General features: G+C 68.4%; 40 protein-coding genes and 1 riboswitch (2 of these 41 cut by a window edge). Of the genes, 13 read left to right on the forward strand and 27 right to left on the reverse strand.

What is annotated here, in order from left to right; translation table 11 throughout:
* The 10 genes from cas4 to L0966_RS13875 form a co-directional block, all read right to left on the reverse strand.
* Window positions 1–314: the 5' portion of a CRISPR-associated protein Cas4 gene (gene cas4, locus L0966_RS13830; protein ID WP_234052527.1), read on the reverse strand. It extends 337 nt beyond the left edge of the window; the window shows 314 of its 651 coding nt (coding positions 1–314); its start codon is at window positions 312–314; its stop codon lies off the left edge, out of view.
* Window positions 315–325: 11 nt separating this feature from the next.
* A complete protein-coding gene (gene cas7c / locus L0966_RS13835; protein ID WP_234052528.1) occupies window positions 326–1,267 on the reverse strand; it encodes a type I-C CRISPR-associated protein Cas7/Csd2 in 942 nt (313 codons plus the stop codon).
* The gene (cas8c, locus tag L0966_RS13840; RefSeq protein WP_234052529.1) at window positions 1,257–3,089 is read right to left on the reverse strand and encodes a type I-C CRISPR-associated protein Cas8c/Csd1; all 1,833 of its coding nucleotides are present in this window, start codon (window positions 3,087–3,089) and stop codon (window positions 1,257–1,259) included. The genes cas7c and cas8c overlap by 11 nt, the downstream gene beginning before the upstream one ends.
* Entirely contained in the window at window positions 3,086–3,763 is a 678-nt protein-coding gene (gene cas5c, locus L0966_RS13845) for a type I-C CRISPR-associated protein Cas5c (protein ID WP_234052530.1), read from the reverse strand. The genes cas8c and cas5c overlap by 4 nt, the downstream gene beginning before the upstream one ends.
* A 131-nt stretch (window positions 3,764–3,894) precedes the next feature.
* Window positions 3,895–6,210 (reverse strand): CRISPR-associated endonuclease Cas3'', encoded by a 2,316-nt coding sequence (locus L0966_RS13850; RefSeq protein WP_234052531.1) that lies wholly within the window; start codon window positions 6,208–6,210, stop codon window positions 3,895–3,897.
* A gap of 478 nt (window positions 6,211–6,688) precedes the next feature.
* Complete coding sequence (locus L0966_RS13855) at window positions 6,689–10,423, reverse strand: vitamin B12-dependent ribonucleotide reductase (protein ID WP_234052532.1); 3,735 nt, start codon at window positions 10,421–10,423, stop codon at window positions 6,689–6,691.
* Between the two features lie 663 nt (window positions 10,424–11,086).
* Complete coding sequence (locus L0966_RS13860; RefSeq protein ID WP_234052533.1) at window positions 11,087–11,821, reverse strand: GntR family transcriptional regulator; 735 nt, start codon at window positions 11,819–11,821, stop codon at window positions 11,087–11,089.
* A 93-nt stretch (window positions 11,822–11,914) separates the two neighbouring features.
* On the reverse strand, window positions 11,915–12,772 hold the full coding sequence (gene pssA / locus L0966_RS13865) for a CDP-diacylglycerol--serine O-phosphatidyltransferase (RefSeq protein WP_234052534.1): 858 nt from the start codon (window positions 12,770–12,772) through the stop codon (window positions 11,915–11,917).
* Entirely contained in the window at window positions 12,772–13,488 is a 717-nt protein-coding gene (locus L0966_RS13870; protein WP_234052535.1) for a phosphatidylserine decarboxylase, read from the reverse strand. Before L0966_RS13870 ends, pssA begins: the two co-directional genes overlap by 1 nt.
* Before the next feature lie 237 nt (window positions 13,489–13,725).
* Window positions 13,726–14,835 carry an anhydro-N-acetylmuramic acid kinase gene (locus L0966_RS13875; RefSeq protein WP_234052536.1) on the reverse strand — a complete coding sequence of 370 codons (1,110 nt, stop codon included), beginning with the start codon at window positions 14,833–14,835 and terminating at the stop codon, window positions 13,726–13,728.
* 144 nt (window positions 14,836–14,979) lie between these two features.
* Between L0966_RS13875 and tyrS the strand changes: the two genes are divergently transcribed.
* The 5 genes from tyrS to L0966_RS13900 all read left to right on the forward strand — a co-directional run bounded on the left by tyrS (window position 14,980) and on the right by L0966_RS13900 (window position 21,510).
* Complete coding sequence (gene tyrS / locus L0966_RS13880; RefSeq protein ID WP_234052537.1) at window positions 14,980–16,224, forward strand: tyrosine--tRNA ligase; 1,245 nt, start codon at window positions 14,980–14,982, stop codon at window positions 16,222–16,224.
* 120 nt (window positions 16,225–16,344) lie between these two features.
* A riboswitch (cobalamin riboswitch) is annotated at window positions 16,345–16,549 on the forward strand.
* 118 nt (window positions 16,550–16,667) lie between these two features.
* On the forward strand, window positions 16,668–18,752 hold the full coding sequence (locus L0966_RS13885) for a TonB-dependent siderophore receptor (protein WP_234052538.1): 2,085 nt from the start codon (window positions 16,668–16,670) through the stop codon (window positions 18,750–18,752).
* Window positions 18,753–18,765: 13 nt separating this feature from the next.
* Window positions 18,766–19,713, forward strand: a complete 948-nt coding sequence (locus tag L0966_RS13890) for an ABC transporter substrate-binding protein (protein WP_234052539.1) — start codon at window positions 18,766–18,768, stop codon at window positions 19,711–19,713.
* Window positions 19,710–20,732 (forward strand): iron ABC transporter permease, encoded by a 1,023-nt coding sequence (locus L0966_RS13895; RefSeq protein ID WP_234052540.1) that lies wholly within the window; start codon window positions 19,710–19,712, stop codon window positions 20,730–20,732. The genes L0966_RS13890 and L0966_RS13895 overlap by 4 nt, the downstream gene beginning before the upstream one ends.
* A gap of 10 nt (window positions 20,733–20,742) precedes the next feature.
* Window positions 20,743–21,510, forward strand: a complete 768-nt coding sequence (locus tag L0966_RS13900; protein WP_234052541.1) for an ABC transporter ATP-binding protein — start codon at window positions 20,743–20,745, stop codon at window positions 21,508–21,510.
* A gap of 1,234 nt (window positions 21,511–22,744) precedes the next feature.
* Here L0966_RS13900 and L0966_RS13905 read toward each other — a convergent pair.
* Window positions 22,745–23,578: a universal stress protein gene (locus L0966_RS13905; RefSeq protein ID WP_234052542.1), complete on the reverse strand. Its 834-nt coding sequence runs from the start codon at window positions 23,576–23,578 to the stop codon at window positions 22,745–22,747.
* Window positions 23,579–23,952: 374 nt separating this feature from the next.
* On the opposite strand from L0966_RS13905, the gene L0966_RS13910 reads away from it, so the two are divergent.
* Together L0966_RS13910 and L0966_RS13915 are read left to right on the forward strand one after the other, a co-directional pair.
* On the forward strand, window positions 23,953–24,963 hold the full coding sequence (locus tag L0966_RS13910) for a glycosyltransferase family 2 protein (protein WP_234052543.1): 1,011 nt from the start codon (window positions 23,953–23,955) through the stop codon (window positions 24,961–24,963).
* The gene (locus L0966_RS13915) at window positions 24,960–25,769 is read left to right on the forward strand and encodes a ChbG/HpnK family deacetylase (protein WP_234052544.1); all 810 of its coding nucleotides are present in this window, start codon (window positions 24,960–24,962) and stop codon (window positions 25,767–25,769) included. Before L0966_RS13910 ends, L0966_RS13915 begins: the two co-directional genes overlap by 4 nt.
* A gap of 242 nt (window positions 25,770–26,011) precedes the next feature.
* Here L0966_RS13915 and clcA read toward each other — a convergent pair whose 3' ends face one another.
* The 4 genes from clcA to L0966_RS13935 all read right to left on the reverse strand — a co-directional run bounded on the left by clcA (window position 26,012) and on the right by L0966_RS13935 (window position 31,310).
* Window positions 26,012–27,409, reverse strand: a complete 1,398-nt coding sequence (clcA, locus tag L0966_RS13920) for a H(+)/Cl(-) exchange transporter ClcA (protein WP_234052545.1) — start codon at window positions 27,407–27,409, stop codon at window positions 26,012–26,014.
* Between the two features lie 115 nt (window positions 27,410–27,524).
* Window positions 27,525–27,893 (reverse strand): DUF1850 domain-containing protein, encoded by a 369-nt coding sequence (locus L0966_RS13925; RefSeq protein ID WP_234052546.1) that lies wholly within the window; start codon window positions 27,891–27,893, stop codon window positions 27,525–27,527.
* A gap of 5 nt (window positions 27,894–27,898) precedes the next feature.
* Entirely contained in the window at window positions 27,899–30,028 is a 2,130-nt protein-coding gene (locus L0966_RS13930; protein ID WP_234052547.1) for a TRAP transporter permease, read from the reverse strand.
* A 340-nt stretch (window positions 30,029–30,368) separates the two neighbouring features.
* A complete protein-coding gene (locus L0966_RS13935; protein WP_234052548.1) occupies window positions 30,369–31,310 on the reverse strand; it encodes a TAXI family TRAP transporter solute-binding subunit in 942 nt (313 codons plus the stop codon).
* A 170-nt stretch (window positions 31,311–31,480) separates the two neighbouring features.
* Between L0966_RS13935 and L0966_RS13940 the strand changes: the two genes are divergently transcribed.
* Both L0966_RS13940 and L0966_RS13945 read left to right on the forward strand, forming a co-directional pair.
* Complete coding sequence (locus L0966_RS13940) at window positions 31,481–32,752, forward strand: glycerate kinase (RefSeq protein ID WP_234052549.1); 1,272 nt, start codon at window positions 31,481–31,483, stop codon at window positions 32,750–32,752.
* 235 nt (window positions 32,753–32,987) lie between these two features.
* Window positions 32,988–33,614 (forward strand): GNAT family N-acetyltransferase, encoded by a 627-nt coding sequence (locus L0966_RS13945; protein ID WP_234052550.1) that lies wholly within the window; start codon window positions 32,988–32,990, stop codon window positions 33,612–33,614.
* Between the two features lie 109 nt (window positions 33,615–33,723).
* Here the strand turns inward: L0966_RS13945 and L0966_RS13950 are convergent, their stop codons facing one another.
* From L0966_RS13950 to L0966_RS13970, 5 genes are all read right to left on the reverse strand, one after another.
* Entirely contained in the window at window positions 33,724–34,053 is a 330-nt protein-coding gene (locus L0966_RS13950; RefSeq protein ID WP_234052551.1) for a multidrug efflux SMR transporter, read from the reverse strand.
* A gap of 239 nt (window positions 34,054–34,292) precedes the next feature.
* Window positions 34,293–37,850, reverse strand: a complete 3,558-nt coding sequence (locus L0966_RS13955) for an error-prone DNA polymerase (protein WP_234052552.1) — start codon at window positions 37,848–37,850, stop codon at window positions 34,293–34,295.
* 17 nt (window positions 37,851–37,867) lie between these two features.
* Window positions 37,868–41,095 carry a hypothetical protein gene (locus L0966_RS13960; RefSeq protein WP_234052553.1) on the reverse strand — a complete coding sequence of 1,076 codons (3,228 nt, stop codon included), beginning with the start codon at window positions 41,093–41,095 and terminating at the stop codon, window positions 37,868–37,870.
* Window positions 41,007–41,801 (reverse strand): ImuA family protein, encoded by a 795-nt coding sequence (locus tag L0966_RS13965; protein ID WP_234052554.1) that lies wholly within the window; start codon window positions 41,799–41,801, stop codon window positions 41,007–41,009. Before L0966_RS13965 ends, L0966_RS13960 begins: the two co-directional genes overlap by 89 nt.
* Window positions 41,802–42,651: 850 nt before the next feature.
* Entirely contained in the window at window positions 42,652–44,523 is a 1,872-nt protein-coding gene (locus L0966_RS13970) for a mechanosensitive ion channel family protein (RefSeq protein ID WP_234052555.1), read from the reverse strand.
* A gap of 387 nt (window positions 44,524–44,910) precedes the next feature.
* On the opposite strand from L0966_RS13970, the gene L0966_RS13975 reads away from it, so the two are divergent.
* Window positions 44,911–45,909 (forward strand): nitronate monooxygenase family protein, encoded by a 999-nt coding sequence (locus tag L0966_RS13975; RefSeq protein ID WP_234052556.1) that lies wholly within the window; start codon window positions 44,911–44,913, stop codon window positions 45,907–45,909.
* A 267-nt stretch (window positions 45,910–46,176) separates the two neighbouring features.
* On the opposite strand, the gene L0966_RS13980 is transcribed toward L0966_RS13975, so the two are convergent.
* Window positions 46,177–48,918 (reverse strand): heavy metal translocating P-type ATPase, encoded by a 2,742-nt coding sequence (locus L0966_RS13980; protein ID WP_234052557.1) that lies wholly within the window; start codon window positions 48,916–48,918, stop codon window positions 46,177–46,179.
* Window positions 48,919–49,144: 226 nt separating this feature from the next.
* Between L0966_RS13980 and L0966_RS13985 the strand changes: the two genes are divergently transcribed.
* Window positions 49,145–49,420, forward strand: coding sequence for a metal-sensitive transcriptional regulator (locus tag L0966_RS13985; protein WP_234052558.1), 276 nt, complete (start codon window positions 49,145–49,147; stop codon window positions 49,418–49,420).
* A gap of 18 nt (window positions 49,421–49,438) precedes the next feature.
* Here L0966_RS13985 and L0966_RS13990 read toward each other — a convergent pair whose 3' ends face one another.
* From L0966_RS13990 to L0966_RS14000, 3 genes are all read right to left on the reverse strand, one after another.
* Window positions 49,439–50,056 (reverse strand): LysE/ArgO family amino acid transporter, encoded by a 618-nt coding sequence (locus tag L0966_RS13990; RefSeq protein WP_234052559.1) that lies wholly within the window; start codon window positions 50,054–50,056, stop codon window positions 49,439–49,441.
* Between the two features lie 396 nt (window positions 50,057–50,452).
* Complete coding sequence (rsmD, locus tag L0966_RS13995) at window positions 50,453–51,010, reverse strand: 16S rRNA (guanine(966)-N(2))-methyltransferase RsmD (RefSeq protein WP_234052560.1); 558 nt, start codon at window positions 51,008–51,010, stop codon at window positions 50,453–50,455.
* A 15-nt stretch (window positions 51,011–51,025) separates the two neighbouring features.
* Complete coding sequence (locus L0966_RS14000; RefSeq protein ID WP_234052561.1) at window positions 51,026–52,966, reverse strand: pseudouridine synthase; 1,941 nt, start codon at window positions 52,964–52,966, stop codon at window positions 51,026–51,028.
* 315 nt (window positions 52,967–53,281) lie between these two features.
* Between L0966_RS14000 and L0966_RS14005 the strand changes: the two genes are divergently transcribed.
* A complete protein-coding gene (locus L0966_RS14005) occupies window positions 53,282–53,725 on the forward strand; it encodes a nucleoside deaminase (RefSeq protein WP_234052562.1) in 444 nt (147 codons plus the stop codon).
* 143 nt (window positions 53,726–53,868) lie between these two features.
* Here the strand turns inward: L0966_RS14005 and hemW are convergent, their stop codons facing one another.
* The 3 genes from hemW to rph form a co-directional block, all read right to left on the reverse strand.
* Window positions 53,869–55,026, reverse strand: a complete 1,158-nt coding sequence (hemW, locus tag L0966_RS14010) for a radical SAM family heme chaperone HemW (protein ID WP_234052648.1) — start codon at window positions 55,024–55,026, stop codon at window positions 53,869–53,871.
* Window positions 55,027–55,235: 209 nt separating this feature from the next.
* Window positions 55,236–55,871: an RdgB/HAM1 family non-canonical purine NTP pyrophosphatase gene (gene rdgB / locus L0966_RS14015; RefSeq protein ID WP_234052563.1), complete on the reverse strand. Its 636-nt coding sequence runs from the start codon at window positions 55,869–55,871 to the stop codon at window positions 55,236–55,238.
* The gene (rph, locus tag L0966_RS14020; RefSeq protein WP_234052564.1) at window positions 55,871–56,584 is read right to left on the reverse strand and encodes a ribonuclease PH; all 714 of its coding nucleotides are present in this window, start codon (window positions 56,582–56,584) and stop codon (window positions 55,871–55,873) included. The genes rdgB and rph overlap by 1 nt, the downstream gene beginning before the upstream one ends.
* 186 nt (window positions 56,585–56,770) lie before the next feature.
* Between rph and hrcA the strand changes: the two genes are divergently transcribed.
* A protein-coding gene (hrcA, locus tag L0966_RS14025; protein ID WP_234052565.1) for a heat-inducible transcriptional repressor HrcA crosses the window boundary here: on the forward strand, window positions 56,771–57,671 show its 5' portion. It continues 203 nt past the right edge of the window; only the first 901 of its 1,104 coding nucleotides appear in the window; it begins with the start codon at window positions 56,771–56,773; its stop codon lies off the right edge, out of view.

Below are 57,671 nucleotides of genomic sequence, written 5' to 3' on the forward strand. Positions count from 1 at the left end.
TATTCCACCGGAAACGGACGGATGTCCTGCGCGTCCGCACCACCGAGGAACTCCACCACATCGGCCTTGCCGCTCACCCCGAGAGCCACCGAGCGCAACGCCACCCCTCGGGCGATGCGCACGCCCGGGCGGGTTTCGGCCAGCCCGGAATCGACCTTCTCATGCAGGAGTCGACCTTCCGCCGTGGCCCCGTCCTCCGCCCAGAGCTGCTCCACATGGATGAGCGCGCACTGGCGCGGGCAGAACAGATAATGCTGCAGCGCCGACAGCGGGATCAGCCCGTCCTCGGTCTCGCGGTCGATGACGGAGGGCATGGGCGGCGTTCCTACCGCTCGATGATCTCGATGCCGTCCGGCAGGCCGTCGCGTTCGACGGTGATGGCATAATCCTCAAAGCTGCGCGGCGGTGGGGCGTTGTCGAGCCGCTCATCGCCGGGCGGATAACACTCCCCCTTGAACATCCGGCAGACCTTCACCCGCTCGAAGAGCTGGCTTGCCTGCGCATTGCCGAGCTGCGAGGCGTGCCGGAAGATGACAAGCTTGCGCGTCGCCATTTCGCCGCGCGCGGCGGAACGGTCATGCTCGAACATGTTGGAGAGGGCCTCGAACAAAAGGTCGAGGTCCGCATCGGAAAAGCCGGTGCCCTTGACCGGATGGGAGGCGAGCGGCGCCGACACAAAGCCATGGGCGCGATAGAGGCCATAAGGCACGATGTGCTTGCGTCCCATGGTGCGCCCGCCCTTCGCCTCCGCGTCGGCCTCCGTGGTCGCGGCGAGGCGGGTGATGGAGATTTCAAGCGGCAGGATGGGCTCAACGGACCGCGCGAAGCCGATCTGCACCGGCCCGCGCACCTGCCCGGCATTCACGCCGGTGGTCATCACCGCGCCGAAGGTGCGGATGTCCCAGAAGTTCGCGCACATCCAGCGGGTGAGCGCGCGGGCCTTCTCCTCTTCCTTGGGCCCCTTCTTGAGTTCTTCCGCCTTGGTCACCTCGGGCATCACGGCCGCCCAGGCGCGCTTATGCTCATTGTTGAGGGTCGCGCCATCGCGCATGTAGATTTCGTGGCCGGGCGCATCGGGCCGCGCCAGCGCCACGTAATTGCGGATCTTGCGCTTCAGCGCCACGTCCGAGACCAGCCCCTGATTGGTCTCGGGATCGAGCCGCGGCATGTTGCCGGCGTCCGGGTCGCCGTTCGGGTTGCCGTTGATCACATCGAAGAAGAGCACGAACTCATGCCGGCGCGCGAGGCCGCTGGTTTCACTCGTCATTGCTGCTGTCCTCTGCATCGCTCTCTTCAATCTCCGCCTCCGCACGGTCGGCGAACTGGCCCTTGCGCTGGTGGTAGTAGCCGAGCACGAAGCGCCCCTGCGCCTCGAGCGGGAGCGTGCGGGGCATGTGGTCGCCGAGATGGCCGGCGATCTCCTCGATCTCCCGTTCCAGCCAGGCGCCCTTGCCGCCCTTGCGCAGCTTGCCCAGATGGTTTTGCGCGCCGCGCATCAGCAGAGGGAAGACGCTCGCGGGCGTGGCCGAGGCCGCGCCGAAATAGCGATCGCGAATGGTGGCGTTGACCTTGCCCAGGGCCATGCGCTGGGCCGTCTCATAGGCGGCGAACAGGCGCCCGAGCTGATAGGCCGGACTGGGACTATCCTTTTGGAGACTCACCGGCGGATCCTCCGTGACGTGTTGGGACATATCGGGTTCTTGCCGATCAATGGTCTTCAGTCGGGCATCGCGGGCGAGCACGGCCTTGATCATGGCGGCGTGCCAGCCGGTCAAGGGATCGTCTCCCGCGCGCAACCGCATGATCGCCGTGGCGAGCAGCGAACGCGGATAGCGGGTGCCTTCCAGAACCGCGCGCGTGACCTCGCCTGCCAGCAAGGGCGGGATGTTCTCGAACTTCTCCTTCAGCGAACTGTTTTTCTGACGAACCGTTGTATGGGCAAGGAGCCACTCTATCGACGGCGGGCGTTCGCCCCAGGGATGGGGAAGGATGGCAAGGTCGCGGTAATGATCGGCGAGGCGTTCGACGAAGGTGCCGAAATCGTCGCTGAGCCAATAGCGCACCGAAAGACGCGCCGCATTCGGCGCGAGACCCAGCACATGAAAGCGCGTGCCGGGACTGAGGCGCGCATCGAGCGCCTCGACCGGATGGCCGTTCATCACGTGTTCGAGCGTTTCGCGCACCTTTTTCGCTTCGTCGGCGTCATCCGGCGGCTCGGCCAGGGCGGCGAAGACATCCTCGGCCGCGCGCGCGTGCGCTTCATCGACCGTCTGCGAGGTGTCGGCCCAGAACACCACCGTGGCATCACCGATGCCACGTGCAAGACGATTATGGCTGGTCCGCTCCAGCATGCCGTTCAGGGCGGCGCCATAGCGGAAGGCAGCGTCCCGGGAGGTCGGCGCATTGTCGCCCTGCTCCTTGCCGTAAGAGGCGAAGGCGTCAAGATTGAACGATACCAGCGAGGCCCCCGAGGACTGCGCGCCGCTCACCCCCTTGATGGTCGGATGAAGCCGCTCCGCGACGGCGGGCGTCCCGGTTACAAGGCATGGCACGACGCGGCCCTCGCTTCCCGCTCTTTTCGAGATCAGTGCACGCGCCGCCGCGCGCTCGTGGATGAAGCTGTTCTCTCCCTCCAGGCGAAAGACGATGTTGGTGTCCAGCATGTCGGGCGTGAACGGTGGCGCGTCGAAGCGTTCCGGCATCCAGCCTTCGAGAAAGCGGCGCAGCGCGAGCAGCCCCAGGTCATCGGTCGATGCGAGCAGTTCGAGATGGGCAACCTTGAAGGCCTCGTGCTCCTGCGCCGTGCGCTTCCCGTCTCCCGCGGTGCGGCCGAGCACGTAAGCGCTCTTGTCCCAGAGGAGGTTGGGAAGGATTCCGGCTGTGCGTTTCACGGCTGCGGGCACGGAGAGCAGTTGCGGCACGAGGCGCTTCCCGCTCGCGACGCGCAAGTCGAGCACGGCGCGTGGCGTCCCGTCCGGCGCGATCTCGATGGCGAAGCTGATCTTCTCGCGCGAGAAGCCGGGCGCTTCCGCCTCCCCCCGTTCGGCCATCCGATCGTAATAATGATCGAGCGACTGCAGAAGCGTCATGACACGGTGCCCTCGGCAAGGCAGCTTTTCACATCGAGGACGCCCCCCTTCAGCCGAGCATGGAAGAAGTGCGAGGTCGCGTTGTCGGCGAAGTCGATGTCATGGAGCATCCAGCCGAGATCGCGCTCGCGCTGGTCTTCCGGCAGGGTGCTTTCGGGCAGCGGCGCGCCAGGGGGAATGAGGGCGAAGTCGGCCACGCATTCGCGGGTTCCGAGGCAGGGTCGGTGGAAGCATTGCCCCGCCGCCGCGCGGCGATTGAACATGCTCAGATGTTTGGCCTCGCTGTCCGAGGCCCCGGCCCGGGCGGTCAGCTCGAAATGCGCCTCGATCACATAGTCGACGTCGTTCAGAAACAAGGTCGCGCGCTGCTGCCGGTTGTCCTCCACCATGAGGCCGAGCCCGTCGGTGCTGCCGGCCCACATGGCCCGGGCGGCGGTGACGGCACTGGCCTTGGCTCCCACCTCATTGCGCCGGAAGGACTGGAAGCGGATGGGCTTCAGCACGTGGATGGCGTCGACCACCCAGCAGATCGCCGGTTTCCAGTGGATCGCCTCGAGAATGCCCCGCGCGGCTGAAGGCGTCATCACGTCATAGGAGACGCGCTCGACTTTCATCTCCGGCCGCGTGAAGCAGGCGCGCTCTCCCCAGACGTGCAGCCGCACTCCATAAGACATGCGAATCGCCCCCCTCGAACACCTTATGCGAGAATATTTCGCGCCGGCAATCAATAACCCCGGAAAGGCAACAAAGTCGCACCGAGCGCGACAATTCAGAGCAAAACACACGAGAACATAACCGCTTCGGGCTACAATACGTTCTGTCCCGCATCCCGATAAGTCATGTCCTCCAGATCGATCCCGGTTTGCGCGCGATAATGCGACAGATCGGCAAACCGCAGCATCGCCTCCCCGAGGGACGGGTGGACGGGCGTCAGCACACCGCGCGCCAGCCATTCGTCCCGGGCCCGCTTCGGGATCGGCACCACATATTGCTGCAGCCGTCGCAGGTCCGCCGAATACGGGCGCTCCTGCGACGCGATGCGCGCCAGAAGCGTCTCTGCATCATCGTCGTCCGGCCCTGCGCTCCACGGCACGACGACCGGCTCCATGATGTCCTCGATCATGCGAAAGGCTTCGGCGATGGACCTGAACGGAAATGACAGGTCCGCGGCAGATTCAGCAATGGCCGGCAGGATGCCCGGATAGGCCCCGACCCGCGCCGCATCGAAGACTTTCTTGGCATCGCCCTTGCGCCAGTAGAGTTCGGAGAAATAGTGGCGTACCGCCTCCAGGCTCAGCACGTCCGAATGCTTCTCCAACACCGGTTGCGCCGCCTGCCAGCGCTGCTTGATGTCGTGCTGAAGATGCCCCTCCGCGGGCTCGAAGATCACCACGCGGCCCAGCCTCGGGCAGCCATCCTCATCCCTCAGCTCGCCCTCCCGGTTGGCCCGTCCCGCGGCCTGAGCGATGGCATCAAGACCGGCCGCGGCGCGCCAGACCTCGGGAAAGCTGATGTCCACGCCGGCCTCGATCAGTGAGGTCGCCACCAGCCGCACCGGCGCCCCCGCCTGAAGCTTTTCCTTGAGATCCGCCAGCACCATGCGGCGATGCCGGGCGCACATCTGCGTGGACAGGTGGGTGGCGCCGGGCAGATCCGCGATCGCCTCGAACAGCATCCGCGCATGGCGACGCGTGTTCACAATGCACAGCATCTGCGGCTGCTCGGCAAAGCGCGCGGCGATGGCGTCGTCCGCAACCGGCGTCGTCATGCGCTCCACCGCGACACGCTTCAGCTTCACATAAAGCCCCGCGGGGTCCGGAGCGAGCTCCCGGTCCGCCGGCAGATCGAGGCCCATCGGATTGCCCCTGGCATCGTGCAATGCCGCGTCGATCTTGCGGAACGCCGGTTGGGTCGCGGTACACAGCACCACGCTGGCGCGGTAGTTCAGCGCCAGTTGTTCGATGGCCGCAAGGCTCGGCAGCAACAGAGGCAGCGGCAAGGTCTGCACCTCATCGAGCACGACCACGCTGCCCGCGATATTGTGCAGTTTACGGCAACGCGAGGTGCGGTTGGCAAACAGGCTCTCGAAGAACTGCACCGCAGTGGTGACGACGATGGGGACGTCCCAATTCTCGGCCGCTCGCCGCAGCTTGGCGAGGACGTCCGGGGCCTCGTCATCGGCCTTGCGCTGGCCGCGCGCCTTCTCCCAATCGAAGCTGGCGTGATGTTCCAGAATGTCGTCGGCGGCCCCCAGAGCCTTCCGGAACACATCCGCCGTCTGCTCGACGATGGACGTGTAGGGAATGACGTAGATGATCCGCCTGAGGCGATGTCGCACCGCATGTTCGAGCGCGAAGGAGAGAGAGGCGAGAGTCTTGCCGCCGCCTGTCGGCACGGTGAGGCTGAAAAGTCCGGGCGAAAGCGCCGCCTTGCCCAGCGCATGGTCGAGGATATCGGCGCGCAGTGCGTTGAGCGGGGTGGATGCGGCGCCGACGCGTTTCGCGGCCATGAAGATGCGCAGACGATCACGCAAAGCGGACAGGTCGCTGTGCCCGCCGCGTTCCACCCGCGCGCCGGTCGCCCCCGCGTAGAAGCGCTCGGTCGCGATGAAGTCGGCATCGACGAGGCAGGAAAACAGCATCCGGATGAGGAAGCTTACCGCGAAGCCCTTCGGGCCTCCGCTGGGCAGAGGCTGATCCGGCGCCAGCCTCGCCCGCTCCGCAAGGGGGCCGGCATGGTCCTGCCAGCCAGCCGGAATGCGCTGCTTGGCAGCCTCCATCCGGCGCAGCAGATCCTCGCCATCTGCCAAGCCCGCATGGTGAGCGGCAATGATGGCGGCAATGATCTTGCCGAGATCCGGGCCATATTGGTCCAGCGCGATCCGCCCGCCGGCGGCGGAATGGTCTCCGCCGGACGGTCGCCGATCGGCGATATAGTCCTGGAATTCCGGTGAGAGCTTACCGATGTCATGAAGCTGCCCGGCGAGACGTAAAACCTCGGCCCACCCCAAGCATTCGGCGAACCCCGCAGCGAGTGCCCCAACAGCCGCGCCATGGTCTCCAAGTCTCTCCCAATGCTCAAGGGACACGTTGGGGAGCGAATGGGCGTAGGCATCGGCCATGGATGTTCACGCATGTGACGGGTTGGGGAAAGTCGGGCGCCTATGCCAAATCAACCTTTCATTGCGGAGGAAGACTGACGAGAGGAGAAGCCCAGATGCAACTCATTTTGAGCCTATCCTCGGGTCCTTCATCGTACAAGCGCGCGTTCGAATTCCTTTAGCTTTTCTCGGAACTCAGATGGTTCGTCATGACAACTATCGAAAGCAAAGCGGCCTTACAGACCCACAGATCTGGGTGCCCGCTTAGGGTCAGGAGCGGGCTCGCCCGCCATTCATCTGCGGCTGCGGCAAAATCGGCTACGGTCATGGGACCGTCTCCAACAAATAGAAAGGGCCCGCCGCAACTTGCGGCAGGCCCTTTCGCTCTCTGAACACCCCTTGTGGCAATTGCGCCAACCTTTGGCTGCCGATGAGCCAAACTATGGCGTCAAATGCTCATCCTTTGGGTGCATTCACAACAGTGAGGCCAGCCCTCAGATCAGCTGCAGCCGGTGGTGGCGCCGCAGGTGTCGCACTTTAGGCAGGTGCCGTTGCGGACCAGGGTGAAGTTCATGCACTCCGGGCAGGCCTCACCCTCATAGCCCTTCGCTCGAGCCTCCGCGCGGGCCTCGGCTTTGCGGGCCGAGGGGCTCCAGGACAGCGTCGTCTCAAGGCCGCTTTCCGCCAAAGAGAGCTCCGCCTCCGCCGTATCGGTCTCGCCTTCCGCAAGCTCCGCCACTTCCGGCTTCAGCGCGGTGGCGCCTTCGGTGCGGGCGCGCAGGACAGTGACATTGTCCGCGGAAGCGCGCGGCTCGCTCGGAACGGCCTGCGCCGCCGCCAGCAGGTTCACCGTCTTGCCGCGAACCAGCCCCTTGGACACGATGCGCGCCGCCGGATTGGTGGGCGCCTTGCCCTCGTCGGCCCCCTTGCCCAGGGCATCGAAGCCGGTGTCATGGGGGTCCACGTGGCCGAGGTCGTTGCGGCCGAGATAGCTCACCGCCAGCTCGCGGAACACATAGTCGAGGATCGAGGTCGCATACTTGATGGTGTCGTTGCCCTGCACCGGGCCCGCCGGCTCGAAGCGGGTGAAGGTGAAGGCGTCCACATACTCATCCAGCGGCACGCCATATTGCAGGCCCAGCGAGATGGCGATGGCAAAATTGTTCAACAGCGACCGGAGAGCTGCGCCCTCCTTGTGCATGTCGATGAAGATTTCGCCCAGGCGGCCGTCGTCATATTCGCCGGTGCGCAGATAGACCTTGTGGCCACCCACCAGTGCCTTCTGAGTGTAGCCCTTGCGGCGGTCCGGCATCTTGTCGCGCGCATGGACGGGGCGCTCGACAATGCGTTCCACCACCCGCTCGACGATCTTCTCCGCCACCACCGTGGCGCGCGCGGCCGCCGGCTGCGCCATCACGGCTTCCACCGCATCGTCCTCGTCCTCGTCATCCGCCACCAGCTGGGCGTTGAGGGGCTGGGAGAGCTTGGAGCCGTCGCGATAGAGCGCGTTAGCCTTCAGCGCCAGGCGCCAGGAGAGCAGGTAGGCCGCCTTGCAGTCCTCCACGCTCGCCTCATTGGGCATGTTGATGGTCTTGGAGATGGCGCCCGAGATGAAGGGCTGGGCCGCCGCCATCATGCGGATGTGGCTTTCCACCGACAAATAGCGCGTGCCGAGCCGCCCGCAGGGCGAGGCGCAATCGAACACCGGCAGGTGCGCTACCTTCAGGTGCGGAGCCCCTTCCAGGGTCATGGCGCCGCACACATGGATGTTGGCCGCCTCGACGTCCGCCTTGGAGAAACCAAGGAAGGACAGGAGGTCGAACTTCGGATCGGCCAGCTGCGCCGCCGGCACCTTCAGGGTCTGGATGAGGAATTCCTCACCGAAGGTCCAGCGGTTGAAGGCGAACTTGATGTCGAACGCGGTCTTCACCGCGGCCTCGACCTTCTGAATGGCCGCGTCGGTGAAGCCCTTGGCGCGCAGGGTGGAATGGTTGATGGCGGGCGCCTGGGCGAGGGAGCCGTGGCCCACCGCATAGGCCTCGATCTCGGCGATCTCCGCCTCGCCATAGCCGAGCGCCCTGAGGGCCTCCGGCACGGCGCGGTTGATGATCTTGAAATAGCCGCCGCCGGCCAGCTTCTTGAACTTCACCAGGGCGAAGTCGGGCTCGATGCCGGTGGTGTCGCAGTCCATCACCAGGCCGATGGTGCCGGTAGGGGCGATGACCGAGACCTGGGCGTTGCGATAGCCATGGCGCTGGCCCAGCTCCAGGGCCTTATCCCAGGCCGCGGCGGCATGCACCACCAGGCGCTGGTCCGGACAGGAGGCACGATCGAGCGGCACCGGCGCCACCGCGAGGTCCTCATAGCCCTCGGCCTCCCCATAGGCGGCGCGGCGATGGTTGCGGATCACGCGGAGCATGGCGTTTTCATTGGCGCTGTAGGCCGGGAACGGACCCAGCTCGCGCGCCATCTCGGCGGAGGTGGCGTAGCACACACCGGTCATGATGGCCGAAAGGGCGCCGCAAATGGCCCGGCCCTGGGCCGAGTCATAGGAAATGCCGCTGGACATGAGCAGGCCGCCGATATTGGCGTAGCCCAGGCCCAGGGTGCGGTATTCATAGGAGAGCTCGGCGATGCGGCGCGAGGGGAACTGCGCCATCAGCACGGAGATTTCGAGCACGATGGTCCACAGCCGCACCGCATGCTCATAGCTCGCCACGTCGAACTGCTTCGCCGCATCGCGGAACTGCAACAGGTTCAGCGAGGCGAGATTGCAGGCCGTGTCGTCCAGAAACATGTATTCCGAGCACGGATTGGAGGCGCGGATGTCGCCGCCCGCCGGGCAGGTGTGCCAATCATTGATGGTGGTGTGGAACTGGATGCCCGGATCGGCGCAGTGCCAGGCGGCCGAGCCGATCTTCTCCCACAGGTCGCGGGCCTTGATGGTCTTGGCCACCTTGCCGTCAGTGCGGCGGATGAGGTTCCAGTCCGCATCCGCTTCCACGGCGCGCAGGAAGGCGTCCGTCACGCGCACGGAATTGTTGGAGTTCTGGCCGGCCACCGTCAGATAGGCCTCGCCGTCCCAGTCCGTGTCGTAGATGGCGACGTCGATGTCCTTGTAGCCCTGGCGCGCGAACTGGATCACCCGGCGAATGGCGGCATCGGCGATGGCGGCCTTGCGGGCGGCCTTGATCTCGCGCTTCAGGGCCGGGTTCTTCTCGGGATCAAAGCAGGAATCAGCCTCGCCGTCGCAGTTCACGCAGGCCTTCATGATGGCCTTGAGGTGCTTGGCGTTGAGCTTGGAGCCGGTGACGAGCGCGGCCACCTTCTGCTCCTCGATCACCTTCCAATCCACGTAATTCTCGATGTCCGGATGGTCGGCATCCACCACCACCATCTTGGCGGCGCGGCGCGTGGTGCCGCCCGACTTGATGGCGCCGGCCGCGCGGTCGCCGATCTTCAGGAAGCTCATGAGGCCGGAGGAACGGCCGCCGCCGGACAGGCGCTCGCCCTCGCCGCGCAGGGACGAGAAATTGGTGCCGGTGCCCGAGCCATACTTGAACAGGCGCGCCTCACGCACCCACAGGTCCATGATGCCGCCCTCGTTCACGAGGTCGTCGCCCACCGACTGAATGAAGCAGGCGTGGGGCTGGGGGTGCTCATAGGCCGAGGTGGAGGCCTTCGCCTCGCCGGTCTCGTGGTCCACATAGAAGTGGCCCTGGCCCGGTCCGTCGATGCCATAGGCCCAGTTGAGGCCGGTGTTGAACCACTGGGGCGAATTGGGCGCCGCCATCTGCATGGCGAGCATGTAGCGCAGCTCGTCGAAGAAGGCCTGGGCATCGCCCTCGTTGTCGAAATAGCCGCCCTTCCAGCCCCAATAGGTCCAGGTCCCGGCGAGACGGTCGAACACCTGCTTGGCGGAGGTCTCGCCGACGATGCGCTCCTTCTCCGGCAAAGCCGCAAGGGCCGCCTCGTCCGGCGCCGAGCGCCACAGGAAGGCGGGAACGGTGTTCTCTTCCACCTTCTTCAGGCGCGCAGGCACGCCCGCCTTACGGAAGTACTTCTGGGCGAGAATGTCGCTCGCCACCTGGGAGAATTGCGCGGGAACCTCGATCCCCTCCTGGCGGAACACCACGGAGCCGTCGGGGTTCTTGATCTCGCTCACGGTCTCGCGGAACGCGATGTCCGCGTAAGGGGAACGGCCCTCCAGCGTGTAGCGACGTTCAACGCGCATGACCGGTGCTCCTTCCGATCGGCCTCCATGAGGCCGTAAATTATAGCAGCTAAATGTAGCGGGCGTGACTCACCGACGAGCGCAACGCGTACACGTCGCCCCGGACCGTCACTTGCATGTTCGAAAAGCGCGCCGAACCCACCTGCCGATCCCATGACCGAAAGGAATGCCCGTCGCGGAGGAGACGGACGCTAGGCGAGTCCCCGGCGTCCGTCAAACTCAGTTTGGCCTCGATTTGGGTGCTTCGCCGCCTCAGCTCTACTAAATATAGTACCGCGGCACCCGTTAATAAATCCCTAAGACGCCAGGGCTGGAGCGGGTTTCAGGGCCATCGGCGCGGATGGCGCCACGCCCTGCGGCCAGGCCCCAGTCGTCACCGTCATCCACAGGTCACGATGGAACAAATGGCGGGCATGATCGCCCCGCCCCTGGGGCAAGCCACAACATATGGTAGCCCGGAAGGGAGCTGATGGGGCTATGCGTTGCATCACCGCGCGGTGGGGCGGTGTCGCCGCCGCCGGCGACCGCGTGTGAGTCGCCGCCTGCGGGCCGGGCCGCTTTCGGGTGAGGTGGAGGCAGGTCGGCGCGAGGGGCGCTCTTCGGCTCATCACGCGCGATCAGCGCACCACGGCACGCGCCCCGCGAGCTCCCCGGCGGGATCGATCAGGCGAAGGCGCTGGTGGCCGAGGGCGTTTCGCGAACCGCGGGTTCAGACGCGCTGGCCGCCAAAGCGGGCGTGGCGAGCACGTGGGCGCGCATGGCCTCGCCGGCCTCGTCCCGGTCGCCGCGGAGAATGGCGGTGAGCACCCGGCCATGCTCGGCATAGGACTGGGCCAGATGCTCAAGCCCCCGGTATTTCTCCCGCAGGAACGGGCGGAGCTTCACGCGCGTGGCGACGGCGAGTTCGGAGAGATAATCATTATGGCAGCCGGCATTGACGGCGGCATGGAAGCGCTCGTCGAGACTGTCGCACAGCGTCTCCGCGCCGGCATGGATGGCGGCGGCGAAATCGGCGTGCAGGCGGTCGAGCTGGGTACGCTCGGCGGATGTCATGCGGGCGGCGGCCTGGGCTGCGCACAGGCATTCCAGTTCGCCCATCACCTCGAACATCCCGCTCAGGCGTTCCATGGACGGGCGCGCCACAAGTGCGCTGCGATGGGGCCGCGCCTCCACCAGCCCGGAGGCGGCCAGATCGCGGATGGCCTCGCGTACCGGCGTGCGGGAGACACCATAGCGCTTGGCGATTTCCACTTCTTCCAGCGGCGTGCCCGGCGCCAGGCGCCCGCTGGTGATCTCATCGGCGATGCGCAGCCGGAGCTCTTCCGTCCGGGTCACGGCGCGCACGGCACTGGACCGGCGAGGGGCGCGGGCCCCGCCGGGCGCGATGTCCTGTTGCATGGCGACGTCGTTCCACATGGTACGACAACGCTAATGCAACGCCCCCCTCAGCGGAATCCGGGATAGTCCGTATGCCGCCCACCGCACCCTGCGTCAGGCCGGGCCGGGCGCGGGCCCGGCATCTGCATCCTCCGGCGCCTTCGCGGCCTGTTCCGCCCGGTGGGCGGCCTGCAGCCGGCGGTAACGCAGTGTCGAGATGGGCAACAGCGCCAGATAGATGATGGAGCACACCGCGAGCACGACCCACGGATAGCTGGCGAGCAGCGCGAAATAGAGCGCCACCAGCACGAACAGCGGCAGCACCATGTCACGCCGGATGCGCCGGCCGATGGTCTTGCCTGACCACGCCGGCACCGTGGAAATCATGAGGAAGCCGATGGCCAGGCAGTAGATGAGCGCGATGGGCGCGCTGACGCCGCCATGGGGCACGCCAATCAGCTCCAGATAGACCGGCAGCAGCACCGTGATGGCTCCCGCCGGCGCCGGAATGCCGGTGAAGAAGTCCGCCGCGAAGGCAGGCCGGTCGGGATCATCCAGCATCACGTTGAATCGGGCGAGGCGCAGCGCCGCGCAGATGGCGTAGATGAGCGCCGCGATCCAGCCGAAGGACCCGGCTTCGTTGAGACCCCAGAAATAGAGAATCAGGGCCGGCACGCAGCCGAAGTTCACAAAGTCCGCCAGGCTGTCGAGCTCGGCGCCGAAGCGGGAGGTGCCCTTGAGCGCGCGGGCCAGGCGCCCGTCGATCCCGTCGAGCAGGGCCGCGAACACGATGGCCGCCAGCGCCAGCTCGATGCGCGATTCGATGGCGAGCCGCACCGCAGTGAGGCCGGAGCACAAGGCCAGCAGCGTCACCAGATTGGGAATCAGCACCCGCAGCGGGATCTTGCCGATGCGCCCGAAGCGGGGCCGCAGGCGGCCCTGCGGATCAAAGGGAGGAAAGGGCGCGCCCATCAGCTCACCCGATAGGCGGTCTCGCGCGGCAGCGAAGCCGTGAGATCGCAGATGATGGTTTCGCCGGCAGTGGCGAGCTGGCCTTCGGCCACCTGCACCTTGGTGCCGCGCGGCAGGTAGATATCCACCCGCGAGCCGAACCGGATGAGGCCAAAGCGCTCGCCGGCGCCGATCTCCTCCCCCTCGCGCACGAAGCACACGATGCGCCGCGCCACGAGCCCGGCGATCTGCACCACGCCCACGTCGATGGTGTCCCCAAGCCCGGTGGCGGCGGAAATGACGAGCCCGTTGCGCTCGTTGTCCTCGCTCGCCTTGTCGAGGTCGGCATTCAGGAAGATGCCGGGCTTGTAGGCCACGCGCGCGATGCGGCCGGTGATCGGCGCGCGGTTCACATGCACGTTGAACACGTTCATGAAAATGGAGACGCGCAGCAGCGGCTCGTCCGAAAGATCCAGCTCGCGCGGCGGCTTGGCGAGGCCGATGAAGGAGACCTGCCCATCGGCGGGGGCCACGATGAGGCCCTCGCGCACCGGCGTCACCCGCGGCGGATCGCGGAAGAACAGCGCCGTCCAGATGGCGAGGCCGACGCCGATCATGCCGATGAAGGTGTTCACCGACAACAGCAGCAGTGCGATGACCGCCGCGATGGCGATGAAGGGGTAGCCTTCGCGGTGGATGGGCACCAGCGACTTGCGAATGGTGGCGACGAGGGACAATGGGGCCTCCGAAGGACACCGCGCCGCATGCGGGCACGGAGCGCACAGGTAGAGAGAGCGAGCCTCCGCGTCAAATGCCGGAAGCCCCGCGCGGCGCGCGGCTGGCATGACGCACAGGCGCGGACCGCGCATCAGTGCCGCCAACTTGCCACGACCACGGTCGCAGGCAAGGCAGATCGCGAACGATCCCCGCGCGGCCGCCCCGCGCGCTATTGGTGAAGCTCGCCCCTCGATGGATCAGGGCTCGAACAGCACCCCACCGGTCAGGGGCTCAGAAACTCCGGTGGTGGTGGGAAAGGTCAGCGGCAGCCCCCGCGCCGCCCGCGCGGCCAGGAAGCCGAAGGCGTGCGCCTCCAGCGCATCGGCCGACCAGCCCACCGCCTCCGCCGCCACCACCTCCGCCCCCAGCCGCTGGGCCAGCATGGCCATGAGGGTGGGATTGCGCGCCCCTCCCCCGGCCACGATCCAGCGCCGGGGCGGGGCCGGCAGATGCGCCAGCACGGCGGCGACGCTGGCCGCCGTCAGCGCCGTAAGGGTCGCCGCGCCATCCTCCAAGCTCAGGCCGGACAGGCCCAGCCGCCCGGCGGCATGGGCCCGGAAGGCGTTGCGATCCAGCGACTTGGGCGGCGGCTCGCGGAAGAAGGGGTGATCGAGCGCCGCCGCCACCGCCGCTTCATCCACGCGCCCGCGCGCCGCTGCCGCGCCGTCGGCGTCGAAGGGGCGGCCGGTGCGCTCCTGCATGAAATCGTCCAGCAGGGCATTGCCCGGCCCGGTGTCGCAGGCTACCGGCGCCGCGACGCCATCGATGACGGTGACATTCGCCACCCCGCCGACATTCAGCACCGCCAGCGGCCGAGGCCCGCCCAGGGGCGCCGCCAGCGCGGCATGGAAGACGGGCACCAGCGGCGCCCCCTGCCCGCCCGCCGCCACATCGGCGGCGCGAAAATCGGCCATCACCGGCACGCCGAGCAGGGCCGCAAGCCGCGCACCCTCGCCGATCTGCACGGTGAGGCGGGCCTCAGGCCGGTGCAGCACGGTCTGGCCATGGAAGCCCACGAGGTCGATGTCGGACAAAGTGAGCCGCAGCGGCACCAGCAGCGCGCGCACCGCCTCCGCGTGAAGATCGGTGATGCGCCGCTCCGCCTCGGCAAGGGCGCCGGGACGATCGGTGCGGGCGTTCACGCCGCGCGCATCGGCCATGGCCCGTTCCAGCAGCGCGCGTGTTGGGGCATCGTAGGGGACCGTGACGGCCGGGCCGAGCCAGAAGACGTGCTCGCCATCAGTCTCGATGAGGGCGGCGTCGATGCCGTCCATGGACGTGCCGCTCATCAGGCCCACCACGCGCATGTGCTGCTTCTCCCCTCATCCGCGACAACCCTGGCGGGCGGCAGGCGCCCCATTGGCGCCCTCCCCCCATGCAATCTCGCGCCGGACCTGATACACCACCGTTCCTTTCCGCGCCCGTAACGCACCTCCAACCGATTGATTGCGATGACCACCTTCCGTTCCGATTTCCTGCGCACGCTGCATGAACGCGGCTATATCCATCAGTGCTCGGACCTCGAGCGCCTCGATGCCAAGGCCGCGGAAGGCCCCATCACCGCCTATATCGGCTTCGACGCGACCGCATCGAGCCTGCATGCGGGGCACCTGCTGTCCATCATGATGCTGCGCACGCTCCAGCGCACGGGGCACAACCCCATCGCGCTGATGGGCGGCGGCACGACCAAGATCGGCGACCCGTCCGGCAAGGACACCCAGCGCAAGATGCTCACCGATGAGCAGATCAACGCCAATATCGCGTCGATCCGCAAGGTGTTCGCCCGCTTCCTGGATTTCGACGCGGGCGCCGTCATGGCCAACAATGCGGATTGGCTGGACGAGCTGAAGTACATCCCCCTGCTGCGCGAGGTGGGGCCGCACTTCACCATCAACCGCATGCTCACCTTCGATTCGGTGAAGCTGCGGCTGGAACGCGAGCAGCCGCTCACCTTCCTCGAATTCAACTACATGATCCTGCAGGCCTATGACTTCGTGGAGCTGAGCAAGCGCCACGGCTGCATTCTGCAGATGGGCGGCTCCGACCAGTGGGGCAACATCGTCAACGGCATGGAGTTGGGCCGCCGGCTCAATGGGGCGGACCTGTTCGCGCTCACCACGCCGCTGCTCACCACCTCTTCCGGCGCCAAGATGGGCAAGACCGCCGGCGGCGCCGTGTGGCTCGATGCGGAGCTGCTTCCGGCTTACGAATACTGGCAGTACTGGCGCAATGCGGGCGACGCCGACGTGGAACGCTTCCTGAAGCTGTTCACCGAGCTGCCGCTGGACGAGATCGCCCGCCTGGCCGCCCTGAAGGACCAGGAAATCAACCTCGCCAAGGAGGTGCTCGCCACCGAGGCCACCGCTCTGCTGCACGGCCGCGAGGCCGCCGAGCAGGCCAAGGCGACGGCGCGCTCCACCTTCGAGCAGGGCGCGCTCGACGTGAACCTGCCCACGGTGGACGTGCCCCTGGCGCAGCTGGAAGCGGGGCTTGGCGTCGCCAATGCGTTCGTGACGGCGGGCCTCGTCGCCTCCACCAGCGAGGCACGGCGGCAGATCAAGGGCGGCGGCCTCAAGGTGAACGACGCCGCCGTGACCGACGAAAAGGCCGCGCTCACCCCGGCGGCCCTCACCGCGGAAGGCGTCGTCAAGCTCTCGCTCGGCAAGAAGAAGCACGTGCTGCTGAAGCCCGTGTGATTTCTGGGCGAGCGCTCCGCGCCGCCATGCTGTGATGCAGCAATGCCACAGTCCCTGCCCTTCAGGGACTGTGGCCGAGCTGCAGCAGGGAGGAGGCATTGACGTGGCGACAGCCCCTCCTCTACCTTTCCGAGTGACGGTATTCCTCCCAGAGGGATGAAAAGGGAATGCGGTGCGGGCGCCAGGCGCTCCAGGCCGCAGCTGCCCCCGCAACTGTGAGCGGCGAGTCCTTCGCCACATCGCCACTGGGCACTCGGGGCCTGGGAAGGCGGCGAAGGGCGACGACCCGCAAGCCAGGAGACCTGCCGTCGATCCGTGGTCACACGCGGGCTCATCGGGCGGGGTGTTCCGGTGGCGGGATATTCGCGGCGCACCGTCTTGCGGTCCGCTTCGAAGACCCTCGTTCGCGGTGACGTGCCACTGGCGTCCCGCCCGAGGTTTGAATGCCCGCCGTCCGTTGCCTTGCGCCCACACCTACCCCGGCCCTTGCCGCCCCCCTTGCCTCTCGCGCCCGCCGACGGCGCGCCGCGCGGCTTTCCTTCTCCGTCAGCCTGTTGGCCGTCATGGCCGCGACGCCAGCCCTCGCCCAGTCCGCAGCCACGGCGAGCGATGGCAGCGGCACGCAGATCACCTCGGCGCAGACCACGGATGGCACCCAATACGAGCTGCCGGACGTGGTGGTGAGTGCCACCACCATTGCGACCCCGGCGCGCGAGGTGGCAAGCTCGGTCACCGTCATCACCGGCCAGCAGTTGGAGGAGACCCAGCGCCGCGACGTGCCTGACGCCCTGCAATCGGTGCCGGGCCTCAACGTGGTGCAGACCGGCGGCCCCGGCGGCGGCACCTCCGTCTTCATGCGCGGCACCAATTCCAACCAGACCAAGATCCTGCTGGACGGCATCGACCTCGGCGACCCGTCGAGCGGCAATGGCGCCTTTGACCTTGGCACCCTGTACACGAACGACTTCGCCCGCATGGAAGTTCTGCGCGGGCCGCAGAGTGGCCTTTACGGCTCGGACGCCATCGGCGGCGTCATTTCCATGACCACCGAGCGCGGCTCTGGCCCGGCCAAGGCCAACGGTTATCTTGAGGCCGGCTCACTCGGCACCTTCAACCAGGCCGCGGCCCTTTCGGGCGGCTATAACAATATCGGCTACGCTTTCAATGTCGGCCACTTCGCCTCGACCTCGATCCCGGTGACGCCGTCGGACATCCTGCTGCCGGGCGAGCAGGCGAACGACAATGCCAGTGACAACTGGACCTATTCCGGCCGCATCGACGCCGATGTGAGCGACGCCTTCTCCGTCAATGTGATGGCGCGCTATATTCAGACCCGCCTCGCTTATACGTCGGACCTGTATAACTATTCGACCGGCACGGGCTACCCCGCCCCATTGCAGGATATCGGCTACGGCTCCTTCTTCATCGGCAAGGCAGAAGGCCAATGGAAAGCCTTGGACGACAAGCTGGTGAGCACCTTCGGCATCGCCGCCACCGACTACGCGCGCGATAATTCCAGCCCATACCCCGACAATGTCAGCGACTATACGGGCGACCGCCAGACCTACTACTGGCGCTCCAATTATACATTCCTGCCCGGCCAGAGCCTTCTGTTCGGTGTGGAGCGCTATAATGAGAGCATGACCAGCGAAAGCGCTTGGTCCAGCATGGATGCCAGCACCGGCGACACGGCCGGATACCTCCAGCTTCAATCCTCCTTCTTTGAGCGCCTCTTCCTGGCCGCCAATGTGCGTTACGACAGCAATGACGATTTCGGCGACCACACCACCTGGCGCCTCGCCCCGGCCTTGCTGTTCCCGGAAACCGGCACCAAGCTGAAGGTGACCTACGGCACCGGCTTCAAGGCCCCGACCCTGTACCAGCTCTATTCCACCTCGGGCGGCAACCCCAATCTGGAACCGGAGGAAAGCACGGGCTGGGACGCCGGCTTCGAGCAGGCCCTGTGGGCGGACCGCGTCAGCTTCGGCGCCACTTATTTCGAGAACGACATCACGAACCTAATCAATTCCGTGCAGGTTTCGCCCTACGTCTGGACCAATGCCAACATTGCCAGCGTCACATCGGACGGCTGGGAAACCTTCGTGGCCGTGAAGGTCACCGATAACTTCTCGGTGCGCGCGGACTACACTTACACCAATACGGTCGGCCATCCGGAAGACGGGGTTTCGCCCGGCTCCTGCGCCCCCACGGGCCTCGACACCTGCGCGCCCCTGCGCCGGCCGAAGGACAAGGTGTCGGTGGCGGTCAACTGGCAGCCGGTGGACCCGCTGACCCTCACGGCCACCTTGATCTACCTCTCCGACTGGTGGGACATCGATCGCACGACCTTCGCCTACGTAAAGCAGCCGGGCTACACCATCTTCAACGTGGCGGCGAACTACACGGTCAACGAGAACGTGAAGGTGTTCGGGCGCATCGACAATCTGTTCGATGAGACGTACGAGAATCCAAATGGTTGGCTCGCCCCGGGCATGGCCGCCTATGCCGGCCTGAAGCTGACCTATTGAGGATGCTCCGCCCTTGACCGAAGCCCGCCCCCTCCCCCCGTTCTTCGCGCGCGCCGCGGGCCGGAGGTGGGCGCGCAGCCTGATCGCCACCGCGCTCGCGCTGGCCATTGCAGGGCCCGCCGCAGGCGGGGAGACAGCCTCTCCCGCCGCGCGCGAGGCGCCACCGCGCCGCATCGTCTCCTTGAACCTGTGCGCCGACGAACTGGTGCTGCGCCTTGCCCCCAAGGGCGCCGCGCTTTCCGTCACCAGCCTTGCCACCGACCCGGTGAGCTCCACGGTCACCGATCTGGCGGCCGGCATCCCCGCCAATCGGGGCCTGGCGGAAGAGGTGGTGCCGCTGGGACCAGACCTGGTCATTGCCGGCGCCTTCACCACCCGCAGCACAGTCTCGCTCCTGCAGCGCTTCGGCATTCCGGTGATGGAGCTTTCGACCCCCTCCAGCCTGGAGGAGGCCTACGCCCAGATCCGCGCCGTGGCCGCCCGCCTCGGCGTGCCCGAGAAAGGCGAGGCCATGGTGCGCGAAATCGAGCAAGCGATTGCATCCGCGCCGCCGCCGCCCGGCCCGGCGCCACGCGCCGTGGTGCTGCGCCCCAACGGCTTCACGGTGGGCCGCGCCAGCCTCGCCGACGATCTCATGCGCCGCGCCGGCCTCGACAATGTGGCCGCCCGCCTCTCGCCCGACAAGCTAGGCCAGCTCTCGCTGGAAGAGATCATCACCGCCCGCCCGGACGTGCTGGTGGTGGATGACGAGCCCAATGCCGCTCCCTCCCTCGCCCGTGAAATGATGCAGCATCCCGCCGTGAAGGACGCCATGGCCGGCGGGCGCACCGCCCAGGTGCCGACGCGGCTGTGGGCCTGTGTGGGACCGCAATTGGGCGAAGCCTTCGCGCGCCTGTCCCAAGCCGCCCACGGCGCCGCCGGCGCCCTGGCCGCGGCCCCCGCCACCACGCGGACACGATGATGAACGACGGTGCCGCCACCGGCGCGGCTTTGCCGCAGCCGCTGCTCATGAGCCTTCTGAGCGGGCTGACGCTGGGCCTGTTCGCCCTGTCGCTGGCCATCGGCTACGCCCCCATCCACTGGAACCTCGCGATCAACGACCTCCTGGCCGGCCGCGAGGGGCTCGATGCCCTGGTGCTGGTGCAGCTGCGGCTGCCGCGCGCGCTGCTGGGACTCATGGTCGGCGCCAGCCTGGGGCTCACGGGAGCGGCGCTGCAGGGGCTCATGCGCAATCCCCTGGCGGACCCGGGCGTGGTGGGCGTGTCGGGGGCGGCGGCGCTGGGCGCGGTGAGCGCCTTTTATTTCGGCGCGGCGGCGCTGTTTTCCCTCGCCCTGCCCCTGGGCGGGCTGGTGGGCGCGGGCCTTGCCACCGCCGTTCTGCTCGCCCTCGCCCGGCGCGGGGCGTCCACCACGGCTCTTATTCTCGCCGGCGTCGCGCTCAACAGCCTGGCGGGCGCCCTGACCGCGCTGGCGCTGAACCTTTCCCCCAGCCCCTATGCCACGCTGGAAATCGTCTTCTGGCTGATGGGATCCCTCGCGGATCGCAGCCTGCAGCACGTGATGCTGGCGCTGCCCTTCATCCTGGTGGGCGCGGCGCTGGTGCTGTCCACAGCGCGCGGGCTGGACGCCCTGACCCTGGGGGAGGAAACCGCCGAGAGCCTGGGCTTCTCGCTGCCGCGCCTGCGCCTGCTGGCCATTGCCGGAACGGCGGCCATGGTGGGAGCCTCGGTGGCCGTGTCCGGAACCATCGGCTTCGTGGGGCTGGTGGTGCCGCACCTGCTGCGCCCTCTGGTGGGCCATCGGCCGGGCCGCCTGCTGCTGGTGAGCGCCCTTGCCGGCGCCGCGCTGACGCTGGGGGCCGATGTGCTGGTGCGCCTCATTCCCAGCCGACCGGAACTCAAGCTGGGCGTCGTGACGGCCCTCATCGGCGCGCCCTTCTTCCTGCTGCTGCTGCGCCGGCTGGGCACGGAAACCGATTGAGGATGCCGGCATGATCATCACCGCCTGTGGCATTTCGGTTCGCCGTGGCTCGCGCCTGGTGCTGGAGGGCGTGGACCTCGTCGCGCGCCCGGGCGAACTGCTGGGTCTGCTCGGCCCCAATGGCGCCGGCAAGACGACCCTTCTGCGCGCCATGGCCCACCTTCAGGAAACCGCCAGCGGCGCGGTGCTCTATGACGGCGCCCCGGCGGAAAGGCTGGGCCGGCGAGCCCTGGGGCGGGAGCTGGCCTATCTGGCTCAGAGCGGGCGCATCCACTGGCCCATGCCGGTGGAGCACGTGGTCGCCCTGGGCCGGCTGCCCCACGGCACGCCCCCGGAAGTGGACGCCGCCGCCGTCGCCCGCGCCATGGCCGCCGCCGACATCGCGGACTTCGCCGGCCGCGCCTCCGGCAGCCTTTCGGGCGGCGAGAAGATGCGCGTGCTCCTGGCACGGGCGCTGGCGGTGGAAGGCCGCGCCCTGCTCGCGGACGAGCCGGTGGCCGCGCTCGACCCCTATCACCAGCTCCATGTGATGGACGTGCTGCGCCGCCAGGCGCGCGCCGGGCAAACGGTGGTGGTGGTGCTGCACGATCTGACGCTGGCGGCGCGCTTCTGCGACCGGGTGGCGCTGCTGCGTGCCGGACGCGTGCTCGCCTGCGGCACGCCGGCAGAGGTCATGACGCCGGAACGCCTTGAGGCCGCCTATGGGGTGCGGGTGGAGATCGGCGAGCGCCACGGCGAGCGCTTCATCCTGCCCTGGTCGCGCCTGCCCGCCCCTTGATGAGCGGGGCCTGAGAGCGAGGGGAATATCGTGGGGGCCGCCGGCCATCTCTCCGGCAGGGCACTGAGCCGCAGATCCGCACCGCCCTGGCTCACGTGAGCATCAAGCTCGGCTTTCGGAAGACGTCTCCGCCTTCTTACGAAGACCGCCAGCAAACCAGTAGCGCACGCGAGCCGCCAGAGCGCGGAAATGCCTCAACCCAGGATGAGTCGCCTTTTCGCCCCGGACCGCACTTTCCCCACCGCGCCGCGCGCATAAACGACAGCATAATGCCTGCGACAGGCGGTCGGCTCCGGTTCCCGGTCCACCAGCAGGTCCGGCCTTTCGGCAAACCTCTCCAACTTCGAGCACGACCAGAAGAAGCTCCTGCCCGTTGCGGGCGAGCCACCAGAACGCGGACGCAGCGCCCCTCGCCGCGGGGCCTTTTCGCCCCGCCGGTGCTTTCCCAACTCGCCGCATGGGCGACTGGCGGCGGGGATGCCTGGGACACGCTCAGCCCGCGCGACAGACGGACGTTTGTCGCGCCCCCTTCAGCAGCAGGTCCGGCTTTTGGGAAGTGGCACCAACCCCGAACACAACCATATGGATATCATCGGCTGTAAGCGAGCCGACAGAAAAGCGGGGCCGGCCTTCGCCCGGCGGGGCGCGCACTTTTCAACCCCGGTCTATGCTGTCCCCGCCCTCCGCTCGGGCGACCATGGCAGGCAGAGCGGCTCCGCCTGCGCGCGTGGATCGTTTGCGGCACGTCCTGTCGATCGCGCGATGGGCGCAGAGCGCTGGCCCGGCCACGAACCATGCTGGAGAGCAACGGCGTTTTCCGCAGACAACGGTTTGCCTTGCGCCGGCTGAAAGGAAGATCCAGGCCGCTTCGGGGCAGCCACAACCTCCCGCGCGCGGCGCCGGGGCGTGCGCGGAAGCTGTCTTGCAGGGCGGACCGTTTAAGGCCACCGCCTGAACACCCGCCCTCGGTCACGAAAGTGCTTCCGAGGCGCATGCCGACGGGACGCTCCCCCTCTCGAAGGGCATCCGTTGCGAGCGGAATAGAGACAGCGCCCGCGACGGCTTCCGCCAGCAGCCAACGCGCGACTCAACCGCGGGAGCCGCCGGGCAGACGGTGGCGCGAGAGAACAGGCCCCATGCACACTCCGGCAGGCCGCACCGCCGGACGGCATTGACTCATGCTTTCGCCTGCGGCGCCGGCCCAAAGCGGACCGACGACGCAGGCGCGCACGCCTCAGTGGGCCATCAGGACCGGAACGGTCATGCTCTCGAGGATCTCACGGGTAACGCCGCCCAGCACCATCTCCTTCAGGCGCGAATGGCCATAGCCACCCATCACCACGAGATCGGAGCCGCGGTCGGACACCTCGTTGAGGATGGCCGCGGAGATCGAATCACCACTCTTCACCGGCAGGCGGCGAATCTGGGCGTCGAGGTTGTGGCGGGCCAGATGGCGGGCCACCTCGGCGCCTTCCTCATCCTCGCCGTTGGCGCCGTCCGTGACCACGCGGAAGATCTCCACCACCTTGGTCCGGTGCAGAAGAGGCAGCGCCTCCGCCAGGGCGCGGGCCGAGGCCCGGCTGCCGTCCCAGGCCACCACGGCGTGCTCAGCCGAGAACGGCTTGGTCTGGATGTAGGGCACCACCAGCACGGCGCGGCCCGATTCGAGCAGCACGGTCTCGGCCAGCAGCTCTTCCGGCCCCGGCTTATCGGGGTCGGGCTGAGCCACCACCGTCACGTCGAACAGGCGCGCCATGCGGGCAAAGCTGTTGGCGGCCACGCCCAGCGAGGCGGCCATGGTGCGCACCTGATGCGGGATGCCGGCAGCCCTGGCGATCTCCTCGAGCCGCGTGGACGCCTTTTCCGCCGAAGCCTGATTTTCCAGCACCTGGGCGTCGATGAAGTCGGTCGGAAGGGCACCCATGTAGAAGGGTGGCACATCGATCTCGTACGCCACCGACAGGCCCGTCAGGTGCGCGCCGAATTCGACCGCGAGGCTTGCCGCGTACTCTGCGGCCGCGTCCCGTTCGACGCCTTGCGCCAGATTGACCAATATGTCGCGAATCATGACCGAAGGCCCTCGTTCAGCCGTTTAAGCGTCGCGACATTACCCTAAACTCGCCCAAAGTCTCGGGTCTTGATGTAGCTCAAGCGCGGAGCCCCCATCGCGGCGCCGCCGCTTCCCCTTGAAAGGGCAGGCACAGCTGCCGAGGCCGACATGACTGACACTCATGATGCACGAGCCGAATGCGGCGGCGCGGCCGTCTCTGGGGGAAAGACGACCGCGCCATGCACGGTCTGGTTGGGGGGCGCGACCGCGCTGATAAGGAAACGCCGGGTGGGAAGACAGGTTCCACCGTCATGCAAAAAAATTCGTACTCTTCCCCGCTCGCCGGATTTAGACCACTCCATCCCGTCGCCTCCGCCGACACTGGCCAGCCCATGACCCCAGATCTCAGCATCGTCGTCCCGGTGTATAACGAGGCTGCCGGCCTCGCCCATTTCCACGAGCGGCTGTGCCGCGCCGCGCGGGCCGAGGCGCAGGCCCGCGGCCTGCGCATGGAAATCGTCTATGTGGACGATGGCAGCCGCGATGGCAGCGCGAGCCTCGCGGCCGCCCTGCCCGCGCTCGGTCTCGACGTGCAGGTGGTGGCGCTGTCGCGCAATTTCGGCAAGGAAGCCGCCCTCATGGCCGGCCTCGACCATGCCCGCGGCGACGCCCTGCTGTTCATGGACGCGGACGGCCAGCATCCGCCGGAGATGATCCCCACCTTCGTCCGCCTGTGGAAGGACGAAGGCTATGACGTGGCCTATGCGGTCAAGTCGAACCGGCTCGACGAGCCGGTGGCCCGCCGCACCTTCGTGCGTGGCTTTTATTGGCTGCTGAACTTCGGCTCCTCCAGCTCCATTCCGGAAGATGCCGCCGACTTTCGCATCCTCTCTCCGCGCGCCGCCGGAGCCCTGCGCCGGATGCCGGAGCGCAATCGCTTCTTCAAGGGCCTGTCGAGCTGGGTGGGCTTCCGCCAGGTGGCCGTGCCCTACCAGCCGGAGGCGCGCGCCCACGGCTCCTCCTCCTTCAACTTCCTGCGCCTGCTCGGCCTGTCCATGGAGGCGCTGACCTCGTTCTCGCCGGCGCCGCTGCGTCTTGCGGCCCTGTGCGGGGCGATCCTGGCCGGGCTCGCTTTGCTGTATGGCACCTGGATCGTGCTGGAGCGCCTGTTCTGGGGCATTCCGCTGCCCGGCTATCCCTCGCTGGTGGTGGGCATCATGGTGATCGGCGGCGCGCAGCTGCTGGTGATGGGGCTGATGGGCGAATACGTCGCCCGCATCCTGTCCGAGATCAAGGCGCGGCCGGTCTACTTCGTGGCCGAGCACACCCTCACGCCCGCCGAGGTCCAGGCCGCGCCGCCGGCAACGGAAGCACCGCTGCGGGTGGCGGGGGTGCAGTCGTGAAGCACGTCACCATCTGCGCGGACGATTATGCCATTGCGCCCGGCGTGTCGGCGGCCATCCGCCGGCTGATCGAGGAGCGCCGCATCAACGCCACCTCGGTGATGACCGTGTTCTCGGGCCTTGCGGAGGAAGCCCGCCGGCTGGACGAGACCGTGGGCGGCAAGCGTGTGAGCGTGGGGCTTCACATCACCCTCACCGGCGGCACCGCCCCGCTGACGCCCTGGACCGACGGCGGCAACCTGCCCCCCTTGCGCGAGCTGGTGGCGCGCGCCTTCACCGGCCGCCTTGACCGGGCCGCCGTGGCGGCGGAGGTGGAAGCCCAGTTCCTCGCCTTCGAGCGCGCGTTCGGCCGGCCGCCGGACCATGTGGACGGCCACCAGCATGTGCATGTGCTACCGGTCATTCGCGCGGCGGTGCTCAAAGCCACCCATCGCCACGCCCCCAATGCCTGGCTGCGCAATGTGGAGCCGGCTTCCGCCGCGCTCGTCGGGCTTGATATCAAGGGGCGGCTCATCGGCGCCTTCGGCCACGGCTTTGCCCGCGCGGCGGCGCGCATTGGCCTGTCCACCAACAGCGCGTTCGCGGGCGCCTACGACTTCGGCGCCGACCACGATTTCGCGCCGCTCCTGGCCCATTTCCTGAAAGGCCTGCCGGACGGTGGGCTGGTCATGGTGCATCCCGGCCATGTGGACGACCCGCTGACCGCGCGCGACCCCCTCACCCACCAGCGGGAGGTGGAGTTCGAGGTGCTCAACGGCCCCCGCATGCCGGAAATCCTCGCAGAGACGGACGCCCGTCTGTTCTGAGCCACCAAGGGGTGCGCTTTCCAGCGAGGCGGCCCCGGCGTACGTCGAGAACACGCGAACACCTCATGAGTTCACGAATGTCCCTGCTGCCGTGAGATGGGGACAGCTTTGCCGGCTCACCCGCCAGAAGCGTAGGCCGTGTCGGTCCTAAACCAATGGCTGACGCGATCCGCGAGCGCTCACGGATCGCCTCCAAATGCCCCGCCCTCGAAAGGGTCGGATTACCGCCCCTGCCTCCGGGATCAGGCGCGCGGCGCGCCGGCGCCCGCTTCGGGGGAACGCCGCTCGCGTTCGTCCCAGCCGCCGATCGGCTCGTCTTCCGGCGCTTTGGGCGGGGTCTTGCCGGCCAGGAGCAGGGTGCGCTCCAGCAGCACCTCGTAGATGGGCTTGCCGCCGAGGGCTTCGGCCACCACGTTGGCGCACACGCAGGTGATGATGACCGGGATCATCAGATTGTAGCCACCCGTCAGCTCCGCCACCAGAACCATGCCCACCAGCGGGGCGCGGACGGTGGAGGAGAACAGGCCGCCCATGGCCGCCACGCCGAACGCCATGATGGCCCCGGGAGGCAGTGGCAGCGCCAGCTCCAGCAGCATGGCGAACAGGATGCCCGCCGAAGTGGCGAGGGCCAGGATCGGCGCGAAGATGCCGCCGGGCACGCCGGTGGAATAGCTCGCCATGGTCATGACGAACCGCACCACCACGATCACCGCCATGGTGAGAAGCGGCAGATGATGGGTGGCGAGCGAAACCGCCAGCGCCTCGCCGCCGGTGGTGGCCTCGGGGCGCAGCACCAGGAGCGGGCCAATGGCCGCGCCCACCACCAGGGGCACCAGATAAGGCGACGCCTTCAGGCCGATCTTGCGCGACAGCTCCAGCGCCGCCACCACGGCCCAGTTGAAGATCACGCCCAGCGCGCCCAGCAGCACGCCGAGGCCGGCGAAGGCCGGCATCAGCCAGAACGGCATCTCCGTGGTTTCCAGCGCCATCATGGGCGCGGTGCCACCGATGATCTCGGTGACGATGGCGCTCACCACCGACGCGATGATCACCGCGCTATAGGTGCGCAGGCCATATGGAAACTGCCGCCGCGTCTCCTCGATCACGAACAGGATGGCCGCGAGCGGCGCGTTGAAGGCGGCGGCCAGGCCCGCCGCGCCACCGGCCGCGAGCAGGCCGCGACCATCGCGCACGCCCAGAACGAACCCGTCTCCCACCGCCTTGGCCACCGAGGCGCCCATGTGGATAGTCGGCCCCTCGCGCCCCAGCACCAGGCCCGAGCCCAGCGACAGGATGCCAGCCACGAACTTCACCGGCAGGATGCGCTTCCAGCGCACCTCGCGCTGCCCGTCGAGCGCGCCTTCGATTTCCTGCACGCCGGAACCGGCCGCCTCGGGCGCGAAGGTGCGCACCAAAAGCACCGACACCAGGACCATGGCGGCGGACACCGCGGCGAGCACCGCCAGCACCTCCGGCCCCTCGAAATAAGGCAGCACCAGCGCCGGCCATTCCATGGCATAGGCGTAGAGCAGGTGGAACGCGGCGCCGACCGCGCCCGCGACAGTGCCCACCAGGACGGCCAGGAGGTAATAGGCGGCGTCGCTCATGGCGCGCGGCGTTTCGACAACGGGTTCACCCATGGCGGCAACGGCTCATCTGTGATGCTGACGCGTCGCCGAAAAGGGGGACGCCCTCTTCCCTTAGAGCATTTTGGCCGGGCGTTGAATTGCGAATCTGGACCGGGAGGTTCCCGCCTCATTCGCAGGTGGTGAGGCGCACGGGGTCCGCCTCGGGCGGCACCAAGCCCCCCATGGGGCGGCAGGTGTCGCCCATGCACACCCGCCAATCGGCGGTGGCGCCGGAGCGCCGCAGCAGCACATCCTTCTGCGGCGGCAGGCGCGGGTGGGCGACATAAAAGCCGCCCTCCAGCACCGAATCCTCGGGCGGCTCCATGCCCGCGCCCGATCCCTGCACCCGAACCTCGGTGAGCACGAGGCCCTCGGGGGTCGCCCGCCAGGTCTCGCGCCACTCGCTCTTCTGCACCGAATGGGTCCAGGCCAGGGTGAAGATGGCGGCAAGCCGCACCATCTGCCCCCCGGCCGCCAGGCAGGCGACGAGGCCCATCGCGCTCAGGCCGTGGCCGCCCGGGCGCGGGAGCGCCAGACGTGCCAGGCCAGGAAGGCGATGGAGGCGGCAAAGCCCGCCTCATCGGACAACGGCAGGGCGGCGATGAGCAGTGCCGCCGCCGCGAACGCCCACACCCGCTCCATCACATTGAGCGGCGACAGTAGGTAGCCGGTGGCGGTGCCCGCCCACAGGATGATGGCGAGAAGCGCCTTCACCACCACATAGATCACCGCCGGCCAGAAGCCGATGACACCGGACATGGGGTCGCCGTCCTGCAGCATCAGGGCCGGAGAATAGACCGCCATGAAGGGCACCACATAGCCCGCGAGGGCGATGCGGGTGGCGGTGACGCCGATCAGCGGCCCCGAGGCGCCGGCGATGGGCGCTGCGGCGAAGGCGGCCAGCGCCACCGGCGGGGTGAGATCCGCCATGATGCCGAAATAGAAGACGAACATGTGGGAGACGATCAGCGGCACCCCGAGCGCCAGCAGCGCCGGGCCGGCGATGGAGGCGGTGATGATGTAGTTCGGGATGGTGGGCAGCCCCATGCCGAGCACGAGGCAGGCGATCATGGTCAGGATCAGCGAGAGGAACAGCGAGCTCTTGCCCACTTCCACCACGAAGGTGGCAAAGGTGGTGGCCACGCCGGTGAGGGTGAACACGCCGATCATGGTGCCCACCAGGGCGCAGGCGATACCCACCGGCAGCGCGTTGCGCGCGCCGTCGGCCATGCTCTCGATGGAAATACGCAGCGTCTCGCGCCCGCCCTTCACGAACAGCAGCAGCAGCACCAGCGCGGCCACCGCCGTCGCCACGCCATTGATGCCGTATTCGAGGAAGCTCGCGGCCGCGATGCCGAGCACGATCCAGAACAGCACGCGCAGGCCATAGGGCCCGATCACCCGCGCCACCGGCGTGCCCAGCACGATGAGGGCCGTCAAGGCCAGGCCCACCGTGCCGGCGAACAGCGGCGTGTAGCCGGAGAACAGCAGCCACACCAGCACGCCCAGCGGCAGCAGCAGATACCAGCGGTTCTTAAGCGCCAGCCAGGCATTGGGGCACTGGGCCTTGGGCAGGCCGGAGAGGCCGTGCTTGCCCGCTTCCAGGTGCACCATGGCGAACACGGTGAAGAAATAGAGGAAGGCCGGGATCACCGCCGCCGTGGCGATGGTGGCATAGGGCACATCGATGGTCTCAGCCATGATGAAGGCCACGGCGCCCATCACCGGCGGCATGATCTGCCCGCCCATGGAGGCCGTCGCCTCCACCGCGCCGGCGAAGGCGGGCTTGTAGCCGAAATTCTTCATCAGCGGGATGGTGAACTGGCCGGTGGTGACCACATTCGCCACGCCCGAGCCATTGATGGTGCCCATGAGCGCCGAGGAGATCACCGAAACCTTCGCCGGCCCGCCCTTCGAGTGGCCCACCGTGCCCATGGCCAGATCATTGAAGAGCTGGATCATCCCCGCGCGCTCGAGAAAGGCGCCGAACAGGATGAACAGGAAGATATAGGAGGAGGACACATAAGTGGGTGTGCCGTAAATGCCCTCGGTGCCGAGGAACATCTGGTCCACCACCTGCACGAAGTCATAGGGCCGGTGGTCCAGCGGCGGCGGCAGATATTGCCCGAACAGGCCGTAAAGGATGAAGCCGGCGCAGATGACGGGCAGCGCGAAGCCCATGAGCCGCCGCGAGCCCTCGAACACCAGGATCACCGCGATGGTGCCCACCACGATGTCCATGGTGGACGGATCGCCCGCCCGCGCGATGAGGTCGGAATAGAACACCCAGTGGTAGAGGCCGACGATGAAGGAGGCGATGCCCAGCCCCCACAAGGCATAACGCTTGGCACCCTCCCGATGATTGCCGGCGATCGCGAACACCACCAACAGCAGGAAGCCCACATGGACCGAGCGCACGATCTGGCTCGGCAGCGGGCTCCAGGCGGCGGTGATGATCTGGAAGGTGGAGAAGAGCACGGCGATCCAGAACACCGCCCGGCCCCAGGAGCCACGCCCCCAGGTCAGGTCGAGCAGCGAATCATCCACAACCACCGCAGCGCCGTGGTTCGGATCCTTGATGTCGTGGCTCACCGGCGGGTTGGTGGTGGGCGTGTGGAGCGATTGCGTCATGGCGGCTCGAACTCAGAACAGGCGTGATGGAAACGAAAACGTGGCGGCGACCGGAATAGCTTTGCCCGGCGAGCGTCCCCATGGCGAAGACGCCCCACCGGCAGCACGGCTTGAGGAGCGCGGGCTTCTCACCCCCGGGGAGCCCGCGAGCGCTCCGCCATGCGGAACGCTTGGAAGCCTCAAGTGGTTCAACCGAATGCGTTGGCCTGCGGTCGCACTCACCCGGTGGCATGGCCTGCCCGGGCAATGACAACGCCGCGGCTCCGGCAGTGCCTGCATCGGCAGGCTGGGCCGCGGCGACGCGCTCATGATGGGCAGGCGCCGCGGACCGGAGCGGACATCAGGGCGTGATGCCCTTTTCCTTGAAATACTTCTCGGCGCCGGGATGGAAGGGCACCGGCGAGCCCTTCATGGCATTCTCGAGCTTGATGCCCTTGGCGGCGGAATGGGCCGCGGCCAGTTCCGGCAGATTGTCGTAGATGGCCTTGGTGATCTCGTAGACCTCTTCGTCCTTGAGGCCGGCACGGGTCACCAGGAAATTGGGCACCGCCGCAGTCACCACGTCCGCCGACTGGCCTTCATAGGTCCCGGCCGGAATGGTGGTGGAGAGATACGGCGCGCCGATCTTGGCCACCACGTCGGCGGGCACCTCCACCACGACGATCGGAACCGAATTCGCCAGATCCTTGATGGAGGCGACGCCCAGGCCGGCCGACTGCAAGGTGGCGTCGAGCTGGCGATTCTTCATCAGCTCCACCGATTCGGCGAAGGGCAGGTACTCAACCTTGCCCATGTCGTCATATTTCAGGCCGGCGGCGCCCAGAATGGCGCGGGCGTTCAGCTCGGTTCCCGAGCGCGGCGCGCCCACGGAGATGCGCTTGCCCTTCAGGTCGGCGATGGTCTTGATGCCGGAATCCTTGGCCGCGACGATCTGAATGTAATTGGGATAGATGCCGCCCAGGGCGCGCACCTTGGTGAGGGGGGTCTTGAAGCCCGCCTCTTCCTTGCCGGCCGCGCCGTCGGCGAGGCTGTCGGCCAGGGTGAAGCCCACCTCGCCCTTGCCCTGCTGCAGCAGGTTCAGATTCTCCACCGAAGCCTTCGTGGCCTGCACCGAAGGCCGCGCGCCCGGCACCTTCTCGCCGATGAGCTTGGAGACGGCGACGCCGAGCGGATAGTAAACGCCCGAGGTACCACCGGTGAGCACATTGACGAATTCGGCCTTGGCCGCCACCGGCGTCAAAACCAGTGCGGACACGACGGCCGCCGTGAGTGCACGGAGCATGGGCATTCTCCCTATAGCGTTAGTGGTTGTTAATTGAGAGTGAAGCTAGCGGCTCTTTCCGTAAAGGCCAGCATCTTTTACCCATCTCGAACGAAAGTCTAATCCACGGCGCCCGGGCGGGTTATTTGGTCCGTGCATTTCGCGCGTTGATTGCAGACAAGGAGCGGAACATGCCTGCGGAAAAAGAGATTCTGCTGTCGCTGTTCCAGGCGGCCCTGGAGGCGGCGTTGCCCGAGGGCAAATTCAAGGGCCGGCTGCCGCCGGCGCCGCAGGGGCGCACCCTGGTGCTCGGCGCTGGCAAGGCGGCGGCGCGCATGGCCCGCGCGTTCGAAGAGGAATGGGGCCGGCCTTGCGAGGGGCTCGTCATCACCCGCTACGGCCACAGCTGTCCCACGCGCTTCGTCGAGGTGGTGGAAGCGGCCCATCCGGTGCCCGACGCGGCCGGCTGCGAGGCTACCCGCCGCATGATGGAGCTGGCGCGCGGCGCGGGCGTGGACGACCTCGTCGTGGTGCTGATCTCCGGCGGCGCCTCGGCCCTGCTGACCGCCCCCGCGCCGGGGCTCACCCTGGCCGACAAGCAGGCGCTCAATGCCGCGCTTCTGGCATCCGGCGCGCCCATCGGAGTGATGAACCGGGTGCGCAAGGCGGTCTCGGCGGTGAAGGGCGGCCGGCTGGCGGCGGCCATCGCCCCCGCCCGATCCGTCACCTACCTGATTTCCGATGTGCCCGGCGATGACCCCGCAATCATCGGCTCCGGCCCCACTGTTGCCGAGCCCTCCGACCCGGAAGGGGTGCTGGAGCTGCTGGCGCGCTATGGCATCCCAACGTCCCCCGCCCTCGCCGCGGCCATCCGCGCCAACCGGCTGGAGCCGCTGCCACCGGCCTGCGAGCTGCACCTCATCGCCACGCCGCTGATGGCCCTTCAGGCGGCGGCGGAGCAGGCCCGCGCGCTCGGCATCACGCCACTGATATTGGGGGATGCCATCGAGGGCGAGGCGCGCGAAGTGGGCATCGCCCTGGCGGGGATCGCACGGTCAGCCGCCACCCATGGCCTGCCGGCGCGGCCGCCCTGCGTTCTGCTCTCCGGCGGCGAGACGACAGTGACCCTCGGCGGGCGCGGGTGCGGCCGGGGCGGACGCAATGCGGAATTCCTGCTCGCTCTGACGGCCGCGCTGGGCGGCGCGCCCGGCATTTCCGCCCTCGCCTGCGATACGGACGGCATTGACGGGACACAGGACAATGCCGGTGCCTGGAGCGATTCGCACACCCTCGCCCTCGCGCGGGAGATCGGCCTCGATATCCCGGCCGCCTTGGCCGACCACAATGCCCATGGCGTTTTCGAAAATCTCGACCAGCTGGTGATGACCGGCCCCACATTGACCAATGTCAATGATTTCAGGGCCATATTGGTGCAGGAAGGTAAATTGAATTCCCTTCCGTGAGATGATCACGGCTGAATGGTGGCGCATGCCCGCCGTCAGGTCGTGACGGTTCTGCAAATGGCGCATAGCAGCCACAGGGCCTGCAATTGCAACGGTTTGCCACTCATCGCCCCCGTAGGGAAGAACTTTCTTACCTAAAGGTTAACGTCAGCACCCTTGACCTTTGCTGCGCTGCACATAATTTTCGGCGCTGGAGGAACCGGAGGGCTTCAAGACGCCAAGTCTGGAGACCAATATGACCGATCAGGTCACACCGGGCATCATCCGCAAGCTTTGGGCCGGGGAAGCGGAGATCTTCAAGGATCACCTTCTCAGGCTCGATGTGGAGAGCCGGCGTTTCAGATTCGGCTCAGCGGTGTCTGCCGAGTTCATTGAGCGATATGCGGCGCGGGCGTTCCGTACCGGTGCAATCGTTCACGGTTATTTCGTTGACGGCACGCTGAGAGCCGCGGCGGAGCTTTACCCCATGGGCGACGTGCTGCCCGGAGAAGCCGAAGCCGCGTTCAGCGTGGAACGGGAATTCCAGAACCACGGCCTCGGCACCCTGTTGCTGGAGCGTGTGATTCTCGCGGCGCGCAATCGCGGCATCCGCACCCTGTGCCTGAACTGCCTGGCACAGAACCGCCGGATGCAGCAGATCGCCCGCAAGTTCGATGCCGATCTCAGCTTCGACACCGATGAGGTGGTGGCGGAGCTGAAGGCCCCCTTCCCCACCGCCATGTCCCTGGCGCGGGAAGCGGCGGCGGACGCTCAGGGCATGGCGGGTGCCGTGCTGCAGGCCCAGCGCCTCGCCACCGGGCGGCTGTTCGGCATGTTCATGCCGGCCAACGACGTGCGCGAGCTGGAAGCCACCGGCTCCTGAAGCCGGAAAGCCAGCCAGGACAACAAGTCCGTTGAGAGAAAGAAGGCGGTGCCGCAAGGCGCCGCCTTTTTTCGTGCGCCGGCGCCCGGTGCGACCAGGCCGGCGCCCCTCAATGGGCCATGGTCTTGGAGAACAGGTTCACCACCGCCACCCCGGCAATGATGAGGCCGAGGCCGAGGATCGCCGGCAGGTCCAGCGCCTGCCCGTAATAGATCCAGGCGAAGCCCGCCACGAGCACGATGCCCACCGCCGACCAGATGGCGTAGACGACGCCCACCGGCAGTTCCCGCACGGTGATCGACAGGCAATAGAAGGCGACCACATAGCCGAGGCCCACCACCAGCGAGGGCACCAGCCGGGTGAAACCCTCCGTGGACTTGAGGGCGGAGGTGGCGATCACTTCGGCGACGATGGCGATGGCGAGATAAAGATAGCTCATGGGCGGCAGGGCTCGCGGCGAGATCGGCGGGAGGAGGTCCCCCGCATTCCAGGAAACAGGACCGGATGGCCGCCACGCAAGCGGCAAGCCGCCCGCAGACGAGTGGGAAGCCCGCTACGCCGCCCTTATCCTCTTTCACTGAAGCTTCAGCCTATTTTTCTTTATAGGAAAAAGACATCCTCACTCTGAAAAATATTCACCTCCCCTGTCGGCATACAGGGGGGCAAGGGAAGGCGACGTCAGTGGAAATTCCGCCCCTTCGGCATGGCGGAGCCGGGATGCTCGCGGGGCATGGGACCATGGGGCATGGGACCATGGGGCATGAGGCGGTCGGGTGCATCGACGCCGGCTTCACCCAGATGCTCCAGAAGGTGGCTCCAATCCTCCACGCTTTCCGCCACCAGGTGGATCACGCTCTGCTCGTTCTGAAGCTTGCCGCGCACCATCACCAGCCGCGCCCCCAGCACCTGCGGACGAAACGCCTCGAACACACGCGGCCAGACGATGACATTGGCCCAGGCCGCCTCGTCCTCCAGGGTCATGAAGATGACGCCGCTGGCCGTGCCCGGCCGCTGGCGCACCAGCACCAGCCCGGCCAAGGTCAGCCTCTGCCCGCTTTTCATCCCGGGCAAATCGGCCGCCGGCGTCACCCCGCGCCGCCGCAGCTCGGGGCGCAAGAACGCGAGCGGATGGGCCTTCAGGGACAGCTTCATGTGGCGATAGTCCGCCACCACCTGCGCCCCCGGCGGCAGCACCGGCAGGTCCACCTCCGGCTCATGCTCAAGAAAGGGCGCGGCGGGTGACGGGCTGGCAGGCGATGAAGCCGCGCGGAATAGCGGCAGGTCGTCCTTGTCGCCGGAGCGGCGCAGGCCCTTCACCGCCCAGAGCGCGGCCCGCCGGTCGAGACCGAAGGCGCGGAAGGCATCGGCATCGGCCAGCTTCTCCAGGGTGGAAGGCGGCAGGCCTGTGCGCAGCCAGACATCACGCACCGAATCGTAGCCCGCCCCACGCCGCGCCACGAGGCGCGCCATCTCCTCCTCCCGCAGCCCCTCGACCTGCCGGAAACCCAGGCGCAGCGCATGGGTGGAATGGATGTCGCCCGCCATCTCCCCATGGCGCGAATTCAGCCGGGCCGATGCCCCGGGCCCGTCGGCCGCCCCCATCCCGAGGGCCTCGCGCCCCCTGGCCACATCCGGCAGGGTCGGGGGCTGCGGGGCTCCATCCCTCGGCGCGGTCCGCTCCACGGCCATGCGCGCGGCGAGGCTGCCTCCATGCTCCGGCAGGGGAAGCGGCAACGGCGCGGCCTCCGGCTCCAAGGTGTGGTCCCAATGGGAGGCGTTCACGTCCACGGGGCGCACCTCCACCCCATGCTCGCGGGCGTCGCGCACCAGCTGGGCGGGGGCGTAGAAGCCCATGGGCCAGGCATTCATGAGCCCGGCCGCGAACACATCCGGATAGTGGCACTTCAGCCAGGCCGAGCAATAGACGATGAGGGCGAAGCTCTCCGCATGGGAGCGCGGGAAGCCATAGGAGCCGAAGCCCTCGATCTGCTTCCATAGGCTTTCCGCGAATTCGCGCGTATAGCCCCGCTGGAGCATGCCGGTGATGAGCTTGGCGTGGAAGGTGTGGATGGTGCCAACCCGCTTGAAGGTGGCCATGGCCCGCCGCAGGGCATCGGCCTCCCCCGCCGAGAAGCCGGCGCCGACCATGGCGATGCGCATGGCCTGCTCCTGGAACAGCGGCACGCCGAGGGTGGATTCCAGCACCTCCCGCAGCTCGGGCGAGGGATAGTCCACCGGCTCCAGCCCCTGCCGGCGCCGCAGATAGGGATGCACCATGCCGCCCTGGATGGGGCCGGGCCGCACGATGGCCACCTCCACCACCAGGTCCTGGAAACGCTCGGGCCTGAGGCGGGGCAGCATGGTCTGCTGGGCCCGGCTCTCCACCTGGAACACGCCGATGGAATCCGCGCGCTTCAGCATGGCATAGACCCGCTCATCCTCCGCCGGCACGTCGCCGATGCGCGTCATCTCCAGCCCATAATGGCGTTCCAGCAGGCCGAAGCATTTCTTCACCGCCGTCAGCATGCCCAGGGCCAGGATGTCCACCTTGAGCAGGCCGATGACCTCGATGTCATCCTTGTTCCATTCGATGATGGGCCGCTCCTCCATGGCGGAGCGGGTGAGGGGCACGATCTCGTCGAGCCGCTCATGGGTCACCACCATGCCGCCCACATGCTGGGACAGATGGCGCGGAAAGCCGATGAGGGCCTTCGTCAATTCCAGCACGCGGGCAAGCCGGGGCTCATCGGGATCGAGGCCGAGCCGGCGCGCCTCCTCCGCCTTCACCCCGCCCGACGACCAGCCCCAGATGGTGCCGGCGAGCGCGCCCACCAGATCTTCCGAAAGGCCGAACGCCCGCCCCACCTCCCGCACCGCCGAGCGCGAGCGATAGGTGGTGGTGGTGGCCGTGAGCCCGGCATGGGCGGCGCCGTAGCGGCGATAGATGAAGGAGAGTACCTCCCCGCGCCGCTCGTGCTCGAAATCGATGTCGATATCCGGCGGCTCGCCGCGCTCCTCCGAGATGAAGCGCTCGAACAAGAGCTCGGTGCGCATAGGGTCCACGTCGGTGATGCCGAGGCAGAAGCACACCGCCGAATTGGCCGCCGAGCCGCGCCCCTGGCACAGGATGCCCGCCCCGCGCGCGAACCCCACGATCTCGTGCACCGTGAGGAAATAGGGCGCGTAGGAGAGGCGGCCAATGAGGTCCAGCTCATGGTCCAGCGCCTTGATGACCTTGTCCGGCACTCCATCGGGATAATGGGCGGCCGCACCCGCCCAGGTCAGGGCTTCCAGCGCCGCCTGGGGACTGGAAAAACCCTCCCGCACCTCGCGCGGATAGCTGGGCTTCAGCTGATCGAGGGAGAAATTCAGGCTCTTGAAGAAGACATGGCTCTCCTCCACCGCCTCCGGCAAGGCACGGTAGAGGCGGGCCATCTCCGCCGCCGGCTTCAGGTGCCGCTCGCCATTGGCGGCAAGGCGCGTGCCCGCCTCGTCCAGGCTCACATGGTGGCGGATGGCGGTGAGCACGTCCTGCAACGGGCGCCGGTCGGCATCGTGATAGAGCGCGTCCAGGGTGGCGAGGAGCGGGAGGCCCGCCTCGGCGGCCAGCGCCTTCAGCCGGGCGAGGCGGCGGGCGTCGTCGCCCCGGAAGGTGACCGGCGCGGCGAGCCACAGCCAGCCCCCCGCAGCCGCCCTCAGGCCGGCGAGGAAGGGCGCGAAGGCCCGGGGCAGCCGGCGCGGCGGCATCACCACCAGGTTGAGCCCCTCCGCCCAGGCCAGGAGATCGTCCAGGGTCAGGATGCAATCGCCCTTTTCCGCCCGCATGTTGCCGGTGGTGAGCAGGCGGCACAGACGGCCATAGGCGGCCCGGTCACGCGGATAAGCGAGGATGTCGGGCGTGCCGTCGGCGAAGACGAGGCGCGCGCCCACCGCCAGGGGAAAGCCCTGCGCCTTGGCCTTGGCATGGGCCCGCACCACCCCGGCCAGGGTGTTGCGATCGGCGATGCCGATGCCGCGATGGCCGAGCGCCTGCGCCGCCGCCACATATTCCTCGGGATGGGAACCACCGCGCAGGAAGGAAAAATTGGTGGTGACGGCCAGCTCCACGAAATCCGGCGCCAGCGGGCGCGATGGCGGAGGCGGGCGATGACGGGCCGCGCGATGCTCCGGCAGGCGCACGACCGGCCCGACGGCGGGCACTTGCGGTGGCGCGGACCGGTTCGGCGATGAATCCATTGACGAATCCATGGCGCTCACCCGAACAGGCCGTGGATGAACCAGGCCGGCTTGCCGCCCTCGCCATAAAGGCCCGCGCGGAACAGCCAGAAGCGATGGCCCGCAGCCGTCTCCACCCGAAAATAATCGCGAGCGGGCGGCTCGGCACCCGCGCGCCACCATTCGGCGGCGATGCGCTCCGGCCCCTCGGCGCACGCCACCACATGGTTCACCCGGCGCCAGCGGAAGCGGATGGGCGGGCCATCGGGCACCTCGGCCACCGCCTCCACCGGCTCCGGCTTGTCCAGCAGGCGCAGCGGCCGGGCCGGGCCGGCAAGATCCGGCTCGTCATCGGCCCGGAGCGCCGCCCGGCCGCCCATCCATCCATCCCTGCGCCGAGTGGGAGCCCCGTCCCGTCGCCCCGGGCCACGGCCCTCCGCCGCAAGCGGGCCAGCCTCCTCCCACCCCGCCCCCGCAAGCGAGAGAGGGCTTTGCCCGCCCCCATCCGAAGCGCTCCCCTCCGCGCACAGAGGGAGCCCCCCTGCGGCTGATGGCGGAAGCCGACACTCCGGTGGGAAAAGGCTTACGTCCCGCTCAGCCGGCGCCAGCCCTCTCCCCCGCTGGCGGGAGAGGGGTTCAGACGGCTCGGAAGGCAGCTCCATTCCAGGCGCGCAGCTCCTCGCCGAGATCAGCGGAAGGTCATCCCCATGACCGGCGGGGACGAGCTCCCCCACCTCTGGCATCCCAGCCCGCCCTTGCGTGCGGAAGGAGGCTTCGGGCGGCTCGGAAGGTGATGTCATACCAAGCGCGGAGCTCTCCGCTGCGCTGGGCAGGAGGCTGCCCCTGTTCCCGGCGGATGCGGGCTTCTCCTGCGTCGCCTCCCGCAGACCCTCTCTCCGCAGGGGGGAGAGGAATTCAGACGGCTTTGAAGACGCCCCGACTTCGGACGCGGCGCTCCCCGCTACGGAGAGCGGGAGGCTGTCCCGGTTCCCTGCAGACCCGGTCTCCCCCACCTCCGGAGCTCTCTCCCGCCCCGGCGTGCGGAAGGAGGCTTCGCACGGCTCAAAGGACAGCCCCATTCCGGGCGCGTCGTTTCCGACTGCGGTGGGCAGGAGACCGCCCCCATTCCCGGCAGGTTCAGGCCGGTCCTGCGCCGCCCCGTTCAGGGCCTTCCCCCGCAGGCGTGAAAGGAGGTCCGGCGGTGCGGAAGAGGACTCCGCTTTGGGCGCCGCGCTCCCCGCTGCGCTGGGCTGGAGGCTGCCCCCACTCCTGGTGGGGACGAGCCCCCCTACCTCTGGCACCCCAGCCCGCCCTTGCGTGCGGGAGGAGGCTTCAGACGGCTCGGAAGGTGACTTCATGCCAAGCCTGGCGTCACCTGCTGCGCTGGGCAGGAGGCTGTTCCTCTTCCCGCCGGGTGCGGGCTCCTCCTGTGCCGCCCCTTGCAAAGTCTCTTCCCTCAAGGGGGAGAGAGCTGCGGATGGCTCGGAAGGCGGCTCCATTCCGGGCGCGCGGTTCCTTGCTGCGGCGAGCGGGAGGCCTTCCTTATTCTCGACAGGCGCAAGCTCCCCCGACACCGCCGGCGCGGGTTTCCCTGCCGCGATGGGCGGCAGGCCTCCCCCATTCCCGGTGGGTGCGGGCTCCACAGGCACCGGCTCACTTCCCCACGAGAGAGAGAGGGTTGCGGGAGACGCTGGCGTGGTCCAGGCCGTGGCTACCGGCTCTTGTGTCACCACGGCGCCGCCCCTCCTGCTTGCGGGGAGGAGTTGGGACGCGCGAAAAGCCGAGGCCGGGAGGAAACCCGGAGACTGGGATATCGCCCCATCAGCCAACCTCCGATCAAGGGCGGCCCCGCCATCGCGCCCGCGCGCGCCAACGGCTTCCAGGCGCGAAGGCAGGCGAGGGGCGCCCGGCGGAAGGTCATGGGGCAGACCGGACGGGAGCCCCCCGACCCGCGGCCCCTCCGCGTCATCTCCCACCGGGCCCACGCCTGCGGCGCCCGGCGGCTCCAGGGCCTCCAAGGCCACGGCGGCTTGCGCCCAGCCGCCCGCAGTCTGGGCCGGCACGTCCCCGGCGGCTTCCTCCGGCACGTGGCGATCCGCCAGCACGAGACGGCGCACCCGCGCCGCGCCGAAGCGGGTGGTGAGCCGGTCCACCAGCTCGTCCAGGGCCCCGGCCCCCTCATCCCCCGCGCCGAAACCCTCTTGATGGGCGGACAAGGGCGCGGCCTCACGCACCGCAAGGCGCACCAGCTCGAAGCCAAAGCCCGGATCGAGGCTGGACAGGGCCGCCACCTTCTCGGCGAACAGGCGGCGCACCACCAGCGGGTCGCGCAAAGGCCGGCTGGTGCCGATGCCGAGGCGGGTCACCTTGCCATCCACCCGGAACAGGACCAGATCGAGCCGCCGCGCGCCCATGCCGTGCCGCTCCATCGCCTCCGCAAGGGTCATGGCGAGGTGGGCGGCGAGGCCCAGCACATCCTCCACCCGCTCCACCGGTTCGGTCAGGTTCCGCTCGGCGCAGAAGACGGGGGCGGGAAAGCGATAGTCCATGGCCGCCGGGGCATGGCCCAGCGCCTCGTCGAGCCGCCGCAGCAGCCCCGCGCCGAAACGGGCGGCGAGCGGCGCGCGCGGCTTGCCATAAAGATCCCCCACCCACCGGAAGCCGAGCCGGGCCAGCGCCTCCACCTCCGCCCCGCCGAGACGGAGAGCCTCGAGCGGCAGCGGCCCAAGCAGCACCGCCAGATCCTCCCCCGGGGGTACCACCGCGCCGCCCCGGCCGGCGGCGAAGCGGGCGAGGGCGAAGGCCGCGCCACGGGTGGCGGCCAGCGCCGCCCGCCCCGCGAAGCCCGCTATCGCCACCCGGCGCAGCAGGTCGCGCACCAGCCCTTCCTCGCCACCGAACAGATGGGCGCAGCCGGTGACGTCGAGCACCAGCCCATCGGCGCCGTCGAGGCCGATGAGGGGCGTGTAGCGCTCGCACGCATCGGCCAGATGCTCCAGCATCCGCGCCGCCGCGTCCGGCTCCGCCTCGCTCACCGCCAGATCGGGATGGCGCGCCCGCGCATCGGCCAGGGCAAGGCCCGGCTCAAGGCCGAGCGCCGCGGCGGCCGTGTTCACGGCGATGAGCCGCAGCGCGTTTTTCTCCATCGCCACCACGGCACGCGGACAGGCCCGCGCCTCAGGCGACATCCTCCGTTCCACGAGATCCGTGGGCAGGCGAGGCAAGGCGAGGCTCAGATAGCGCCGCTGCGACGCGCCCGCGCTCATGCCCGCTCCTTTCGCCCGGCGCCGGCTGGAACACCCCCGTGTGGAACATCAGCCGCCATTCTCCCGTGGGGCCGAAACGATTGCGCGTAAGGCGGGCGAGGAAGCATGGGGCCCCGAGGCCGCCGAAGCCATCCGCCGCGGAGCTCGGCAATGTCGAGATCCGCCAGCGGGTGAGGGCGGCACAGGGCGAGGGGTCCGCCTTGTGGCGCAGCATCAGGCCGAGACGAGGGGACCCCTGGGCGGCCAAGGCGAGGCGCCGCGTGGCGGTGAGCAGCTCCGGCACCGGCGACAGAAACTCTCCCAGAACCGCGGACAGGCCGGCACATTTCAAGCCCTCCTCCATCACGAACAGCACATCCTGCGGCTTGCGCACGCGCACCAGCAGCAGCGCCTCGGGCGGCAGGCCCAGCGCCGCCAGCCCCGGGCCGTAGAGGCGTCCCGCCTCCCACTCCGCCACCTCCTGGCAGGCCAGCAGAACCGGCCGCCGCAGCCCCGCCGCGGCCCGCGCGGCAAGCCCCACGGCGAAGGCGACAAGCGGCCCCTCCTCTCCCGGCATGCCGGCCAGCTCGTGCAGCGCCCCGCAGGACAGTCCGCCGCCGAGAGCCGCATCCACCTCCCGCACCCCCAAAGGCAGGCGCGAGGGCTCGGCTGCGGGCCGCCCCCAGGCATCGGCTCCCCCCGCCCAGCCGCGAGCATTTCCCGGCACGGCAGGGGCCCCAGCACGGAAGGAGGGGCGCTCGACCAAAGCGCCAGGCCTCGTCCCCTCTTCCCCCACCGCGACAGGGGCGGAACCCGGCGACGGGATCTCCGGAAAACCGCCATCGTGCCGCACGCGAGACCGCTTGGCCTCCGCCCCACCGTCAGGCGACTCCGGAACGGCCAAGGTGGGAGGTGAAGCCTCTGACAACGTGCTGGGGGGAAGCGGAGAAGCCACCTCCCCCGCCATCGCGACAAGGTCGGTGCCTCGCGGCGAGGCCTTAGGGAAGCCACCATCGCGCCGCGCGCGAGACCGGTTGGCCTCCGCCTCACCATCAGGCAGCTTCGGAACGGCCAAGGCGGGAGGTGGAACCTCCGACAAGGCGCCGGGAGGCAGCGGGGAAGCCTCCACCACCCTCGTCATCGCGACAGGAGTGGAACCCCGCGGCAGGGTTTCAAGGAAGTCTCCATTGCGCCGCGCAGGAGACCGGCTGGCCTCCACCTCACCGTCATGCGGCTCCGGGACGGCCAAGGCCGGAGGTGGGGCCTCCGACAAGGCACAGGAACTCAGCGGGGAAGGCGCCTTCCCCTTCCCTGTCCGCGCGGGGAAAGTGGTGTCCCATTCCCCGGCGTCCGCGGGCGGCTCCGGATTGGAGGCAACCCGCATCGGGGCGGGGAAAGCCGGCGGCGCCCCGCCGCGCTCCATGGCGGCGATGATGCCGCGCAGACGTGCGAGGTCGGCCGCGGTGCGGGGGGCGCGCGGAGATGACATGACGGTTCGTCCGCCTCTGTGTTCACTGTTTGTTCTAGATAGATTCCGGAAACGACGGGGGGAGTCAAGCACCCCACCCGGCCCAGGGTTAACGGCGCCCCTCGACGGAAGTGGCGGAGCCCTCCCGCTCCTGGTCCGCCGCGAGGCTGGCCATCTGGGCGGCGATCTCGGACTGCCTTGCGGCGTCGATGCCGGTGTCTCGGGCGAGATACGCGGTCTGGCTTGGAAAGGCGAAGCCCGTCCCCGCCGCCGCCACCACCTTCGCGACATCGAGCAGCAAACGCTCCTGGATCCTCAGGAATTCCTCGTAATCGGTGGTCAGCACACCGGCCCGGATCTGGATGGTGATGGCGCTGTCGGCGAAGCCCGTCAGGGCCACGCGGGGCAGGCTGCCGGTCTTCTCGACCATGGGGTGCGCCCGGAAGATGCGGCGCAGCTCGGTCAGCAGCCATTGCAGCTGCTCGGGCGAGGTTTCATAGCGCACGCCGATCTCGTGCAGGAACAGGCACTTGTCGCGCCTCGACACATTCACGATGTGCCGCTTGGCGAGATCGCCATTGGGCACCGTGATCAAGGTGCCATCCAGCCCGCGGATGCGCACCGAGCGCGGGCCGATGGCCTCCACATCCGCCAGCTGCCCCTCGAAGCGGATGGAATCGCCGATCCGGAACGGCCGGTCCGCGAAGATGGACAGGCCCCCGATCAGGTTTTCCAGGGTGGACTGGGAGGCGAGCGCCACCGCGATGCCGCCCACCCCGAGGCCCGCCACCAGCCCCAGGGCCGGAATACCGATATTGTTCGCGCCATAAAGCAGCACCACCGCCACCGCCAGAATGGAGCCGAGGCGCGCGGCCAGGCGCAGCAGGTGGGCATCATAGCTATTGTCGGGAATGCGCGGCGAGGCGATCACCGCCTCCGCCAGGAAGAAGCAGGCGTTCCACACCAGCCACGCCCCGGTGGCGTACAGGACGATGTTGGAGAAGATGCTCTCGCCGCTCGAGAATTCGCCGGAGAGGTGGATCTGCATGCGGATGAAGGCGGCCGCCAGCAGATACAGCACGATGAGCAGCAGCGGCGTCGAAAGCCGCCAGCCCAGGTACCGCACGCGCCCGCCGCCGCGCCCGGCGCGCCGCGCCAGCCGGCTCCACAGCCACACCGCCACGAACACCGCCAGCACCAGCATCACCGAGAGCACCGCCTTCCACAGCGGCGTATCGAGCACCAGATAAGCGGCCGTCGGCAGCCGGTCCTGGATGCCGTCGGGAAACAGCGGCCCCGTGAAATTGACCTGCACCCGGTGCCAATCATCGAACATCACCGGCCGAAGAGGCGGCCGGCCGATGAGCAGCGCATAGTCCCGCGGCAGCCCCTCCAGGCTGTCGGCCGTGAACAGATATTCGCCGGCGCGCGGCCCGCTCTCCACCCGGGCAATGGTGATGTCGCTGCCGGGAATCTCCCATTTCGCCGGCAGCTTGCCCCAGTCCCGGCCCGGCGCGCCGGGAATGTCGGCGGCCGGCACTTCCGGCAGGCGGTTCAAGATATCCACGAGATAGGTGATGCCGGCACTGGCCACCTTCTCGCGGATCGCCGGCGGCAGGGGCTCCAGATCGAACAGGCGCTGCGTGCGCAGCACGGTGGCGAACATGGCGAGCTCCCCCACCCGCGTCTTGTGCGCGTCGTAATCGACGTAGGCCTTTTCCAGCCGCCGGGTCTGCCGCATGAACGACTGGAAGGTCGCGCTGGGGCTCGATGTATCGAGGGGATCAAGGGGGCTGTCCGCGCCACTGGCCACTTGAGGGGCGCTGCCCGCCGGCTGCGCCGGGCTTGAGGGCGCGACATCCGCCCGCGCCGCCCCAGCCTGAGCCAGGACGATCACCACAAGAACCATCAAGGGGAGCAGGCCGCGCCGGATGGCCGCGTACCAAGCCCGCGCGGCGCCGCACGCCTCAGCGGCGGCCATCCACCCCCAATGCTTCGCGCCGGAATGAGCCGCGCCCCAGAATGCGCCCTCTCGAATCACACCCATGCTCCGCCCGTTCCCACGCCCCGCGGTCTTGCGCCGCAAGATAGCAAGGGCCTGGCGCCATGGCGCATGTCAAGGAACGCCATCCGCCCTCTCCCGCATCTTTTCCGGCCCCATCCCCGACGCACCGCGCGGCGAAGGGCATTCCCTTGCGGATGGCATTGCCGGAATTGACAGCGCCTTCACCTATAGGTCAACTCACGCATCCGGTTCGCCAGGGGCCATGGCCCCGCGAAAGAGCGGCACGCAGAACGCCGCCGCCGGCCAACAGGCTCCGCCGGCCAACAATGACCGCCTTGTCCTGGCGGATGGAGGAACATGCCCATGCTCGAAGCCAAACCCGTGCTCGAAGCCAAACCCCTGCCCGCGCCGCTCGAAGGTCGCCTTGCCGTGCCGGCCATCGCCGCGCCCATGTTCCTAGTCTCAGGACCGGATTTGGTGGCGGAGACCTGCCGGGGCGGCATTCTCGGCACCTTCCCCGCCCTCAATGCGCGTTCCACCGAACTCTACGGCGCGTGGGTGGACGACATTGCCCAGCGCAATGCCCGCGCGGGCGCGGCGGCGCCCTTCGGCGTCAATCTCATCGTCCACAAGACCAATGCGCGCCTTCAGGCCGACCTCGCCGTGACGGTGGAAAAGAAGGTTCCGCTGGTCATCACCTCCCTCGGCGCGGTGCGCGAGGTGGTGGAGGCGGTGCATTCCTATGGCGGGCTCGTGTTCCACGACGTCATCAGCCGCCGCCATGCGGAAAAGGCCATGGAAGCGGGGGTGGATGGCATCATCGCCGTGTGCGCGGGCGCCGGCGGCCATGCGGGCACTTTGAGCCCGTTCGCCCTCATCGGCGAAATCCGCCGCTTCTTTGCCGGCACCCTGGTGCTCTCGGGCGCCATCTCCACCGGCGCCCACATCGCGGCGGCACAGGTGATGGGGGCGGACCTGGCCTATCTCGGCACCCGCTTCATCGCCACCAAGGAGAGCCTTGCGCCCCAGGAATTCAAGGAGATGATGCTTTCCTCCGCCGCCGAGGACGTTCTCTACACCGACGCCGTTTCAGGCGTGAACGCCAATTTCCTGAAGCCGTCCCTCATCCGCGCGGGGCTTGATCCGACCAATCTCAAGAAGCATGGCGGGCTCGACATGGCCAACGAGGCCAAGGCCTGGCGCGATGTGTGGTCCGCCGGGCACGGGGTGGGCGCCATCGCCGATATCCCAGCCACGGCCGAGCTGTGCGCCCGCCTCACGCGGGAATATGACGACGCTCTCGCCACCGCCGCCGCCCGCATCACCATGCGCCGCGCGCGGGAAATGGCCGCCGCCTCGTAACGCAGGACGCGGCGTCCGGACGGCAAGACCTCGCTCATTGAACTGACAGGTTCTGCACGCCGCCCAGTGTCCGCTTCGCTCAAGGGCGCTCTGCAGACGCAACCGCCCCCTCCCCCGCCCGCGAAGCTGGCCGGGGGAGCTCCACCCCATGAAGAGCAGGGGGCGGACAGCTGATAGCGCGCCACCCTTCCCCGCGCCCGGTTCCCTTTCCCAGCGCAGAGGCGTGAGGGCCATGGCGGAGCGCCGCGCCCATGGCCCCGCCGCCCCTCACTCCGGGCGCCAGGCCCGCAGCAGCAGGGCATTGGTGATCACGCTCACCGAAGAGAGCGCCATGGCCGCTGCCGCCACCATGGGCGACAGCAACAGGCCGATCACCGGATACAGGATGCCCGCCGCGATGGGCACGCCGGCGGCATTGTAGACAAAGGCGAACAGCAGGTTGCGGCGGATGTTCGCCATCGTCGCCTTGGACAGCGAGCGGGCGTGGCAGATGCCCAGCAGGTCGCCCTTGAGCAGGGTGATGCCGGCGCTCTCCATGGCAATGTCAGTGCCGGTGCCCATGGCGATGCCCACATCCGCCACCGCCAGAGCGGGCGCGTCGTTCACACCGTCTCCGGCCATGGCCACCACATGGCCTTCCTTGCGCAGGCGCTCCACCACCGCGGCCTTGTGGTCCGGCAGCACCTCGGCTTCCACTTCCTCGATGCCGAGGCGCTTGGCGACGGCGAGGGCCGTTGTGCGGTTGTCGCCGGTCAGCATCACCACGCGCACGCCATCGTCGGCGAGCCGCTTCAGGGCGGCATCGGTGGTGTCCTTCACCGGATCGGCCACGGCGATGACGCCGGCGGCGTGGCCATCCACCGCCACCAGCACGGCGGTGGCGCCGTCTTTCTGGTAGCGCTCGGCAGCCGCGGTGAGATGATCAGTGTGCACGGCGTGCTCACCCAGGAAGGCCGCATGGCCGATCACCACGGTGCGCCCGTCCACCATGCCACTGATGCCCTTGCCGGCCGGGCTCACCACACCCGAGGGCTCGGCCAAAGCGAGCTCACGGGCCTTGGCCTCCGCCACCAGGGCCGTGGCCAGGGGGTGCTCGCTGGAGCGCTCCAGGCTTGCGGCGAGGCGCAGCACCTCATTGGCCTCGAAGTCGCGCAGGGGCTGGACCGCCACCACCTTGGGCTTGCCGACGGTGAGGGTGCCGGTCTTGTCCACCACCACCACGTCCACCTTCTCCAGGCGCTCCAGGGCCTCCGCGCTTTTCACGAGTACGCCGAGCTGCGCGCCGCGCCCCACGCCCACCATGATGGACATGGGCGTGGCGAGGCCAAGGGCGCACGGGCAGGCGATGATGAGCACCGACACGCCCGCCATGAGGGCGAAGGTAAGGCTCGGCTCCGGCCCCACCACCAGCCACACGGCGAAGGCGATGGCGGCAGCCGCCACCACGGCGGGCACGAACCAGCCGGAAACCTGATCGGCCAGCCGCTGGATGGGCGCCCGCGAGCGCTGGGCCTGGGCGACCATCTGGACGATCTGCGAGAGCACGGTGTCGCGACCCACCTTCTCGGCGCGCATGACGAACGCACCAGAGGAATTCACCGTGCCGCCGATGACCTTTTCTCCAGTTTCCTTCGATACCGGCATGGATTCCCCGGTCACGAGGCTTTCATCCACCACCGCGCGGCCTTCGGTGATGATGCCGTCCACCGGCACCTTCTCGCCGGGCCGCACCCGCAGCACATTGCCGGGGGCGACGAGATCGAGCGCCACTTCCTCGTCGATGCCATCGGGGCGCACGCGCAGGGCGCTCTTGGGGGCCAGCGACAGCAGGGCCTTGATGGCGCCGGAGGTCTTCTCGCGGGCGGTAAGCTCCAGCATCTGGCCGAGCGCCACCAGCACCGTGATGACGGCCGCCGCCTCGAAATAGACCGGCACCGCACCGCCATGGGTGTGGAACGCCTCCGGGAACAGGCCGGGCAGGAACGTGGCCACCAGAGAATAGGCATAGGCCACGCTCGTGCCCATGCCGATGAGGGTGAACATGTTGAAATTGCGCGTCTTCAGTGAAAGCGCGGCGCGTTGGAAGAAGGGCCAGCCCACCCAAAGCACCACTGGCGTCGCCAGCACGAACTGCACATAGTTCGAGATCTGCGGCGCCAGCAGATGCAGGCCGAAGGCATGCTCGCTCATGGCCAGCACGAACACCGGAATGGTCAGCACGAGGCCGATCCAGAACCGGCGGGTCATGTCCACCAGCTCCTCGTTCGGCCCCTCGTCGAGGGTGACGAGCTCCGGCTCCAGCGCCATGCCGCAGATGGGGCAGATGCCGGGGCCGACCTGCCGGATCTCGGGATCCATGGGGCAGGTATAGATGGTGCCCTCCGGCACCTCCTCGGGCGGCGGCGGCGCCTTCTCTCCGGTATAAACGCCCGGATCGGCCTTGAACTTGGTCTCGCAGGAAGACGAGCAGAAGAAATAGGTCTTGCCGGCATGGCGCGCCGCATATTTTGCGCTCGCGGGCTCCACCGTCATGCCGCAAACGGGATCGATCACGGGCGCCAGATACTGTTCCGGATTGGCTTCGAACTTGGTCTTGCAGCCGTTGCTACAGAAGTGGAACGTCTTGCCATTATAATCCGCGCTGGGCTTTCCCGCCTCCGGGGAAGGGTCCACATCCATGCCACACACCGGGTCTTTCACCTTGCCCTTGGTCGGGGCGGGCCCGGCGTGGTCATGCGCGGCGTGGTCATGCCCGCCACAGCAGGCGCCGGTGGGGGCGGCTTCGGCGAGATAGCGCTTGGGGTCGGCCTCGAACTTGGCCTTGCAGCCGTTGCAGCAGAAATAGAAGGTCTTGCCTTCATAGGTGCTGGTGGGCTTGCCCGCGGCAGCCGAGGTGTCCACGTCCATGCCGCACACCGGGTCCTTGGCGGTGGTGGACGCGGCGTGGTCATGCCCGCCGCAGCAGGCGCTGGCCGCGTCGTGGCCGGTGGGGGTGTGATCGTGGGCCATGCCGCTATCCTCTCCGCTCTCAAAGCGCGGCGCGAAGCCTTGGCCCATCCGCTCCCCGCGGCCTTGAGCCGGCGCACGCCCGGAAGAATTCAAAAATCGCCTCAGTCTACCGCATCGACGCAAACTCTTCAGGCGATGCCGCCGTGACCGAGCCTGAAGACACGCCAGAAACCCCCGGGGGGTATCGGCCTTGTTCATTATACCCGATGGGGGTATATGGCAAGGCATGCGCAGCCCGACCAAGGAACAAGTTCAAAAGCGCCTGAGCCGCATCGAAGGCCAGGTGCGCGGCCTCTCCCGCATGGTGGACGAGGACCGTTACTGCATTGACGTCATCACCCAGATTTCCGCCGTCCGCGCGGCCTTGAAGCGGGTGGAGGAGGAGGTGCTGCGCGATCATGTGGGCCACTGCGTGGAGCATGCCATCAGCTCCGGAGACGCCGAGGACCAGCGCCGCAAGGTGGCTGAGCTGATGGCCGTCATCATGCGCACGGAGCGATAGGCCCCGCGAGCCGGCGCCCTAAAGGGAGAGAGCCAGCAAGACCGCCATGGCGATCATGGCGATGGCCACGCCCGCATCCAGCAGGCGCCACGCATTGGGCGCGCTCATCAACCGACGTGCGCTGCGCGCGCCGGACACCCAGAGGCAAAACCAGATCAGCGAGGCCGTGGCGGCACCGGTGGCGAAGCTGAAGCGCAGCGGGGCGGCCAGGGTCGCGCCCACGGTGCCGATGACCAGCAGGGTGTCGAGCCATACGGCTGGATTGAGCAGCGAGACGATGAGGAGGCGCCTCAGCCCGGCCCCATCCGGGAGGGGTGGGCATGGTTGCTCCGCACCGCTCGGGCCGCCGCCGCGCAAGGCGGCGCGCGCCGCCTGCACACCGTGGAGGAGAAGCAGGCCGATGCCGAGACCCTGGGCCAGCAGCTGCAGGCTTGGAATCTGCTGCAGCAGCGCCGAGAAGCCCAGCATGCCGAGGCACATGAGGATGATATCGCTGAGAACGGCGATGGCGATCAGCCGGGCGGGGGATTGGCCAACCAGCGTCTCTCGCAGGATCACGATATCCTTCGGACCGGGCGCAACGAACATGGCCAGCCCGAGACCAAGACCGTGCATGAGGGCTGAGAGGTCGAACATGACACGCGCCGACAACCTCTCAAGCTGAACCGGTCCCTGCTGGCGAGGCACATGGCAGCCATGGCCTTTGGTTTCCATGCGAGCCCACGGAAAGGCGGGATCGGGCCCCCGGATCGCGCCGCTCCCGCACCGGCAGGCCGGGCCGCCCGCCCCTGGGGCAGGTTCGCAGGTCCGCAAAATGATCACGGAGATCGCGCGAACGATCCATCCTGAGCGTATCGCAGGTTTCATGATGGGCGAATGACGGGGCTGCGCTCACATGGCGCGGCGGGAAGTCGACAGACCTCACCTAGTCACGTCGGATCCAGGGCACACCCGCGCCCCACGGCATCGCAGTCACCATATCTCATTGATTTAATTATGTTTTCTAAACGATTAGCTTCACTGAAGAAGGCCCTATGCCCCGGCGCGCTCCAGCATGATCAGCTCGCTCTCGTCATACGGCCGCCGTTCCAGCTCGCGGAAGCCTTCGGGCGTGACGAAGGCGCCGGTGCGCTCTTCCACCACCAGCAGGGCATCGGGCGTGAGCCAACCGCCGGCCTGGGCCGACGCGATGGCGGCTTCCGCCAGCCCCTTGCCGTAAGGCGGGTCGCAGAAGACGAGGCCATAGGGCTCGCCGGGGCCGAGCGGGCCAAGCCGGGTGGCGTCCCGGCGGAAGATCTTGGTGATGCCGGTGAGGCCCAGGGCCTCAACATTGTCGCGGATCACCCCGCGCGCGCCGGCCGCCTCTTCCACCATGAGCGCGAAGCGCGCCCCGCGCGAGAGCGCCTCGATGGCGAGTGCCCCGGTGCCGGAGAACAGGTCCAGCACCCGCGCGCCCTCGCAGGGGTCGTCATAGGCGTGGGCGAGCACGTTGAACAGGCTCTCGCGCAGCCGGTCCGAGGTGGGCCGGGTGGCGCTGGAGGACGGGCCCTTCAGCACCCGCCCCTTCAGCGTGCCGCCGACGATGCGCATGGGGCCTCTCCCGCGTCAGCGCTTGCCGCGCGGTGCCGAAGGCCGGCCGCCACCGGGGCCGGGCCGCTTGCCGAAAGGCTTGCCGGCTGGGCCTTTGCCGCCTGCCCCCCGGCCACCCGGGCCCTTGCCCCCTGCCGGCCGTCCACCGAAGCCGCCGGGCTTGCCGCCGGAGCGGGGACCGCCCTTGAACCCCTCCTTTGGCGCGCCGCCGCGTTCCGAACGCTCGCCGCCGAAGCCCCGCTCGGCGCGCGCGCCGTGGGGCTTGTCGCCAAAGCTCTTATTGCCAAAGCCTTTGCCGCGGGGCGCGCGCTCGCCACCCGCCGGACGGCCGCCGAAGCCCTCGCCGCGGGGGCGGCGGCCTTCACCGGTTTCCGCGTCAAAACGGCGGGGGCCTTCGCCGCGCGCCGGGCGCTCGCCCCGACGAAAATCCTCGCGCCCTTCGCCATCGCGGGGGCGGAAGGTGCGGGGACCGCGCTCACCCTCGGCCCGGTTGCCGAACCCGCCCTTGAAGCCGCCTTTGCCGCGCATGGGCCGACGGCCTTCACCGCCCTCCTCGCTGCCAAAGTCGCGTCCCGGGGCGCGGCTGCGGCCGGGCCGGTCCTCGCGCAGGCGGAAATCCTCGCGGCCCTCGCCATCACGGGGGCGGAAGCTGCGGGGGCCGCGCTCGCCTTCCGGCCGGCCACCGAAGCCGCCCTTGCCGCGCTGCGGACGATCCTCCTCGAACCGGCGCGGGGCGCCTTCGCCGCGCGGGCGGCGGGGGCGTTCATCGCCGCTGCGATAGGGGGAACGCTCGTCCGTGTCGAACCGCTTGCCGTGGGCGGGGCGGCCGAAGCCCTTGCCGGCGCCACGGGTCGGCCGCTCGTCGCCCGCGCGGGCCAAGCGCTCCACCTTCACGGCGCGGCCCTTGCGATCGGCTACGGTGCCGCGGCTCTCCACCTCGCCGTCCTCCGCGATACGGCGGCGCACGCGCGGGCCCGCAGGGCGGAACTCATCGCGAATGGGCGCTTCGGCCGAGCGGCCTTCGGCGGCCTGGGCACGGGCGGCCAGACGCTCGGCGCGCTCCGCAGCCATGCGGGCGGCAAGGCGATGGGCGGTGTCGGGGTCTTCCTCCACCTCGCGTTCCACCAGGGGCGCCTCGAAATCGGCGCCGGCGGCGGCGGCGAGTTCGGCGCCGATCTGCTCGCGCAGCACGCGGGTGCGCACTTCCTCAATGCCGCATTCGGGGATCTCGCCGAGCTGGAACGGCCCGTAGGAAATGCGGATCAGCCGGTTCACCTTGAGCCCGAGGGCGCCGAGCACGTTGCGCACCTCCCGGTTCTTGCCCTCGCGCAGCGAGACGGTGATCCAGGCATTGGCGCCCTGGACACGGTCGAGCTCGGCCTCGATGGGGCCGTATTCCACGCCGTCCACGGTGATGCCCTTGAGCAGGGTGTCGAGCTTGGCCTGGTCGATCTCGCCATTGGCGCGCACGCGATAGCGGCGCAGCCACCCGGTTTCCGGCAGCTCCAGCACGCGGGCGAGGCCGCCATCATTGGTGAGCAGCAACAGTCCTTCGGAATTGAGATCAAGCCGCCCGACGCTGACGAGGCGCGGCAGGCCCTTGGGCAGGATCTCGAACAGGGTGGCGCGCCCCTCGGGGTCGCGGTTGGTGGTCACCACGCCGCGCGGCTTGTGGTAGATGAAGAGGCGCGTGCGCTCCTTCTCCGGCAGCGGCGCGCCGTCCACGGTAATCTTGTCCTTGGCGGTGACGGTCACGGCGGGGCTGGTGAGCACCTCACCATTCACGGCCACGCGGCCCTGGGCGATCCACTCCTCGATCTCACGGCGGGAGGCGAGGCCGGCGCGCGCGACGACCTTGGCGACGCGTTCCGCCTCCTTCTTCGGGGCGGCGGGCAGCTCGCGCTTGAGGCGGGGGACCTTGTTCTTGTCCTTGCGGGGAGGTGTAGTGCGCGGCATCGCGTGAATCAATTGTGTCCGTTCGGCAGGGCTCAAGCACGAGCCCTGCCGAACGGACACCCTATGGCTGATTGTTTGAACGGATGGGTGGCCTGTTCCACGCCGCGTGCGGCATGAAACGTGTTGGTTCGCCTCTAGCACACCAATTGTGGCGCGGCGAGCGTTGCGACCGCTTTTCGCGTTTCGTTGAAGCTCAAGAGTGTGCGAGATAGTTGTCCATCGCATTTTCTTCTGGCGAAACAATGTTCGTCTTGCCGGAAAATGCTCATCGTGCCGGAGTGCCGCGCGGCGGTTCCGGCGCTGCAAGGGATGGGGATGTCGGGAACCTTCATGCAGATGGCGCTCAACGAGGCGCGGGCGGCGGCGGAGCGGGGTGAAGTTCCGGTGGGCGCGGTGCTGGTGCGCGGCACCCAGGTGCTCGCCCGCGACGGCAACCGGACCCGCGAGCTCAACGACCCCACCGCCCATGCGGAGATGCTGGTCATCCGCGCCGCCGGCGCCCAATTGAAGTCCGAGCGGCTGGTGAATTGCGATCTCTATGTGACGCTGGAGCCCTGCGCCATGTGCGCGGGCGCGGCCTCCTTCGCGCGGCTGCGGCGCATCTATTTCGGCGCGTCCGATCCCAAGGGCGGCGCGGTGGAAAACGGCCCGCGCTTCTTCTCCCAGCCCACCTGCCACCACGCCCCCGAAGTCTATGGCGGCATCGCCGAGCGCCAGGCGTCGGAGGTGCTGCGGAACTTCTTCCAGGATCGGCGGTAGGCCATCACCCGGTTTCAATGGGATCGACGAAATATTCGATCCCATTGAAACAAGCGCGTTCTTCACGCCGCACGCCGCTGCGCCCGCGCGCGCCATAGCACGCGGCACAGTCCTGCAGGGACCCGGAACGGGCCGGGGACGTGTCAGTCGTCCGCCAGGGCGGCGATGACCGCATTGAGCACCGGGAAGCCCTCCGGGGTGACCATCAGGCGGTCGCCCCGGTGCTGCACCAGCCCCTGCTCCGCCAGCGCGCTGATGCGCTCCTGCGACAGGCCGTGGCCCGCGAGGCGGGCATAGCGCAGGAGGTCCACCCCCTCCCTCAGGCGCAGGCCCATGAGAAGCATCTCGTCGGCCTGTTCGGGGCGGCTCAGGGGCTCATCCGTCATGATGCCGTGGCCCTGGCGATCCACCAGGTCCAGCCAGGCGTCGGGCATTTTCTCCACGTAGGTCGCCCGGCGCTCGCCCTGCACCGCAATGCGCCCATGGGCGCCCGGGCCAATGCCGGCATAGGTGCCGTAGCGCCAATAAACGAGGTTGTGCCGCGCCTCCGCCCCCGGCCGGGCGTGGTTGGAAATCTCGTAGGCGGGAAGGCCGGCGGCCGTCGTCACCTCCTGGGTGACGTCCCACAAGGCGCGGGAGAGGTCGTCGTCGGGCAGGATCAGCTTGCCGGCCCCGTAGAGCCGCTCGAAGGGCGTGCCCGGCTCAATGGTCAATTGGTAGAGCGAAAGGTGCTCGCAGCCTTCCGCCAAGGCCCGCTTCAGCTCCTGCGCCCAGGCTTCGGGCGTCTGGCGCGGGCGGGCATAGATGAGGTCGAAGGACACCCGCTCAAAGGCCGCGCGGGCGATGGCCACTGCCGCCAGCGCCTCGTCCACCGTGTGCATGCGGCCGAGATTCTTCAGGTCGGCGTCATGGAGCGCCTGCACCCCGAGGGAGACACGGTTCACCCCTGCCGCCCGGTAGCCATGGAAGCGCGAGGCCTCCACGGAGGTGGGGTTCGCCTCCAGTGTAATCTCGGCGCCGGGTGTCAGCGGCCAGGCATCATTGATGGCCTCGAGGATGCCGGCCACCGTTTCCGGCGTCATCAGCGAGGGGGTGCCGCCGCCGAAGAACACCGTTTCCGCCCGCTTCGGCCCGGTAAGGGCGCGCATGTGCGCGATCTCGCGCCGATAGGCCGCAAGAAAGCGCGCCTGGTCGGGCGCCTCCCGGCGCACATGGGAATTGAAATCGCAATAGGGGCACTTGGCGAGGCAGAACGGCCAATGGACATAGACGCCGAACCCGCCATCCGCCGGCTCCCCCATCTTCGCGCCCTGCTCTCCCGCTTGCGGGGGCGGGTTGGAAAGGGCGAAGGCCGCCATGGGGTTGGACGCGGAACGCGGGGCCATGGCCGGCGATGGGCCGGACGCCCCGCCTTGCGCCTGCGATCCGGCGCCCGCCCCCTCATTGCCCTCCCCCGCAAGCAGGAGAGGGTTCATGTCGCGCGGGGGATGATCGCCGGTGCCCAACCCGCTCACGCCTTCAGGCATGCCTGGGAGAGCTTCAGGAAGGCGCGGGCACGATGCGACAGGCCGAAGCCCTTGGGCGGCATGGAGTGCTTCTCGTCCGCCGTCATCTCGGCGAAGGTGCGGGTGTAGTCCTCCGGCGCGAACATGGGATCGTAGCCGAAGCCCTTGGCGCCGCGCGGCGGCCACACCAAAGTGCCTTCCACCACCCCCAGGAACTCCTCCAGGTGCCCATCCGGCCAGGCGATGCACAAGGCCGAGACGAACCGCGCCTTGCGCTGGTCCGGGCTGGTGGCGCCGGCCTTCTGAAGGGCGGCCTCCACCTTCTCCATGGCCATCTCGAAGTCGCGGTCCGGCCCCGCCCAGCGGGCGGTGTGGATGCCGGGCGCGCCGCCCAAAGCATCCACCACGAGGCCGGAATCGTCCGCGAAGGCGGGAAGCTGCGCGGCCTTGGCCGCCGCCTCCGCCTTCAGCCGGGCATTGCCCTCGAAGGTGTCGGCGGTCTCTTCCGGCTCGGGCAGGCCCAGCTCGCCGGCGGAAACCGCGTCCACCCCATGGGGCTCCAGCAGCATGCGCATCTCGATGAGCTTGCCGGGATTGTGGGTGGCCACCACGAGCCGCCCGGTGAGCAGGCGATGAGCCATCAGGCGACGGCCTTCTTCTGCATCTCCACCAGATGGTCGACGCCGCTGCGGGCAAGGCCCAGCAGGGAGAGGAGCTCATCCTGGGTGAAGGGAGTCTTTTCCGCCGTGCCCTGGATCTCGACGATGCCGCCGGTGCCGGTCATGACGAAGTTGGCATCGGTCTCGGCCACCGAATCCTCGGCATAATCGAGGTCGAGCACGGGCGTGCCCTCATAGATGCCGCAGGAAACGGCCGCCAGGTGCTGCTTCAGCGGCATGTCGCGGATCATGGAGCGGGCGCGCATCCACGACAGGCAATCATGCAGCGCGATCCAGGCGCCGGTGATGGAGGCGGTGCGGGTGCCGCCGTCGGCCTGGATGACGTCGCAGTCAATGGTGATCTGCTTCTCGCCCATGGCCACGAGGTCCGTCACCGAGCGCAGAGAGCGGCCGATGAGGCGCTGGATCTCCTGGGTGCGGCCGGAGGGGCGGCCGGTGGTGGATTCGCGCCGCGTGCGGTCGTGGGTGGCGCGGGGCAGCATGGCGTATTCGGCGGTGATCCAGCCACGGCCCTGGCCCTTCAGCCACGGCGGCAGGCGCTCTTCCAGCGTGGCGGAAACCAGCACGTGGGTCTCGCCGAACTTGACCAGGCAGGAGCCTTCGGCGTGGCGCATCACGCCCCGTTCGAATGAAACGGCGCGCATCTCGTTGCTCGCGCGTTTGCTGGGGCGCATGGTGTTTTCCTTCATGTCTCTCTCGTTTCGGGCGCTTCTTTTAGGAGCCCAGCGGGCAAAACCGCAAGGGCGGGCGCATTCCCATTCGAACACGCTTGAAGGAGCGGGCCGGAAACGACACATAATAGGGTGCCGCCCGCCCAGCGGCAGCGCGGCGCGGGCGGCCTCAAGAAGGCGTGCTGTCCCGTGGCGATCGACCCTTTCTTCTCCCTCTCGTCCGGCGCCCTGGCGCAGATCGACGCCCGTGCGCGCGAGATCTTCCGCCAGATCGTGGAAAGCTACCTGGCCACCGGAGAGCCGGTGGGCTCGCGCAACATCTCGCGCCTCATCCCCATGACGCTGTCGCCCGCCTCGGTGCGCAACGTGATGGCGGACCTGGAAGCCGCCGGCCTCATCTATGCCCCCCACACCAGCGCCGGGCGCCTGCCCACCGAGCGCGGGCTGCGCTTTTTCGTGGATGCGCTGATGGAGGTGGGCGACGTCAATGAGCGCGACCGCACCAATATCGAAACCCAGGTGATGGCCGCCGCCAAGAAGACCACCGTGGAGGGCGTGCTGCAGGAAGCCTCGACCCTGCTTTCCGGCCTTGCCCGTGGCGCCGGCGTGGTGACCGCCACCAAGACAGATCCGCGCCTGAAGCATGTGGAGTTCGTGCCCCTCGACCCCGGCCGGGCGCTGGTCATCCTGGTGTCCGAGGACGGGCAGGTGGAAAACCGGGCGGTGGCGCTGCCCCCGGGCCTGCCCGTTTCCGCCCTCACCGAGGCGACGAACTTCCTCAACGCCCACATTCGCGGCCGCACCCTGGCGGAGGCCCGCGATGAGATGGAAACCCTGCTGGCCGAGCTGCGCCGCGACCTGGATGCCCTGACGGCGCGGGTGGTGGAAGAAGGCCTCGCCTCCTGGTCCGGCGACGAACCGGCCGAGCGCAAGCTCATCGTGCGCGGGCAGGCCAAGCTGCTGGAAGATCTCCACGCCCTGGAGGACCTGGAGCGCATCCGCCTGCTGTTCGACGATTTCGAATCGAAGCGCGAGGTGGTGGACCTGCTCGGCCGGGCGGAGGAGGCGCAGGCGCTGCGCATCTTCATCG

Source organism: Xanthobacter sp. NM-59, assembly GCF_021401125.1.
GTDB lineage: Bacteria > Pseudomonadota > Alphaproteobacteria > Rhizobiales > Xanthobacteraceae > Xanthobacter.

What these genes read in the sequence shown, in the direction of transcription:
- cas7c (WP_234052528.1), bottom strand. Translation starts at nt 1,267, where the DNA reads ATGACGAGTGAAACCAGCGGCCTCGCGCGCCGGCATGAGTTCGTGCTC.
- cas8c (WP_234052529.1), bottom strand. Translation starts at nt 3,089, where the DNA reads ATGACGCTTCTGCAGTCGCTCGATCATTATTACGATCGGATGGCCGAA.
- cas5c (WP_234052530.1), bottom strand. Translation starts at nt 3,763, where the DNA reads ATGTCTTATGGAGTGCGGCTGCACGTCTGGGGAGAGCGCGCCTGCTTC.
- L0966_RS13850 (WP_234052531.1), bottom strand. Translation starts at nt 6,210, where the DNA reads ATGGCCGATGCCTACGCCCATTCGCTCCCCAACGTGTCCCTTGAGCAT.
- L0966_RS13855 (WP_234052532.1), bottom strand. Translation starts at nt 10,423, where the DNA reads ATGCGCGTTGAACGTCGCTACACGCTGGAGGGCCGTTCCCCTTACGCG.
- L0966_RS13860 (WP_234052533.1), bottom strand. Translation starts at nt 11,821, where the DNA reads ATGCAACAGGACATCGCGCCCGGCGGGGCCCGCGCCCCTCGCCGGTCC.
- pssA (WP_234052534.1), bottom strand. Translation starts at nt 12,772, where the DNA reads ATGGGCGCGCCCTTTCCTCCCTTTGATCCGCAGGGCCGCCTGCGGCCC.
- L0966_RS13875 (WP_234052536.1), bottom strand. Translation starts at nt 14,835, where the DNA reads ATGCGCGTGGTGGGCCTGATGAGCGGCACGTCCATGGACGGCATCGAC.
- tyrS (WP_234052537.1), top strand. Translation starts at nt 14,980, where the DNA reads ATGACCACCTTCCGTTCCGATTTCCTGCGCACGCTGCATGAACGCGGC.
- L0966_RS13885 (WP_234052538.1), top strand. Translation starts at nt 16,668, where the DNA reads ATGCCCGCCGTCCGTTGCCTTGCGCCCACACCTACCCCGGCCCTTGCC.
- L0966_RS13895 (WP_234052540.1), top strand. Translation starts at nt 19,710, where the DNA reads ATGATGAACGACGGTGCCGCCACCGGCGCGGCTTTGCCGCAGCCGCTG.
- L0966_RS13900 (WP_234052541.1), top strand. Translation starts at nt 20,743, where the DNA reads ATGATCATCACCGCCTGTGGCATTTCGGTTCGCCGTGGCTCGCGCCTG.
- L0966_RS13905 (WP_234052542.1), bottom strand. Translation starts at nt 23,578, where the DNA reads ATGATTCGCGACATATTGGTCAATCTGGCGCAAGGCGTCGAACGGGAC.
- L0966_RS13910 (WP_234052543.1), top strand. Translation starts at nt 23,953, where the DNA reads ATGACCCCAGATCTCAGCATCGTCGTCCCGGTGTATAACGAGGCTGCC.
- clcA (WP_234052545.1), bottom strand. Translation starts at nt 27,409, where the DNA reads ATGGGTGAACCCGTTGTCGAAACGCCGCGCGCCATGAGCGACGCCGCC.
- L0966_RS13925 (WP_234052546.1), bottom strand. Translation starts at nt 27,893, where the DNA reads ATGGGCCTCGTCGCCTGCCTGGCGGCCGGGGGGCAGATGGTGCGGCTT.
- L0966_RS13930 (WP_234052547.1), bottom strand. Translation starts at nt 30,028, where the DNA reads ATGACGCAATCGCTCCACACGCCCACCACCAACCCGCCGGTGAGCCAC.
- L0966_RS13935 (WP_234052548.1), bottom strand. Translation starts at nt 31,310, where the DNA reads ATGCTCCGTGCACTCACGGCGGCCGTCGTGTCCGCACTGGTTTTGACG.
- L0966_RS13940 (WP_234052549.1), top strand. Translation starts at nt 31,481, where the DNA reads ATGCCTGCGGAAAAAGAGATTCTGCTGTCGCTGTTCCAGGCGGCCCTG.
- L0966_RS13945 (WP_234052550.1), top strand. Translation starts at nt 32,988, where the DNA reads ATGACCGATCAGGTCACACCGGGCATCATCCGCAAGCTTTGGGCCGGG.
- L0966_RS13950 (WP_234052551.1), bottom strand. Translation starts at nt 34,053, where the DNA reads ATGAGCTATCTTTATCTCGCCATCGCCATCGTCGCCGAAGTGATCGCC.
- L0966_RS13955 (WP_234052552.1), bottom strand. Translation starts at nt 37,850, where the DNA reads ATGGATTCATCGCCGAACCGGTCCGCGCCACCGCAAGTGCCCGCCGTC.
- L0966_RS13960 (WP_234052553.1), bottom strand. Translation starts at nt 41,095, where the DNA reads ATGAGCGCGGGCGCGTCGCAGCGGCGCTATCTGAGCCTCGCCTTGCCT.
- L0966_RS13970 (WP_234052555.1), bottom strand. Translation starts at nt 44,523, where the DNA reads ATGGCCGCCGCTGAGGCGTGCGGCGCCGCGCGGGCTTGGTACGCGGCC.
- L0966_RS13975 (WP_234052556.1), top strand. Translation starts at nt 44,911, where the DNA reads ATGCTCGAAGCCAAACCCGTGCTCGAAGCCAAACCCCTGCCCGCGCCG.
- L0966_RS13980 (WP_234052557.1), bottom strand. Translation starts at nt 48,918, where the DNA reads ATGGCCCACGATCACACCCCCACCGGCCACGACGCGGCCAGCGCCTGC.
- L0966_RS13985 (WP_234052558.1), top strand. Translation starts at nt 49,145, where the DNA reads ATGCGCAGCCCGACCAAGGAACAAGTTCAAAAGCGCCTGAGCCGCATC.
- L0966_RS13990 (WP_234052559.1), bottom strand. Translation starts at nt 50,056, where the DNA reads ATGTTCGACCTCTCAGCCCTCATGCACGGTCTTGGTCTCGGGCTGGCC.
- rsmD (WP_234052560.1), bottom strand. Translation starts at nt 51,010, where the DNA reads ATGCGCATCGTCGGCGGCACGCTGAAGGGGCGGGTGCTGAAGGGCCCG.
- L0966_RS14000 (WP_234052561.1), bottom strand. Translation starts at nt 52,966, where the DNA reads ATGCCGCGCACTACACCTCCCCGCAAGGACAAGAACAAGGTCCCCCGC.
- L0966_RS14005 (WP_234052562.1), top strand. Translation starts at nt 53,282, where the DNA reads ATGTCGGGAACCTTCATGCAGATGGCGCTCAACGAGGCGCGGGCGGCG.
- hemW (WP_234052648.1), bottom strand. Translation starts at nt 55,026, where the DNA reads ATGGGGGAGCCGGCGGATGGCGGGTTCGGCGTCTATGTCCATTGGCCG.
- rdgB (WP_234052563.1), bottom strand. Translation starts at nt 55,871, where the DNA reads ATGGCTCATCGCCTGCTCACCGGGCGGCTCGTGGTGGCCACCCACAAT.
- rph (WP_234052564.1), bottom strand. Translation starts at nt 56,584, where the DNA reads ATGCGCCCCAGCAAACGCGCGAGCAACGAGATGCGCGCCGTTTCATTC.